General features: G+C 64.4%; 59 protein-coding genes (1 of these 59 cut by a window edge). 27 read left to right on the forward strand and 32 right to left on the reverse strand.

All coding sequences use genetic code 11. From position 1 onward, the window contains the following. Positions 1-92: 92 nt before the first annotated feature. A complete protein-coding gene (locus tag GGR44_RS16145; protein WP_183956525.1) occupies positions 93-650 on the reverse strand; it encodes an IS110 family transposase in 558 nt (185 codons plus the stop codon). A gap of 93 nt (positions 651-743) precedes the next feature. Here GGR44_RS16145 and GGR44_RS16150 point away from each other — a divergent pair, with 93 nt between their 5' ends. Beyond that, positions 744-881 (forward strand): hypothetical protein, encoded by a 138-nt coding sequence (locus tag GGR44_RS16150; protein ID WP_183956526.1) that lies wholly within the window; start codon positions 744-746, stop codon positions 879-881. Between the two features lie 128 nt (positions 882-1,009). On the opposite strand, the gene GGR44_RS16155 is transcribed toward GGR44_RS16150, so the two are convergent. From GGR44_RS16155 to GGR44_RS16170, 4 genes are all read right to left on the reverse strand, one after another. After that, positions 1,010-1,210 carry a ribbon-helix-helix protein, CopG family gene (locus GGR44_RS16155; RefSeq protein ID WP_343052368.1) on the reverse strand — a complete coding sequence of 67 codons (201 nt, stop codon included), beginning with the start codon at positions 1,208-1,210 and terminating at the stop codon, positions 1,010-1,012. A 249-nt stretch (positions 1,211-1,459) separates the two neighbouring features. Next, entirely contained in the window at positions 1,460-2,410 is a 951-nt protein-coding gene (locus GGR44_RS16160; RefSeq protein WP_183956527.1) for a TauD/TfdA dioxygenase family protein, read from the reverse strand. Between the two features lie 33 nt (positions 2,411-2,443). After that, positions 2,444-3,805, reverse strand: coding sequence for an MFS transporter (locus GGR44_RS16165; RefSeq protein WP_183956528.1), 1,362 nt, complete (start codon positions 3,803-3,805; stop codon positions 2,444-2,446). 10 nt (positions 3,806-3,815) lie between these two features. Continuing rightward, the gene (locus tag GGR44_RS16170) at positions 3,816-6,212 is read right to left on the reverse strand and encodes a TonB-dependent receptor (protein ID WP_183956529.1); all 2,397 of its coding nucleotides are present in this window, start codon (positions 6,210-6,212) and stop codon (positions 3,816-3,818) included. Positions 6,213-6,908: 696 nt separating this feature from the next. Between GGR44_RS16170 and GGR44_RS16175 the strand changes: the two genes are divergently transcribed. Both GGR44_RS16175 and GGR44_RS17235 read left to right on the forward strand, forming a co-directional pair. Continuing rightward, positions 6,909-8,321 (forward strand): sulfatase family protein, encoded by a 1,413-nt coding sequence (locus GGR44_RS16175; RefSeq protein WP_183956530.1) that lies wholly within the window; start codon positions 6,909-6,911, stop codon positions 8,319-8,321. Positions 8,322-8,410: 89 nt separating this feature from the next. After that, positions 8,411-8,614: a helix-turn-helix domain-containing protein gene (locus tag GGR44_RS17235; protein ID WP_425511332.1), complete on the forward strand. Its 204-nt coding sequence runs from the start codon at positions 8,411-8,413 to the stop codon at positions 8,612-8,614. Here GGR44_RS17235 and GGR44_RS16185 read toward each other — a convergent pair. From GGR44_RS16185 to GGR44_RS16240, 12 genes are all read right to left on the reverse strand, one after another. Further along, positions 8,521-9,378 (reverse strand): SHOCT domain-containing protein, encoded by an 858-nt coding sequence (locus GGR44_RS16185; RefSeq protein WP_183956531.1) that lies wholly within the window; start codon positions 9,376-9,378, stop codon positions 8,521-8,523. The two genes, GGR44_RS17235 and GGR44_RS16185, sit on opposite strands and share 94 nt — an antisense overlap. Before the next feature lie 38 nt (positions 9,379-9,416). Further along, on the reverse strand, positions 9,417-10,277 hold the full coding sequence (locus tag GGR44_RS16190; protein ID WP_183956532.1) for a hypothetical protein: 861 nt from the start codon (positions 10,275-10,277) through the stop codon (positions 9,417-9,419). Positions 10,278-10,381: 104 nt separating this feature from the next. After that, positions 10,382-10,981, reverse strand: a complete 600-nt coding sequence (locus tag GGR44_RS16195) for a DUF805 domain-containing protein (RefSeq protein WP_183956533.1) — start codon at positions 10,979-10,981, stop codon at positions 10,382-10,384. A gap of 399 nt (positions 10,982-11,380) precedes the next feature. After that, positions 11,381-11,980 carry a hypothetical protein gene (locus GGR44_RS16200; protein WP_183956534.1) on the reverse strand — a complete coding sequence of 200 codons (600 nt, stop codon included), beginning with the start codon at positions 11,978-11,980 and terminating at the stop codon, positions 11,381-11,383. Then, positions 11,977-12,360 carry a DUF3768 domain-containing protein gene (locus GGR44_RS16205; RefSeq protein ID WP_246344730.1) on the reverse strand — a complete coding sequence of 128 codons (384 nt, stop codon included), beginning with the start codon at positions 12,358-12,360 and terminating at the stop codon, positions 11,977-11,979. The genes GGR44_RS16200 and GGR44_RS16205 overlap by 4 nt, the downstream gene beginning before the upstream one ends. A gap of 105 nt (positions 12,361-12,465) precedes the next feature. After that, the gene (locus GGR44_RS16210; protein WP_246344731.1) at positions 12,466-13,089 is read right to left on the reverse strand and encodes a tyrosine-type recombinase/integrase; all 624 of its coding nucleotides are present in this window, start codon (positions 13,087-13,089) and stop codon (positions 12,466-12,468) included. Between the two features lie 86 nt (positions 13,090-13,175). Next, complete coding sequence (locus GGR44_RS16215) at positions 13,176-14,459, reverse strand: tyrosine-type recombinase/integrase (RefSeq protein ID WP_246344732.1); 1,284 nt, start codon at positions 14,457-14,459, stop codon at positions 13,176-13,178. Between the two features lie 176 nt (positions 14,460-14,635). Beyond that, positions 14,636-15,517 (reverse strand): formate dehydrogenase accessory sulfurtransferase FdhD, encoded by an 882-nt coding sequence (gene fdhD / locus GGR44_RS16220; protein ID WP_246344733.1) that lies wholly within the window; start codon positions 15,515-15,517, stop codon positions 14,636-14,638. After that, positions 15,517-15,807 carry a formate dehydrogenase subunit delta gene (locus tag GGR44_RS16225; RefSeq protein WP_183956535.1) on the reverse strand — a complete coding sequence of 97 codons (291 nt, stop codon included), beginning with the start codon at positions 15,805-15,807 and terminating at the stop codon, positions 15,517-15,519. Before GGR44_RS16225 ends, fdhD begins: the two co-directional genes overlap by 1 nt. A 5-nt stretch (positions 15,808-15,812) precedes the next feature. Further along, positions 15,813-18,659, reverse strand: coding sequence for a formate dehydrogenase subunit alpha (gene fdhF / locus GGR44_RS16230; RefSeq protein ID WP_183956536.1), 2,847 nt, complete (start codon positions 18,657-18,659; stop codon positions 15,813-15,815). Then, positions 18,656-20,266, reverse strand: coding sequence for an NADH-ubiquinone oxidoreductase-F iron-sulfur binding region domain-containing protein (locus tag GGR44_RS16235; protein ID WP_183956537.1), 1,611 nt, complete (start codon positions 20,264-20,266; stop codon positions 18,656-18,658). Before GGR44_RS16235 ends, fdhF begins: the two co-directional genes overlap by 4 nt. Beyond that, the gene (locus tag GGR44_RS16240) at positions 20,263-20,751 is read right to left on the reverse strand and encodes an NAD(P)H-dependent oxidoreductase subunit E (RefSeq protein WP_425511331.1); all 489 of its coding nucleotides are present in this window, start codon (positions 20,749-20,751) and stop codon (positions 20,263-20,265) included. The genes GGR44_RS16235 and GGR44_RS16240 overlap by 4 nt, the downstream gene beginning before the upstream one ends. Before the next feature lie 161 nt (positions 20,752-20,912). On the opposite strand from GGR44_RS16240, the gene GGR44_RS16245 reads away from it, so the two are divergent. The 3 genes from GGR44_RS16245 (at position 20,913) to GGR44_RS17130 (ending at position 23,089) form a co-directional block, all read left to right on the forward strand. Next, entirely contained in the window at positions 20,913-22,205 is a 1,293-nt protein-coding gene (locus tag GGR44_RS16245) for an Hsp70 family protein (RefSeq protein ID WP_183956538.1), read from the forward strand. 178 nt (positions 22,206-22,383) lie between these two features. Further along, positions 22,384-22,914, forward strand: a complete 531-nt coding sequence (locus GGR44_RS16250) for a translation initiation factor 2 (RefSeq protein WP_183956539.1) — start codon at positions 22,384-22,386, stop codon at positions 22,912-22,914. Between the two features lie 52 nt (positions 22,915-22,966). After that, positions 22,967-23,089 (forward strand): hypothetical protein, encoded by a 123-nt coding sequence (locus tag GGR44_RS17130; RefSeq protein WP_281374321.1) that lies wholly within the window; start codon positions 22,967-22,969, stop codon positions 23,087-23,089. A 128-nt stretch (positions 23,090-23,217) separates the two neighbouring features. Here GGR44_RS17130 and GGR44_RS16255 read toward each other — a convergent pair whose 3' ends face one another. After that, positions 23,218-23,445 carry a hypothetical protein gene (locus tag GGR44_RS16255; protein WP_183956540.1) on the reverse strand — a complete coding sequence of 76 codons (228 nt, stop codon included), beginning with the start codon at positions 23,443-23,445 and terminating at the stop codon, positions 23,218-23,220. A 140-nt stretch (positions 23,446-23,585) separates the two neighbouring features. On the opposite strand from GGR44_RS16255, the gene cobS reads away from it, so the two are divergent. Genes cobS through GGR44_RS16280 form a run of 5 tightly spaced genes read left to right on the forward strand, consistent with a single transcriptional unit; the run spans position 23,586 to position 28,346 of the window. Then, the gene (gene cobS, locus GGR44_RS16260) at positions 23,586-24,593 is read left to right on the forward strand and encodes a cobaltochelatase subunit CobS (protein ID WP_183956541.1); all 1,008 of its coding nucleotides are present in this window, start codon (positions 23,586-23,588) and stop codon (positions 24,591-24,593) included. 7 nt (positions 24,594-24,600) lie between these two features. Beyond that, on the forward strand, positions 24,601-25,194 hold the full coding sequence (locus GGR44_RS16265) for a sulfotransferase family 2 domain-containing protein (protein ID WP_183956542.1): 594 nt from the start codon (positions 24,601-24,603) through the stop codon (positions 25,192-25,194). After that, positions 25,191-27,017 carry a cobaltochelatase subunit CobT gene (gene cobT, locus GGR44_RS16270; RefSeq protein ID WP_183956543.1) on the forward strand — a complete coding sequence of 609 codons (1,827 nt, stop codon included), beginning with the start codon at positions 25,191-25,193 and terminating at the stop codon, positions 27,015-27,017. Before GGR44_RS16265 ends, cobT begins: the two co-directional genes overlap by 4 nt. 50 nt (positions 27,018-27,067) lie before the next feature. Then, on the forward strand, positions 27,068-27,541 hold the full coding sequence (locus tag GGR44_RS16275; RefSeq protein WP_183956544.1) for a GreA/GreB family elongation factor: 474 nt from the start codon (positions 27,068-27,070) through the stop codon (positions 27,539-27,541). 4 nt (positions 27,542-27,545) lie between these two features. Next, a complete protein-coding gene (locus GGR44_RS16280; RefSeq protein WP_183956545.1) occupies positions 27,546-28,346 on the forward strand; it encodes an enoyl-CoA hydratase/isomerase family protein in 801 nt (266 codons plus the stop codon). Between the two features lie 27 nt (positions 28,347-28,373). On the opposite strand, the gene GGR44_RS16285 is transcribed toward GGR44_RS16280, so the two are convergent. The 3 genes from GGR44_RS16285 to GGR44_RS16295 form a co-directional block, all read right to left on the reverse strand. After that, a complete protein-coding gene (locus tag GGR44_RS16285) occupies positions 28,374-28,865 on the reverse strand; it encodes a Dps family protein (protein WP_183956546.1) in 492 nt (163 codons plus the stop codon). 119 nt (positions 28,866-28,984) lie between these two features. After that, positions 28,985-29,551, reverse strand: coding sequence for a TMEM165/GDT1 family protein (locus tag GGR44_RS16290; protein ID WP_183956547.1), 567 nt, complete (start codon positions 29,549-29,551; stop codon positions 28,985-28,987). Between the two features lie 15 nt (positions 29,552-29,566). Beyond that, on the reverse strand, positions 29,567-29,890 hold the full coding sequence (locus GGR44_RS16295; protein ID WP_246344734.1) for a hypothetical protein: 324 nt from the start codon (positions 29,888-29,890) through the stop codon (positions 29,567-29,569). 201 nt (positions 29,891-30,091) lie between these two features. Here GGR44_RS16295 and rpmG point away from each other — a divergent pair, with 201 nt between their 5' ends. After that, on the forward strand, positions 30,092-30,259 hold the full coding sequence (gene rpmG, locus GGR44_RS16300) for a 50S ribosomal protein L33 (protein ID WP_183956548.1): 168 nt from the start codon (positions 30,092-30,094) through the stop codon (positions 30,257-30,259). A 147-nt stretch (positions 30,260-30,406) separates the two neighbouring features. On the opposite strand, the gene GGR44_RS16305 is transcribed toward rpmG, so the two are convergent. Both GGR44_RS16305 and GGR44_RS16310 read right to left on the reverse strand, forming a co-directional pair. Next, positions 30,407-32,275 carry a PhoX family protein gene (locus tag GGR44_RS16305; RefSeq protein WP_183956549.1) on the reverse strand — a complete coding sequence of 623 codons (1,869 nt, stop codon included), beginning with the start codon at positions 32,273-32,275 and terminating at the stop codon, positions 30,407-30,409. 165 nt (positions 32,276-32,440) lie between these two features. Beyond that, complete coding sequence (locus GGR44_RS16310) at positions 32,441-32,803, reverse strand: response regulator (protein WP_183956550.1); 363 nt, start codon at positions 32,801-32,803, stop codon at positions 32,441-32,443. 63 nt (positions 32,804-32,866) lie between these two features. Here GGR44_RS16310 and GGR44_RS16315 point away from each other — a divergent pair, with 63 nt between their 5' ends. From GGR44_RS16315 to GGR44_RS16330, 4 genes are all read left to right on the forward strand, one after another. Further along, positions 32,867-33,154, forward strand: coding sequence for a DUF3572 domain-containing protein (locus tag GGR44_RS16315; protein WP_183956551.1), 288 nt, complete (start codon positions 32,867-32,869; stop codon positions 33,152-33,154). Beyond that, positions 33,151-33,795 carry an HAD family hydrolase gene (locus tag GGR44_RS16320; protein WP_183956552.1) on the forward strand — a complete coding sequence of 215 codons (645 nt, stop codon included), beginning with the start codon at positions 33,151-33,153 and terminating at the stop codon, positions 33,793-33,795. Before GGR44_RS16315 ends, GGR44_RS16320 begins: the two co-directional genes overlap by 4 nt. Before the next feature lie 4 nt (positions 33,796-33,799). Next, complete coding sequence (locus GGR44_RS16325; RefSeq protein WP_183956553.1) at positions 33,800-34,258, forward strand: RidA family protein; 459 nt, start codon at positions 33,800-33,802, stop codon at positions 34,256-34,258. A 76-nt stretch (positions 34,259-34,334) separates the two neighbouring features. Further along, a complete protein-coding gene (locus tag GGR44_RS16330) occupies positions 34,335-35,465 on the forward strand; it encodes a GNAT family N-acetyltransferase (RefSeq protein WP_183956554.1) in 1,131 nt (376 codons plus the stop codon). Positions 35,466-35,469: 4 nt separating this feature from the next. On the opposite strand, the gene GGR44_RS16335 is transcribed toward GGR44_RS16330, so the two are convergent. Continuing rightward, positions 35,470-35,766 carry an SEL1-like repeat protein gene (locus GGR44_RS16335; protein WP_183956555.1) on the reverse strand — a complete coding sequence of 99 codons (297 nt, stop codon included), beginning with the start codon at positions 35,764-35,766 and terminating at the stop codon, positions 35,470-35,472. A gap of 155 nt (positions 35,767-35,921) precedes the next feature. On the opposite strand from GGR44_RS16335, the gene GGR44_RS16340 reads away from it, so the two are divergent. After that, the gene (locus GGR44_RS16340) at positions 35,922-37,199 is read left to right on the forward strand and encodes a multidrug effflux MFS transporter (RefSeq protein ID WP_246344735.1); all 1,278 of its coding nucleotides are present in this window, start codon (positions 35,922-35,924) and stop codon (positions 37,197-37,199) included. A 15-nt stretch (positions 37,200-37,214) separates the two neighbouring features. On the opposite strand, the gene GGR44_RS16345 is transcribed toward GGR44_RS16340, so the two are convergent. Continuing rightward, on the reverse strand, positions 37,215-38,777 hold the full coding sequence (locus tag GGR44_RS16345; protein WP_183956556.1) for an amino acid permease: 1,563 nt from the start codon (positions 38,775-38,777) through the stop codon (positions 37,215-37,217). A 140-nt stretch (positions 38,778-38,917) separates the two neighbouring features. Between GGR44_RS16345 and pgeF the strand changes: the two genes are divergently transcribed. Together pgeF and GGR44_RS16355 are read left to right on the forward strand one after the other, a co-directional pair. Continuing rightward, complete coding sequence (pgeF, locus tag GGR44_RS16350; RefSeq protein ID WP_183956583.1) at positions 38,918-39,676, forward strand: peptidoglycan editing factor PgeF; 759 nt, start codon at positions 38,918-38,920, stop codon at positions 39,674-39,676. A gap of 54 nt (positions 39,677-39,730) precedes the next feature. Then, positions 39,731-41,542: an ABCB family ABC transporter ATP-binding protein/permease gene (locus GGR44_RS16355; RefSeq protein WP_183956557.1), complete on the forward strand. Its 1,812-nt coding sequence runs from the start codon at positions 39,731-39,733 to the stop codon at positions 41,540-41,542. Between the two features lie 16 nt (positions 41,543-41,558). Here GGR44_RS16355 and GGR44_RS16360 read toward each other — a convergent pair whose 3' ends face one another. Then, a complete protein-coding gene (locus GGR44_RS16360; protein WP_246344743.1) occupies positions 41,559-42,377 on the reverse strand; it encodes an alpha/beta hydrolase in 819 nt (272 codons plus the stop codon). Positions 42,378-42,682: 305 nt separating this feature from the next. Between GGR44_RS16360 and GGR44_RS16365 the strand changes: the two genes are divergently transcribed. Then, positions 42,683-43,972, forward strand: a complete 1,290-nt coding sequence (locus GGR44_RS16365; protein WP_183956558.1) for an adenylosuccinate synthase — start codon at positions 42,683-42,685, stop codon at positions 43,970-43,972. 17 nt (positions 43,973-43,989) lie between these two features. On the opposite strand, the gene GGR44_RS16370 is transcribed toward GGR44_RS16365, so the two are convergent. From GGR44_RS16370 to GGR44_RS16385, 4 genes are read right to left on the reverse strand one after another with little or no spacing between them, the layout of a single operon-like run. Then, a complete protein-coding gene (locus tag GGR44_RS16370) occupies positions 43,990-44,595 on the reverse strand; it encodes an ABC-type transport auxiliary lipoprotein family protein (RefSeq protein ID WP_183956559.1) in 606 nt (201 codons plus the stop codon). Positions 44,596-44,600: 5 nt separating this feature from the next. Further along, a complete protein-coding gene (locus GGR44_RS16375) occupies positions 44,601-45,563 on the reverse strand; it encodes an MlaD family protein (protein WP_183956560.1) in 963 nt (320 codons plus the stop codon). 3 nt (positions 45,564-45,566) lie between these two features. Then, positions 45,567-46,412: an ABC transporter ATP-binding protein gene (locus GGR44_RS16380; protein ID WP_183956585.1), complete on the reverse strand. Its 846-nt coding sequence runs from the start codon at positions 46,410-46,412 to the stop codon at positions 45,567-45,569. Then, complete coding sequence (locus GGR44_RS16385; protein ID WP_183956561.1) at positions 46,412-47,521, reverse strand: ABC transporter permease; 1,110 nt, start codon at positions 47,519-47,521, stop codon at positions 46,412-46,414. The genes GGR44_RS16380 and GGR44_RS16385 overlap by 1 nt, the downstream gene beginning before the upstream one ends. A 99-nt stretch (positions 47,522-47,620) precedes the next feature. On the opposite strand from GGR44_RS16385, the gene GGR44_RS16390 reads away from it, so the two are divergent. Further along, the gene (locus tag GGR44_RS16390; RefSeq protein ID WP_183956562.1) at positions 47,621-48,298 is read left to right on the forward strand and encodes an HAD family hydrolase; all 678 of its coding nucleotides are present in this window, start codon (positions 47,621-47,623) and stop codon (positions 48,296-48,298) included. Positions 48,299-48,311: 13 nt separating this feature from the next. Here the strand turns inward: GGR44_RS16390 and GGR44_RS16395 are convergent, their stop codons facing one another. Next, positions 48,312-49,643 carry a dicarboxylate/amino acid:cation symporter gene (locus GGR44_RS16395; protein WP_183956563.1) on the reverse strand — a complete coding sequence of 444 codons (1,332 nt, stop codon included), beginning with the start codon at positions 49,641-49,643 and terminating at the stop codon, positions 48,312-48,314. A gap of 177 nt (positions 49,644-49,820) precedes the next feature. Then, positions 49,821-50,396: a pyridoxamine 5'-phosphate oxidase gene (gene pdxH, locus GGR44_RS16400; RefSeq protein WP_183956564.1), complete on the reverse strand. Its 576-nt coding sequence runs from the start codon at positions 50,394-50,396 to the stop codon at positions 49,821-49,823. A gap of 134 nt (positions 50,397-50,530) precedes the next feature. On the opposite strand from pdxH, the gene GGR44_RS16405 reads away from it, so the two are divergent. The 6 genes from GGR44_RS16405 to GGR44_RS16430 all read left to right on the forward strand — a co-directional run. Beyond that, on the forward strand, positions 50,531-51,478 hold the full coding sequence (locus GGR44_RS16405) for a DnaJ C-terminal domain-containing protein (protein ID WP_183956565.1): 948 nt from the start codon (positions 50,531-50,533) through the stop codon (positions 51,476-51,478). A gap of 59 nt (positions 51,479-51,537) precedes the next feature. Beyond that, on the forward strand, positions 51,538-52,446 hold the full coding sequence (locus GGR44_RS16410; protein ID WP_246344737.1) for a YihY/virulence factor BrkB family protein: 909 nt from the start codon (positions 51,538-51,540) through the stop codon (positions 52,444-52,446). Then, on the forward strand, positions 52,443-53,249 hold the full coding sequence (fabI, locus tag GGR44_RS16415; protein WP_183956567.1) for an enoyl-ACP reductase FabI: 807 nt from the start codon (positions 52,443-52,445) through the stop codon (positions 53,247-53,249). Before GGR44_RS16410 ends, fabI begins: the two co-directional genes overlap by 4 nt. A gap of 71 nt (positions 53,250-53,320) precedes the next feature. Further along, a complete protein-coding gene (locus GGR44_RS16420; protein ID WP_183956568.1) occupies positions 53,321-53,737 on the forward strand; it encodes an endonuclease domain-containing protein in 417 nt (138 codons plus the stop codon). Further along, positions 53,737-54,807: a chorismate synthase gene (gene aroC / locus GGR44_RS16425; protein WP_183956569.1), complete on the forward strand. Its 1,071-nt coding sequence runs from the start codon at positions 53,737-53,739 to the stop codon at positions 54,805-54,807. Before GGR44_RS16420 ends, aroC begins: the two co-directional genes overlap by 1 nt. A gap of 313 nt (positions 54,808-55,120) precedes the next feature. Continuing rightward, positions 55,121-55,345, forward strand: the beginning of a protein-coding gene (locus tag GGR44_RS16430; protein ID WP_183956586.1) for an SLC13 family permease. 1,557 nt of this gene lie beyond the right edge of the window; only the first 225 of its 1,782 coding nucleotides appear in the window; the start codon lies at positions 55,121-55,123; its stop codon lies beyond the right edge, outside the window.

Genomic DNA, 55,345 nt, shown 5'->3' on the forward strand with positions numbered 1-55,345 from the left:
ACGCTTGAACTCATCACTGAAATTGGGCTTCCCCATCATCGCCTCCTGTCCTCAAAATTAGGATCGAAGGCGTCCAGAAATCTAGGGGCTACTCAGAGCGGAGCAAACAGAGCCTTCAAATCCGGGCGCTGGGCGTAGAATGCCATCAGGCGTTCGGCACGCCGGCCCGGCGTTCTGGCGGTGCCCATGCGCAGGCCGAACAGCTTCAGGAGTCCTCGCAGCTGGTTGGCCATGGATGTCCGCGCAGTGATGAGCTGGGCACGGATACGCAGAGCTGCCCTGTCGATATGGGTGGCCGACGCTTTCATGTGGACGCGCTTGTACCAGCCGGTGCGGGCCAGTTGGGCAAGGCCTTCCACGTCATGGACATCGCTTTTGTTCACGCGTGCGGAAAGGACGCCCTTCGCGTGCCGCGCGCAGATACATTCTATCGCGACACCACGCCCGACCAGGCCATGATACAGAAACGTCGATAGCGTTCCCGTCTCCAGCACTACGCGCACCAGATCGGCACAATGTTTGTGGAGCCATTTGGCCAGGACATCGGGATCGCTGGCGACAACATCTCGCCGCAGAACCTTGCCCTCGACATCGATCACGCAGATATGCGTCGTCTTGTCACTCACGTCCAATCCTGCATAAATCGACATCGGTCACCCTCCTGCATTGAAGCGCCAAGGCGACTTCGTACCATGCATGAGGGTGGCTAAATCAATTACGCGGTGTCCCAGATTTTACCATTCATGATGTTCGCCCAGCGCCTGAATGTATGGCAAGTTTCGACGGGCGCAATTCAGGCCATGAACGTCGGCTATGTTGGCGTGAACGGATGGCACGTTCGCGCCCGCCTGACGTCTGGAAACGACCGCGTCGCGCTGTGAAGCCGACCGTCGCGAGTGTCCCACCTCCGTCCACCAGTTGATCAGGAGCCGTGTTTCGGCGGGCCGCCGCTTGACGGGCCATGCTGCCATGTCCCTCGCAAGCCATATCACGGACAACTCAAATTCTCTTACTCTCCTTGCGCGGCTCGGAAAATTCTTACTCGGCGCTGTTTCAACGCCTCCCGCAAAAGGACTTCGATCATTCGGTTTGCAGACAACCCTTCACGACGTGACAAGCGTTTGACGGCCTCCATAACCTGCACATCGAGTCGAAGCGGGAAATTGCTCATCTTTTCCTTGAACCCCTCTGAACGGGCAGGGATGCCCATGTTTCGACTTCGAGCAAAGCTATCGAGATTAAAAGACAAAAATCCTTATGCCTTACCCTTAGTCGCAGTTCCACGGGACGAGTGCTATTGAACCAGGCGGCCAACCACGACATGTGGCGAATGTGCAAATTTGCCATATGTGATAATGATTAAGGCAGCACTGTGGAATGGCAAGCTTGGGACGCTTCAGCCGCAGCCTGGCTTTAGAGCTGTAGGGGCGGCGGTGAGGGGCGCCGCCCCTGCCGCCTCTCAGGCTGGCTGGTATTCGGTCGCCTTCTCCTTACGCACCGTGCGGCTCTTGCGCCCGTCGATGCCCACGGGCACTTCACCTGCTATGGTCGCACGCCGCAAGGTACGGCGCTGCAAGCCGAAGTCGGCGACGGCGCGGTGCTGGGTTGACTGGTTGTCCCAGAAGGCCACGTCGCCCGGTTGCCAGCGCCAGCGCACGACATTTTCGGGCCGGGTGATGTGATTCTGCAGGATCTGGAACAGGCCCGAGGAATCGGCCTGGTTCAGCCCGACGAACTGCTTGACGAAATGGCCGAGCAGCAGGCTGCGCTGGCCCGAGACGGGGTGGACGCGAACCGCCGGGTGCTCGGTCTCGTAGACGGTCGAGGCGAACACGCTCTTGTGGAAGTTGGTGCGTTCGCGCTCGGAATCGGTGCCCTTCGGCGTATTCAGCACGGCGGCATAGTCATAAAGGTTGGTGTGGACCGCCCAGAGGTTGTTCACCAGCTGGCGCAGCGCTTCGGGGAGGCTGTCGTAGGCCGTCTCGCCATTCGCCCAGACGGTATCGCCGCCCGCCTCGGGGATGGTGATCGCCCGCAGGATCGAGCCCTTGGGATAGGCATCGACGAAGGTCACGTCGGTGTGCCAGCTCGAGGCCGCGTAGCCTTCCTTGCTGTCGAGTTCGAGCAGATAGCGCGAGCCCTGCGCTACCGGGACGGTCGGATGCGCGACCGGATCGCCGAACAGCGATGCGAAACCTTCGTGGCGCGCGTCATCGAGATCCTTCTGGCCACGGAAGAACACGACCTTGTGGCGGACGACCGCATCCTTGATCGCCTGTACAGTCGTCGCGTCAAGATCGCCCGAAAGCGTCACGCCGCGAATTTCGGCACCGATCGTGCCGGTGATTGGTGCCACGTCGAGCGGGGAGTTCGGGTCCTTGGCATTGGCGTAGGTGGTGATCGCATTCATGTGGGTAACTCCTGCTTGGGGTAGTGTGGGGTGTTATTCGGCCGGCTGGAGCGCGGGGTCGGCAGCGGTATCCAGGCGGCGGCGAATGGCGTTGTGCTGGTCGGCATCGAGCGCAAAGCCCGAGATGACGGCAGCCGAGATGGCGTGGGCGAGCGCAGGGCCGATCGAGAAGACCAGCAGCAGCCCATTGAGCGCCTGCGGCGTGTTAACGGCAGACTTCGGATCGAAACCGAACCAGGCAATCAATGGCAAGGCGATGCCAGCGGCGAGTGCGCCGCCGATCTTGTCGGCCAGGGCAAAGACCGAATAGTAGAGCCCGGCGCGCTGCTCGCCCGTCTCGGCGCGGTGCTTGTCGGCGACGTCGGCGACCATCGAGCGCAGCATGATGTTGCCCGAACCCTGCGTCAGCCCTTGCGCCAGGGCGAGAGCGAGGACCAGCCAGAACCGTTCGGGCGTGGTCAGCACCAACGCCAGGTTGATCAGTGCCTGCAGCACTTCTGCAAGGATCGCCGCGTTGCGCTTGCCCAATGCCACGCCGATGCGCTGCCAGATCGGCGCGGAAAGGATGCCGAAGGCGTACTGGAAAAGGAACAGGCCGGCACCCCATTCGGGCCGCCCGAGGTAGAAGGTCACGTAGAACAGCAGCAGCGTGGTGCGAATGCCTTGTCCGGCGCGAACCGCAGCGTCGGATGCGAGGACGCGCAGCAGCAGCGGATTGCCGAACACGGCCCGGGCGGCAGCAAGTGGCGAGAGCGGAGCAACCACGGCAGGCGGTGCATTGTCCTCGCGGGCAGCAAGCGTCAGCCACAGCGCCGGGATGGCGGTGAGCAGGATGAGCGAGCCGAACAGCGTCAGCTGCAATTGTCCGTCGCCCGGGCGCAGTTGCTGAGCGATCGCAGCCAGCGCCAGCGCACCAACCAGCGCAACGGATTGCCACAGACTGAAGATAGAGGCCGCGCGTGTGCGGTCGTGGTAGCCGGTGGCGATCTCGCCGCACCAGGCCAGCAACGGTGTAGAGAGCAGCGCAAGGCCGACATAGTAGGCGCTCAACGCTGCTGCCAGCCAGACAAGCCCGAGGTCGTCAGGCGGGAAGAACAGCATGGCGCTGCCCACAACGAAGAGCGATCCCCCGCCTGCCACCCAGGGCCGCCGTCGGCCGAAGCGACTGCGCGTGCGGTCGCTCAGCGCGCCGACCACGGGGTCGAGCGCACAATTGAGCAACTGCCCTGCCAGATACAGTGTTCCGATCAGTGTCAGTGGCACGCCATAGTCTCGTGCCAGGATGGCGGGAAGCCAGGCCATGACCGGCTGTACGGCAGCTGTCACCGGCACATAGATCGCGGCAAGCCGGTGATAGTTGCCAGAACCGGCACGGGCGGGGGATCGCGTGGTCATGCGCAGGCCCTCACAGGCGGGTCCGCAGCGTCACACCATAAGTGCGCGGCTCGCCCACCTGGGCCGTGACCACGCCGGTGTTGGCGGCGGACAGGTTGAGGAAATAGTCTTCGTTCAACAGGTTGCGCGCCCAGACCGAGAGATCGAACAAGCCGTCGTCGGTCTTCAGCCCGATGCGCGCGTTGGCGATTCCAAAGCCCGGCACCTGCGCCCATGCAGAGTTGGTGGCCGATGTGTTGAAGCTTGACCGATGGGCATAGTCGGTATGGGCATAGAGGCTGAGTTCACGCCCGCCGAGCTCGCCCAGGGGCGTGCTGCCGTCCGCGCCTATCGACCAGGCAAACTTCGGCACGCCCGAAAGCGGCTTGCCCGACAGGTCCTGGATGCCGCCGAGGTTGAGGTTCTCCACCGCCTGCGGCGCGTTGGCATATTTGACGTATTTCGCGTCGGTGTAGCTTGCCGATGCAGTGAACGAGAGATTGTCGCTGACTCGGAAAGCAAGATCGCCTTCCACCCCGCGCGAGCGCACCTTGGGGATGTTGGCGATATATTGCCGAAAGGTCACCGTGTTGGCGACCTGCTCGGTGATCGCCGTCTGGTAATCGCGGATTTCGGTCCAGAAGGCGGCAGCGTTGAAGGTGGCGCGTCGGTCCAGGAATTGCGACTTGACGCCAAGCTCGAAGGCATCGACCTTTTCAGGCGCAACTTCGGGCGCAATGCCGACAGGCAAGGCGGTGAGGTTGAGTCCGCCCGACTTGTTGCCGCGCGAATATGTCGCATAGACACTGGCGTCAGGCGCAATCTTCCCGTTCAGCGTCACCAGCCCCGAAAGATTGTTCTCGCTGAACCTAGTCGAAAAGCTGGTGACCGGGTTGAACTGTGTGCGGATCGCATTGATCGCGGTGACCTGTGTCGGGGTAAATGCCGAAAGATCTGCGCTATCGACCCAGAACTGGCTGAACGCGCCCGATTTCTTCTCGTGCGTCCAACGCAGGCCCGTGGTCAGCGTCAAGGCGTCGGACAGGTGCCAGTCGGTCTGCCCGAACAGCGCGAACGTGCGCGTCTCCGGGGTCGAGGTGGAATTGGCCTCGAACCCATTGAGCGCTGCATCGGCGATCGTCTGGTTGGCCGCAGGCAGGTTCCACAGCGCCGCTGCCGGACCATAGCGGGTCGCGCCATAGCCCTTGACGATCTGCCAGAAGTAGTATGCGCCGATGACGTAGTCGACGGTGCGGTTGCCCTTCGAGGCAAGCCGCAGCTCCTGGCTGAACTGGCGCTGGCGGTTGACCTGCTGGGCCTTGGTGGTGATGGGCAGCGATGTGCTGTCGCCATCGTTGGCCGGATTCCAGTCCCACCAGCGGTAGGCGGTGATCGAAGTCAGCGCCGCGCCGCCCAGATCCCAGTTGACCTCGCCCGACACGCCATAGCCTTCCATGTTCGACTGGTAGTGGCTGTCGGCCTCGCCGATGCGATCGAACGGCTTGAATGCGGGCAGTACATAGCCGGGGAAGCGACCGGCCCGTAGCGGGAAGTTGTTGGGGATGATCGCCCCGTTGGCGTAGGTCGTGTGCAGGTCGGCGAACACCGAGAGGACGTGGTCCTGTTTTTGGCTGGCGTAGTCGCCGATGATCCGCACCTCGAAGTCCGGGGCGGGCGTGAACAGCAATTGACCGCGAATGCTCTGGTTGCGGTAGTTCTGGGCGCGGGTCCCGGTGGTCTTGTTGAACAGAAACCCGTCGTTCCCGCTGATTGCGCCAGAGATGCGCACGGCGACCAGGTCCGGAGCGATCCCCGCCGAGGCCGACGCGCGGATCTGACGGAACCCGTAGTTTCCGATGCTTGCCTCGCCCGAAAATTCAGGCTCGAAGCTCGGCTTACGCGAGGTGATGTTGATGACGCCCGAGGTCGTGTTCTTGCCGAACAGCGTGCCCTGCGGCCCGCGCAACACCTCGATACTCTGCAGGTCGACCAGATCGAACTGCGAGAGCCCCACACGGCCGTAATAGACGTTGTCGATGTAGAATCCGACGCCGTTCTCGAGCCCGTCGTTGGTCAGTGCGACATTGGAGCCGAGGCCGCGGATGTTTATATTGGTATTGCGCGGGTTGAAACTGAACACCTGCAGGCTCGGCACCTGCTGCTGGATCTGGCCGAGCGTGAAGTCGCCCCGCTTTTCCAGCGCTTCGGCGCTAATCACGCTGATCGCCACTGGCACGTCCTGGACGTCCTCGTCGCGGCGGCGCGAGGCGGTAACTACGATCGCTTCACCGGCGTCTCCGGCAGCAGCTGCGGCCTCGACATCGGCAAGGGGCTCGGCCGCAAAAGCAGGAGCTGCGCTCGCCAGCGAGCCGAGCGCTACGCCAGCGAGGATCAACTGGCGCTGCTTGAAAAGAAAAAACCTGTTCATTCTGTTACTTCCCTGAACCCAAGTTGCTTGCCGCGCCGAGGCGGCGATTGAAGATGGCGGGAACGGGCACGGGTTCGCGCGCGGTGTCGCCAGGGGCGACGCCGCAAAGAGCAACGATCGACTGTTGCAGGGACGCGGGATACCGGGCCAGTTCCGCAAGGTCGGACCTGGTTAGCGGTCGCATGACGCATTCCTCCGGGCGACGACCGCTAAGGGTCGCGCCGAACTGGCGTTATGATGGGATGGCGGACGGCAGCGCGCCGCGCCCGGTCAGGGCGGCAGGTTTGTCAAACGCGTCCGGCAGTTGTGCGCCCTAGGAGCGGGTCATCAGCTTGTGCATCGTATCACCTCTTCGTTGGAGGGGAACACAATGCCTGGCGCCGTCGCCCCAGCATCGCGCGCTTTAGCGGTTGTTTACGCGGAGCAAGCTGCTTCCCATCAAATGCCGCGGATCAGGATCCTGGAAGTGCATGGGCGACCTGATCGCCGAAAGCCATGCGGATTAATCTCTACTTATTCAGTTGGGTATTTTCGGTCAACCGGGTTGCGGCCAATTCAACGAAAAGGAAAACTTCCCGGCGGACAAGATCAATTGTCTATCTATGCAATAGACATTCATATTGCCGACGGTAGGCTTTCCCTGCCTTACGCGACCGCGCGCGGGTCCACCTGCCAAAAGCAATCACGGACCGCACCATGACCTCGACCTTCAATCTCACCCGTCGCGCTACCCTCGCGGGCGCTGCCGCTACTCTGGCCGTCGGCGCTGCGCCCGCTATTGCCCGCAAGCGCGCCCGGCAGCCCAACATCCTCTACATCATGGCCGACGACCTCGGTTACGCGGACCTGTCCTGCTATGGTCGACGCGATTTCGAGACGCCCGTTCTCGACAAGCTGGCAACGCAGGGCCTGCGCTTCACCCATGCCTATGCCAACAGCGCGGTCTGCACCGCCACGCGCGTGGGCCTGATCACGGGTCGCTATCAGTATCGGCTGCCCGTCGGCCTCGAGGAGCCACTGGCATTCCGACCCAACATTGGCCTTCCCCCTTCACAACCCACCCTGCCCTCGCTGCTGGCCAAGGCAGGCTATCGCACCTCGCTGATCGGCAAGTGGCACCTTGGCAGCCTCCCAGACTTCGACCCGCTCAAGAGCGGATACCAGTCCTTCTGGGGCATCCGCAGCGGCGGCGTCGACTACTACACCCACGCCACCAGCAACGGTCAGCTCGACCTGTGGGACGGCCCCACGCCGGTCGATAAGGCAGGCTACCTCACCGATCTCCTTGCCGACCGCGCCATCGAGGAAATCCGCGAAGCTTCGGCCACCAAGGCGCCATGGTTCATGTCGCTCCATTTCACCGCGCCACACTGGCCGTGGGAAGGACCGGACGATGCCAGCGAATCCGTCCGCATCGCCAGGCTCAAGGACCCCAAGGGGCTATTCCACTTCGACGGCGGCAGCGCGGCAATCTATGCCGCCATGGTCCGCCGCCTCGATTACCAGATCGGCCGCGTACTCGCCGCGCTCAAGGCCAGCGGAGCCGAACAGGACACCATCGTCATATTCACCAGCGACAATGGCGGCGAACGCTTCTCCGACACCTGGCCCTTCAGCGGCCGCAAGACCGAACTGCTCGAAGGCGGACTGCGCATTCCGGTCATCGTGCGCTGGCCGGGCGTAACGGGGGCCGGCGCCACCAGCGATGCACAGATCATCTCGATGGACTGGCTGCCTACTTTCCTTGCCGCTGCGGGCTCGGCTCCGGACCCAAAGTCGCCGAGCGACGGCATCGACATCTCAGCTGCATTCTCAGGCCGCCCCTTGCCCGAGCGAACCCTGTTCTGGCGCTACAAGAACCACGCCCAGCGAGCGGCCCGCCGAGGCAACATGAAATATCTCAAAATCGGCGAGAACGAGTTCCTGTTTGACGTTGCTGCCGATCCCCTTGAACGGGCAAACCTCAAGGACCGGCAGCCGGAAGTTTTCACATCGCTCAAGACGGCATGGGCAGAATGGAACGCCCAAATGTTACCGCTGGATGCGCAGTCCTACACGCACGGTTTCGGGCCGGGTGAACTTGCGGACCACTTCAATCCGGCGCTCTGATAAGCTTCTTGCGGCCGCCGCCTCGGCTTCCGCGCGGTGGCGCCCGATGGCATCTACAGGTGCGCTTGTTTTGAAAGCTGAAATATTGCATCGTTGCTCCAACCGGCGCATCGCAAGGCATAGGCGCGTCAGCGATAGCGGCGGCGGCAGGGATCAGCCGGGCCTCAGTCTACCGGGTGCTGGCGCAGGCAGAGGCTGCTCAACACCCCCAACTGCACTGCAATGCGCTCCCTTCGGGCATGTCCACGATCTGCATCGACCCACCGCAGGCGTCATCCTGTAGCTCGGCATAGGCAGGCGCTCGGGGCAGGTTGAACCCTTGCCGGTTGAGTGCGGCGCGGAGTGCGCCGGGGTCTTCCTTGAAACGGATTTGCCGTGTGTAGGTGGAGTCCGCTTCGGGGATCACGTACAGGGAGGCTGAGACGCCCGTGACGCGCAGACCATGCCAGGTGGAGGGTTGCGGGAATGTTGCAACGCTCTCGTAGACGGTGTCGCTGCCCTCTCCGGCCTGCTTGTTAAAGGCAGGGATGATCTCGATTTGATCCGGACCAACGCGGATGGGCTTGGCGCTGATATTCGCGACATCGCCCTGCGGCGGCGTGAGAATGTTGTTGAACAAAGCCTCCGTGCCCTTCGACGCCTCGCAGTTGGCGGCGTTGGCGAACTGGATGCTATCGTCCAGAGGCATGGCAGTGGCCGGGGCCATATCGGTCGATGCCGCCGGTGTCGGGGTCGGTGACGGTGCTGGCAGCGATGTGGGTGGCTCTGACGCCGCAGGCGATGTGCTGTCTTGCCCCCGCAGAACATAATAGCTCCCCGCGCCGATGAGCCCGGCAAGCCCGGCCAGGGCGATCATGGCGGTCTTGCGTTGCACTTTGCGCGGCGGCTGCTTGGTTTCGGCACGGGGCTTGTCCCATGTCCCTGTCCTGCGCTCTGGCGTTTGGTCGTGGGCCGCTGACAGGATGCGCGCCTTCTCCGCCGCAAACTCCTCCTGCGTGAGCGCGCCCTGCGCATGGAGCAGCGCCAGCCGCTCCAACTGCGTCAGTTGATCGTCCATATATTCTCCTATGTCTGGGTGATGCCGTCAGCGGGTCGTCACTGCCCGAGCAGTTGCTCGGGATCATCGATCGCAAATTCGCCCCGGCCGCCTTCGGGCGTCAGCGGCCGGTAGCCGAACGATGCCGCCTGCGTGGCCAGGCTGTTGTCGTAAATGTCATGGCATAGCGCCTGATAGAGGTTGGCTTTATTCTGCTGCGCCCCCGCTATGCCGGTGCCCGCAAAGTCGAACTCCTCGGCCATAGTGCTGTCCCCCTGCGCCCAGGCGATGAGCGGGGATTTCGTCGAGCAGAGCGCATAGATGGTGGTGGGCGAGCCGCTCCAGTTGATACGCTGCCGGTCCGCGTCGGTGCCGGTGGCATCGCTGACATCGCCATGCTCGATGGATGCGCGCAGCAGCCGCTCGCCGCCCTGCTGCTTGATCGTGGCGACGCTCAGCAGACGTGAATAGGAACAGCTATCGAGATGGTAGCAGCCATCGATCAACGCTTCGCCCGATGCCGTGGCGAGAGGGGCGGGCGCATCATTGGCCGGGGGCATGAGCATCGGTTCGTTGCGCGATGCCTGCGCTGCAACGCCAGCGCCATCCTTGCTTTCGGCGGGAACATATTTCTCGCAGGTCAGCCCGTCGCTGATGTCCCAGAAATTGTCGAAATGCCAGCTTTGAGATTTGAAGATATACCAGGCGTTGACGCGCGTGGTCGGCAGGGGCTCCCCCCATTGATTATAATCGGTGACCATCAGGCAGGCCCTGCGGGCGTCATTCCTGTCCCGGTAGATGATGGCCTCGCTGATCTCTACCTTGGCCGGATTGATGGCGCGGGCGCGGATCATGTCTTCCAAGGCCCGCTGATCGCCCGAAGAGCAGGCCGTCGTCACGAGCAGGAGGAAGAGAGGCACGCCCTTTGCCAGCTGAGGCAAGGCGATACGGGGCAAAAGCCATGGCATGAGCCACGCTGAAACGAGCCGCTTGCAGGCCAACGGCAGGCCGCATAGCCGGGCGCTCATTGGAGCAACGCCGCTTTTTGCTGCTCGAACTCGGCGTCGGTGAGGATACCGTCCTGACGCAGCTTGGCCAGCCGTTCGATCTGGCTTAGCCGATCATCGCCTTGTGCCTGCGCTTCGGGCGTATGTGCCTGCGCGGGCCTGGCGCGGTCGCTCTCGGTGGTGGCGGGCGGCGGCCCATAGGCATTCGCCTTCTCGTCACCGGGCATGATCAGCGGATAAAGCATCGCCAGTGCATAGAGTCCCAAGGTTCCGGTGGCAGCTTTGCTCAGGAAATTGATAAGGACATTGCCGCCGGACGTGACCAGCATGTCCTGGAGGGTGTAGCTGACGCCGTTCAATATCCAGACGATTCCCACCGCCCAGCCCGTGATGCCCCGGTCATGCAGGCGACGCACCGTGACCGCGTACATGGGCACGGTCGTGCCGAGCAGCGCCAATATGGTGAGCATCGGCAGGGGGTTGGCCTCGCTCATGCCGCCCAGAACCGCGCTGAGGGTCAAGGTAACAGCGAAGATCGCCATGAACTGCCAATATTCGGCGCGACCGCTGCGGCCGGTGAAATCATAATAGCGTTTGAACGCAATAAGCCCCTGCATGAATAATCCTTTGCAAATGGAGGAAGATGCGCGTCCAGCCTCTGGCGGACGCACGGCTATCGGTGCGCGTTATCGCGCTGCGACCCGATGGGTTCTTATGCTGTGGGATGGACCGGGCATGGCCATGATGGCGCTGGCCCTTATCGATCATGTTCATCATCCACCCCGGCGCCGCCCCTTCTTGCGATCGGGGCGACGGCCGAAGCCGGATGTTGGAAACCTGAAGTAGCCGACAGGCGCATGCGCCTTTACCGTTGCCGGTTGGACATACGCGCATGCCACCCGGCCCCAGAATGCCTGTGACCGGTTGGCTACTAAAGAGGTTTCCACGCCCCGCCCCCGAGTGTCGCGGGGGCAAAGCATTGTTAGGCGGTAGCCCTGTGCTTTTGCAAGCGCGCGCTATGCCGGTGCGTCGGAAAGCCGCTCAAAGGCCCATGTGGCCTCGGGCATGAGCAGATGCGCGCGATTGTGCAGATGCTGGTCCAGCGTCAACGACCGCTTGCTGATCCAGCAATAGCCATAGCTGTCGAAGAGATGCAGCCGATGGTCGCTATGACCGGCAATCACCGTCCAATGATCATAAGCCCCGCCCAGGATCAGCACCACGGGATGTCCCTGATCAACATGGCTGCGAATGGTCCGCGCCACTTCCCAGGGCATCAGCCCGGGCCTGGCTTCGAACACCCGGCGCCGCCTGATCCGGAAACCGGCCTCCGCCTCAACCTCGGGGAGGAAGAGCTTGAAGAAACGGTTCCAAGGCTCCGGATCAAGCCCCCAGGACAGGGTGAAAGGCAGATGTCGTTGCCGGGAGAGGATGGTCACGCCGCGTCGGAACAGCGCCTTCATGGCGGCGGGATGCATCTGTTTGCCGGGATAAGCCAGCAGATAGACCGCATTGAGAATGGCGTAGACACCGCACAGGCTGTCGAGCCGCCCCTGGCGGAAGGGCCGCAACGCCTGCCGGGCCTCCATCAGCGCCAGCGCCGCCGCCTCGCTCAATATTCGCTCGCCAGCATGATGGTGAGCACCCGCGCCGTAACATCGGGGTTGGCGGGATCAGGCGAGCCATATTCCAGACGCTTGTCATAATAGTCGATCTTCCAGAAAAAAGTCTGCCTCTCATGCTCGACCGCGCCAAAATCATGTTCGGCATGAGGATCATTGCCGGCAGTGAACGCATCAAACTGCGCGACCTTCAGCAGCACGGCCTGCATGGCCGTTTGGCCCAGGGACTGGACCCCGGACGTGATCGTCACATAGCCGCCCCGCCGGAAGGCCCGTAGTTCGTCGTTGAGGGTTCGGATACGCTCGATCCGGGCCTCCAGCGCCATTGTTCGTGATTTGTTCTTTTGATAGCCGCACGCATTCTCGTCATTCATAGGACGCTCCTTCATGGATAGGGGGAAAGCACGGCTCCTGACGGCGCAGGAGTGCTCAGGCGAGCGGATGGGGCTGCCATTCCTCGCATTGGGGTAGGAATAGGCTCAGAGCAGCCGGATCAGCCGGTGCTGCGCTTGGCGGTCGCCTTCGATATAGCGCTCGGTGGTGGTGATGGCGCGGTGCCCGGCAAGCTCCTGCACGTCCCTCAGCGATCCGCCGGTCTTGGGCAGCAGCCGGGCTGCATGGGTGATGAAGGTCCGCCGTCCCGAGTGCGAAGAGCAGCCCTGCAAGCCCAGTTGACGGTAGAGCAGCCCGAACCAGTTGACGACCGAACCCGCTGTCATGGCGGTGCCGCGTTCGGAGCGGATGACGGGGCCGGCAAGAGGACGTTCCTGGACCCGGTGCAGCACCATCAATGCAGCGCGTAGCCCCTGGTGCAGGGGTATCTGCCTTGCCGATCCATATTTGGCGATGGCCCGACCGATATGGATATGCCGTCCGACCGACCCATCGGGCGCCAGCACCATGGGCCAGGTGAGCCCGGCGATCTCGCAGGCCCGAAGGCCCGCCTTGAAACTCAGCAGCAGAAGGACATGGTTACGATAGGCGTGCCGCTGCGACCGGACATGGGCCAAGGCAAGGCGCAAATCCGCGGCCGCCAGCAGCTTTGCAGGCTGTCTGGACATGGGAATGATCCGCTTGTGGTGGAAAGCATGGCACAGCGCCATGCAACGCCAGTATAATACAAGCGTAGCGAAATGTCAAATAGTGGTGAAAATACAGTGGTTTATCTAAAGGGACTCGACTAGGAAACTCAGGGCGCTGTCCTGTCTGCGTCAGTTGAAGGGCATATTGCTTTCACATGGTCATTCCATGCCTGTAACGCAGCCTTTTTCTCAGTGGCCCAAGTGTGCCGCTGATAGACGCCAGCGATGCCGGAACGTGAGCCGCTTAAATGGTTCAGAACGGCTTCTGTGACTTCGAACCGAACGCCAAGCCGCTGCAGCCCGGTTGCGCAGGTTCGCCGCAGATCGTGGAAGCGCCATGGTTTGAGTTTATCATCGGAAGAAAATTGATGATCGCGCTTTTTGAGAAGTTCGTTGCAAAATTTGTCTAGCCTTGACTTTGCTACGGAAAAGCCGCGTGATGGCTTATCCCCATTTGAAGATAACAGAAACCCTTGCTTCGGCCATGTCCCAGACTTTTGCTGAAAGCGATGAGCGATGCCGTCGATTAGATCGATCGCTCCGCTCGATAGCGGCACATGATGTGCTGTGGCGTTTTTTGAGCGTTCGGCGGGGAGTATCCACATTGCTTGATCCCGGTCTAATTCTGCCCAATTCAAGCCTGCTACCTCCTCTCGCCTCTGACCGGTCAGGATGAGTAACTTTACGAAGTAGGTGAAGGGATATCCAAGGCCTTCGCTGGCGTGCCAAACGATTGACAATTCGGAGTCACTGAGGACCCGGTCTCGCGAAGCGGGAGCTGCTGGCGGCTCCATTTCTCCAATCGGAGAGGCGGCAATATCGCCTCGTCCAACTGCCCAGCGGAATAGTCGGCGCAACGCAGCGAAGGTGTTGCGGCGACTGGCGGGGCGGTCCGCCATACGGTCCAAAATGGCAGATATATCTGATCGTCGAATGTCAGTTAGTGGCTTACTTTTCAGAACTGGGACTGCCTCGCGTCGTAACAAGCCTGCCGCTAGTTCATGACCGCCTTTCCACTCGACCTGGAGATACTCGACGATAAACCGTTCGGCATAGGAGGAGAATGCTAATGCGACATCCTGATGCCGTTTCTCCTGTTTGATGGTGCCCGGATCTTGCCCGCAGTCGACCATATGGGAAAGCCTCTTCGCCTCCTTACGCGCCTGGTCTGGTGTCCAAGGTCCATGTGCGCCGATTGTGTGTCGGCGCACCTTTGCCGTTCTGCCGCCCATTCGGTACTGGAATATGTAAGATCGATTGCCAGCTGGGGTCACTTTCAGCCCAAACCCCTTCACTTCGTCGTCCCAAAGGAAAGCCGTTTTGGGCGATGGATTGAGCGCATCGACCGCTCGCTTAGTGATATGTCCCTGCGCCACTTTGCCCTCCAGCAATCACCTGGCAATCACATTAGCGAGCATGACAATGTAATGCAAAGGAACCTATGGCAATAAAATACCGATATTTCGCCATTTTTGAACAAAAAGGTGGGAAGATCGCAAGATTTTATGAAACTTCCAAGCTTGTGATGCGGGTTCGATCCCCGCTACCCGCTCCAACCCTCCGTTCGTTACGTGGCTTCGTTCGGTATCAACGCCAGATAGGCGTCGGGCCGCGCCAGCACCGCGAGCGACAGCCCCGCTTCCCTTGCCCGGCTGATCGCCATGGCCGATGGCGCGGAAATCGTGGCGAGCAAGGGGCAGCCCGCCAGCACCGCCTTTTCCACCAGTTCATAGGAACAGCGCGACGACAGCAAGGCGAAGCCATCGCCCCACGCCGCGCCCGCGCGCAGCATCGCGCCGATCAGTTTGTCGAACGCATTGTGGCGGCCGACATCCTCGCGCGCCAGCATGATTGCGCCGTCCGAACCACATAGGGCGGCGGCATGAACGGCGCCGGTCGCGCGGCTGATCGGTTGATGGTCGCGCAGGTCGGACAGCGCGCGGAAAAGCGCCGGGCCGTTTGGCGGCATGGGGCGCGGCAAGCGGGGCAAGGGCCGCATGACCTGTTCCAGATTTTCGATGCCGCACAGGCCGCAGGATGAATCGGTCAGGCGGCGCCGCACCCGGTCAAGCGCCCGGTCGGCCAGATGCCGGGCCAGGAAAAGCCGCAGGATGAGGCCCTTGTCGGTGGCATGTTCGACGACCTCGACGATGTCATCGCTCGCGTCGATCAGCCTTTCGGTCAGGGCAAAACCATAGGCCAGGTCGATCAGGTCGGCGGGCGTCGCCATCAGCACGGCATAGCCCAGGCCGTTGATTTCGATAGCGACCGGCGCTTCATTGGCCACCGCACGGGTCACCGCGCCGGTTGCGCCATCAGGTGTGACGACATGAAAGTCGACGTCGACAATCGGGGCGGGCCAATGCGAATCGGCCAGTGCAGCCTGATCGGGCGGGGCGCGTGAAGCGGCGGTCGCCATGTCGACGGCATCATCTGAGGAACAGGCCATCACTGCTGCTCCGGTTGCCCGATGGCGCCGACCGGCCGGGCGGCTAAACCCGCGTCCCTGTTGCGCAACAATGTGATGGCGGCATCGGCGACCGGCGTCAGGTTCGCCCGCCCCTCCGCCTGCAATGCGAATATCTGCGCCCGCATGCGCGGCGCCCAGAAACTGGCGATATGGTCAGCGACCGCCTCGACCGCCATGCCATGGCTGGCCGCGCTCAGATTGCGCGCAATCTGGTTCGCCATGTAGATCAGGCGGTCCTGATTGGACATCATCATTGCGTCATCGTCCATCGCGGCTATTCCGAAGCCTCCACCACGGCAATGCGGCGACTGTGCCGGGCCTGCGCGTCATAGCTTTGCTGCCAGTCGGACGGGCCGTTGGAAAGGCCCACCTGCACCGCCGTCACCTTATATTCCGGGCAATTGGTCGCCCAGTCGGAAAAATCGGTGGTGATGACGTTGGCCTGTGTTTCGGGATGGTGGAACGTCGTATAGACCACACCGGGCGCAACCCGATCGGTGATCAGCGCGCGCAGCGTGGTTTCCCCCGCCCGGCTTTTCAGGCTGACCCAGTCGCCATCCTTGATCCCCCGGTTTTCCGCGTCGGACGGGTGGATTTCCAGCCGGTCCTCCGGGTGCCAGGCGGCGTTGGCCGTGCGCCGCGTCTGCGCGCCGACATTATAGTGGCTGAGGATGCGGCCAGTGGTCAGCAGCAGCGGGAAGCGCGGTCCCGTCTTTTCGTCGGTCGGCACATAATCGGTGACGACGAACTTGCCCTTGCCGCGCGCGAAGCCGTCCAGATGCATCGTTGGCGTGCCCAGCGGCGCGGCGTTATTGGCCGGCCATTGCAGCGACCCCAGAGCCTCCAGCGCATCATAGCTGACATGGGCGAAGGTCGGAGTAAGCGCCGCGATCTCATCCATGATCTGCGACGGGTGGTCGTAGGTCCAATCGAGCCCCATCGCATGGGCGACAAGCTGGACGATCTCCCAATCCCCATAGCCGTTGAGCGGCGCCATCACCTTGCGCACGCGCTGGATGCGGCGTTCGGCGTTGGTGAAGGTGCCGTCCTTTTCCAGGAAGGTCGATCCGGGCAGGAAGACATGCGCGTAATTGGCGGTTTCGTTGAGGAAAAGATCCTGCACGACGACGCATTCCATCGCCGCAAGCCCCGCCGCGACATGATGGGTGTTGGGGTCCGACTGGAGGATGTCCTCGCCCTGTATGAAGATCGCCTTGAACGCGCCTTCGGTCGCGGCGTCCAGCATGTTGGGGATGCGCAGGCCCGGCTCGCTGTCGAGTGCGACGCCCCAGGCATCCTCGAACAGCTTGCGGGTCGCGTCATCCGACACATGGCGATAGCCGCTATATTCGTGCGGGAAACTGCCCATGTCGCAGGCGCCCTGCACGTTGTTCTGCCCCCGCAGCGGGTTCACGCCCACGCCCTCTCGCCCGATATTGCCGGTCGCCATCGCAAGATTGGCGATCGCCATCACGGTGGAAGAGCCTTGCGAATGTTCGGTGACGCCCAACCCGTAATAGATCGCGCCATTGCCGCCGGTCGCGTAAAGCCGCGCCGCCGCGCGCACATCGTCGGCCCTTACCCCGGTCAGCGGCTCGATCGCCTCGGGCGAGCGCGCGGGCTGCGCCACGAACGCGGCCCAGTCCTCGAACTCGTCCCAGTCGCAGCGTGCGCGGATGAACGGTTCGTCATAGAGTTTCTCGGTCACGATCACATGGGCCATCGCCGTCAGCATCGCGACATTGGTGCCGGGGCGCAGCGGCAGATGATGCGTCGCCTCGACATGGGGCGATTTGACCAGGTCGATCCGGCGCGGGTCGATGACGATCAGCTTCGCGCCCTGCCGCAGTCTTTTCTTCATGCGGCTGGCGAACACCGGATGCCCGTCGGTCGGATTCGCTCCGATCACCATGATGACATCCGACTGCATCACGCTGTCGAAATCCTGTGTCCCCGCCGATGTGCCAAAGGTGGTCTTGAGCCCATAGCCCGTGGGCGAATGGCAGACGCGCGCGCAGGTATCGACATTATTGTTGCCGAAACCCTGCCGGATCAGCTTCTGGACGAGGAACGTCTCTTCATTGGTGCAGCGGCTCGACGTGATGCCGCCCACGCTGTTGCGGCCATAGCGCGCCTGTATGCGGCGAAATTCGGATGCGACATGGGCGATCGCCTCATCCCATGACACTTCGCGCCATGGTTCGTCGACCGATGCGCGGATCATCGGGTTCAATATGCGGTCCTGATGCCGGGCATAGCCCCAGGCGAAGCGGCCCTTGACGCAGCTATGGCCGCGATTGGCCTTGCCATCCTTCCACGGGACCATGCGAACCAGCTCCTCGCCCCGCATTTCCGCGCGGAAGGTGCAGCCGACGCCGCAATAGGCGCAGGTGGTGACGACGGCGCGGTCGGGCGTGCCGATTTCGACGACCTTCTTTTCGATCAGTGACGCAGTCGGACAGGCCTGAACACAGGCGCCGCAGGAGACACATTCGGACCTCAGAAATCCCTCGCCCTGCGACGCGGACACTTTGGACTCGAACCCCATCCCCTCGATCGTCAGCGCGAAGGTGCCCTGCACCTCGTTGCAGGCCCGCACGCAGCGCGAACAGACGATGCACTTGCTGGGGTCGAAATCGAAATAGGGGTTGGAGACATCCTTGGCCTGACCCATGTTGGTCGCGCCGTCATAGCCATAGCGCACGTCACGCAGGCCGACCGCGCCCGCCTGATCCTGCAATTCGCAATCGCCATTTGCTGCGCAGGTCAGGCAGTCAAGGGGGTGATCGGAGATATAGAGCTCCATCACCCCGCGTCGCAGCGTCTTGAGCCGTTCGGTCTGAGTGCGGACGACCATGCCTTCAGCGACCGGCGTGGTGCAGGAGGCGGGATAGCCGATGCGCCCCTCCACTTCGACCAGACATAGTCGGCAGGAGCCGAAACTTTCGACGCTGTCGGTCGCGCAGAGTTTCGGGATGGAGCCGCCCAGCAGGGAGGCGGCGCGCATGATCGAGGTCCCCTCCGGCAGGGTGACGCTCTGGCCGTCGATGGTCAGGGTGACCGACTTGCCGGCCGTTATTACAGCTGGCGTGCCATGATCGGTTTCGCGGGAAAAGCTCATTCCGCAACCTCCTTCACCGGCGCCAAATCCGGACTTGGACTCGCACCAAAATCCTCCGGGAAATGGTCGAGCGCGCTCAGCACCGGATAGGGGGTGAAGCCGCCCAGCGCGCAAAGCGACCCATATTTCATCGTGTCGCACAGGTCGCGTAGCAGCGTGGTTTGTGCATCGAGCGATGTGTCGATACGGCTGGGGGAACGGGAGTAGAGGGCTTTGCTCAAACTGCCGTGCTCCTGCGAAGGCAGGAGCCCAGGGCCAGATTGCACAGCGCTTGGCGGAACACGATGCGCCATGATCCGATCCATAATCTCCACCCCGCGCGTCGATCCGATCCGGCAGGGCGTGCATTTGCCGCAGCTTTCGACCGCGCAGAATTCCATCGCGAAGCGCGCCATATGCGCCATGTCGACGCTGTCGTCGAAAACCGTGATCCCGGCATGGCCGATCAGCCCGCCCGCAGCCGCGAAGGCTTCATAATCGAAGGGCAGATGGAACATGCTCGGCGGAAAATAGGCGCCCAGCGGCCCGCCCACCTGCACCGCCCGCACAGGGCGACGGCTGGCGGTGCCGCCGCCAATGTCGTTCACCAGTTCACCAAGCGTGATGCCAAAGCCGATCTCGTAAAGGCCGCCATGCCGCACATTGCCCGCCAGTTGCACCGGCATCGTGCCGCGCGACCGTCCGAACCCGACCGCCGCATAGGCCTCAGCCCCTCCGGCCAATATGAACGGCACGGCGGCAAGGCTCAGCACATTGTTGATGACGGTGGGCTGGCCGAACAGGCCTTTGAGCGCAGGCAGGGGCGGCTTGGCGCGCACCTGTCCGCGCTTGCCCTCGATCGAATCGAGCAACGCGGTCTCCTCGCCGCAGACATAGGCGCCGGCGCCCTCGCGCACCTCCAGCGTGAAAGGCGCGACCAGATGCGCCGACGCCTCGATCGCGACGCGCATGGTGCGACAAGCGAAGGGATATTCGGAGCGGATATAGATATAGCCATGGCCCGCCCCGACCGCGCGCGCGGCGATCGCCATGCCCTCGATCAGGCAATAGGGATCGCCCTCCATCAGCATCCGGTCGGCGAACGTCCCGCTGTCGCCCTCGTCGGCGTTGCAGACGATGAACTTCTCGCCCGCTGGCGCATCCAGCACCGTCTGCCATTTGATCCCGGTGGGGAAGCCGGCCCCGCCGCGCCCGCGCAGACCCGACGCCTTGACGGCATCCACCACGGCTTGGGGCGACATCGCCCGCGCTGCCTCCAGCCCCTTCCACCCGCCATGCGCGGCATAATCGGCCAGGCTCAAAGGATCGGTGATCCCGCAGCGCGCGAAGGTGAAACGCTGCTGGCTGGCGAAGAAGGGCAGGGCGTCGACATCGCCCAGCCGGTTGGCATGGCTGCCGTCCAGCACCGCCGCCACATGCTGCGGTCCGACCGGCCCATAGCCGATGCGTCCGGCTTGCGTCTCCACCTCGACCAGCGGCTCGATAGCGAACAGGCCCCTGCTGCCGGTGCGCACCACATCGCACCCCGCCTGCGCAAAGGCCTGCGCCACTTCGTCCGCGCCCAGCGCCACCGACGCCATGTCGCGGCTGACGAAGACGCGAGTCATGCGCCCACCTCCACCGCGATTCGCTCCAGCGCTGCGGCGTCGATCCGCGCCACCGGGCGGCCATCCACCAGCGCATTGGGGCCGATGGCGCACAGGCCCAGGCAATAGACCGGCTCCAGCGTCACCGCGCCATCATCGCGGGTCGCGCCCATGGCAACGCCCAGCCGCTGGGCCGCCAGCCGATCGATCGCCGCGCCGCCACGCGCCTGGCAACTTTCCGCCCGACACAGCTTTACGACATGGCGGCCGGGGGGCACGCGCCGCAAATCATGGTAGAAGGTGACGACCCCGTGCACATCGGCGCGGCTGATGTTCAGCGCGCGGGCGACGGTCGGCACGACATGATCGGCTATATGGCCATAGTGCCGCTGCATCGCTTGAAGCAGGGGCAGCAACTGATCGCGCCGCGCGCCATGCCGGGCTGTCCAGTCCTGCACCCAGGCGGCCATGGCGCGGTCATCGTCAATGGCAATGATGGCTGACATGGTCGCTCTCCGTTCGTGCGAGCAAAGTCTTACAACGGAGGGTCGGGTCAAATCAAAAGGAATGGCGGGATCTGTCCCGATGACAGGAGGCAGGCTGCACTTGCGCCGCCGGTCGCCCGCTGCCATAGGCGCCAGCCCCTCACCCCGACCGGAGACTGGCTATGCAGGACATGCCGCGCGCATTGGGCCTCGATTTCGGCACGACCAACAGCGTCGTCGCGCTGGCCCGCGACGGCCGGTCCGAACTGGTGGGCTTTGCCGGAGACAAGGCGACGGGCGAGGTGTTCCGCTCCGCCCTGTGCTTCTGGCACGACGACGGCGTAAAAGGCGGCATGGCGCATGAGGCGGGGCCGTGGGCCATCGCCGAATATATGGAGTTCCCCGAAGACAGCCGCTTCCTGCAAAGTTTCAAGTCGGTCGCGGCCAGCGCCATTTTCGAAAGCGCCAGCGTGTTCGAGAAACGCTTTCGTTTCGAGGAACTGGGGCAGATGTTCCTGCAACGGATGGTCGCCCATGCCGGCGGCGCGCTCGACCGGCGGCCCGACCGCATCATCGTCGGGCGGCCGGTGGAATATGCGGGGTCCCGGCCCGACGAGGCGCTGGCGCGCAAACGCTATGACGCGATGTTCGCGGGCTTTGGCGCGGACATCCATTATGTCTATGAACCGCTGGGCGCGGCGTTCAGCTATGCCAGCCGCCTGACCGAGGCGGCGACGGTGATGGTGGCCGATTTCGGCGGCGGCACATCGGACTTTTCCATCGTGCGGGTGGAGGCGCCCGGCGCGGCGCGGCGATGCGCGCCGCTGGGGTCGGCGGGCATCGGCATTGCGGGAGACCGGTTCGACTATCGCATCCTCGACCATTTGGTGCTGCCGATTTTGGGCAAGGGCGGCGCTTATGAAAGTTTCGGCAAGCGGCTGGAAATCCCGCGCAGCTATTTCGCCGATTTCGCCGACTGGTCGCGCCTCGCGCTGATGCGCAACCGGCGGACGATGGCGGAACTGGAACGATTGCAGAAGGCGGCGGCCGACCCCCAAGCCATCGGCCGGATGATAACCGTGATCGAGAAGGAACTGGGATACCCGCTTTACGATGCAGTGGGGGCATTGAAGCGCGCGCTGTCGGGCGACGAACGGGCGACCTTCCGCTTTGCGGGCGGCGGGCTGGAGATTGAGCAGGCCGTCGACCGCGCCGATTTCGAACGCTGGATCGCGCCCGACCTCGCCCGGATCGAGGCGACCGTGGACCGGGCGCTCGACAAGGCGGGGGTGGCGGCCGACGCCATCGACCGGGTGTTCCTGACCGGCGGATCCTCGCTGATCCCGGCGATCCGCGCCATCTTCCGCGCCCGCTTCGGCTATGACCGCATCGCCACCGGCGGCGAACTCACCTCCATCGCCCATGGTCTGGCGCTGATCGGGGAGGAGGCCGATCTGGCGGAATGGGCGGCTTGATCCGGCCCATGCCGGCCCTTGTCAAAATATGCCAGCATGTCGATTTGAACATTTTCTCTTACACAATTGCACATTAGAGGCTTTGCCTTGGGGGGATGGGGGCTTTCACGTTCGCGCCGTTGGCGGCATTTGGGTGTCAACACCCCCTCATTCATCCGAAATGGGGGATCAATTAGTTATGAAGATGGTTTTCGCAGTGGCCGCAGCGACTCTGGCATTGGGTCTTGGGGGTTGTGCCACCGTTCTGAACGGCACGAAGACTGATTACAGTGCCGAAACGACGCCCGGCGGCGCTCATATCCTGTTCACCGGGGGGCAGGAATGCACCACGCCGTGCAAATTGGAGTTCAAACGCAAGGATGATATTCGCGCGGACATCACGCTTCCGGGGCATAAACCGACCTATGTTCTGATCCAGTCGAAGCTGGGTGGTTCGGCCTTCGGCAATATTTTGCTTGGCGGCGGCGTCGGTGCCATTGTCGACGGCAGCAACGGCTCCAGCAACCGGCTCTACCCGCGCCCCCTGATCGTTCGCTTGGCACCGGAAGGTTCGTCCGAAGAAGCGGTTCTGCTGGACAAGAGTGGTAAGGTGGTGATGACCGTCAAGGCGCATAATGATTCTGTGCGCACCGACGTTGCCAAGACGATCGGGCCGAAGCTCGCGGGTCTGGAGGATGCCCCGGAGGGTGGCGCGAACACGCCGGAATAAGCATATTCCGATTTATCAGTTTTGCGGGCTCTGCTGACAGGCGGAGCCCGTTTTGTATCATTGCCGCGCCCGCTTCGGCGACGACCGCATCGCCGCCGGCGGCGAACTGACGTCCATCGCCCATGGGTTGGCGTTGATCGGGCAGGAGGCGGATGTGGCGGAATGGGCGGTTTAACCACCACTTCCGTTCGTCCTGAGTAGCCGCTGAGCTTGTCGAAGCGGCGTATCGAAGGATAGTCGTCGCACAGACCCTTCGATACGGGCCTTCGACAAGCTCAGTCCCTACTCAGGGCGAACGGATTGTTACAATCCGGTCGGTCCGCCATGCACGCCAAACTTATCGATCACAAAACAAACCGGACCGTCGAACCGCGCCCCGTCCGGATGATATGTATCAAACAGTGCAATCCATGTTTTGTCGATTTCAGAATATCGCAATTCGGCCAATGCATAGCGCCAGCCATTCAGATCAAAGCCCTCGATATGCTTCAAGACGGCATGTCGAGCCTCGACTTCTGAAATCTTCTTCATGCCAATCCCCCCAAACCGCCCCTGTCCTACCACAGCACCCGGCCTATACCACATCCCATTCCCCCAACGCCTCCCTCGACAGCGGCTCGCCCCCTGCGCTAGGGCTGAACCGACTCCGCACCGTTTGCCAAGAGAAGCCCATGACCGACATTTCCAACGTCCAGCCCGATGCCCGCGCCGAAACCTTGCTCGACGCGCCCGATAGCGAGGTGGATGCGCGCGAGATGTTCGGCGTCGACGTCGACCTCAAGGTTCCCGCTTTCAGCCAGGCGGACGAGCGGGTGCCTGATCTCGACCCCGCCTATGTGTTCGATCCGGACACGACGCTGGCGATTCTGGCGGGGTTCGCCTTTAACCGGCGGGTCATGGTGCAGGGCTATCACGGCACCGGCAAATCGAGCCATATCGAACAGGTGGCCGCGCGCCTGAAATGGCCGTGTATCCGCATCAACCTGGATGCGCATATCAGCCGCATCGACCTTGTCGGCCGCGACGCCATCGTCCTGAAGGATGGTCAGCAGGTCACCGAATTCCGCGAAGGGCTGTTGCCCTGGGCGTTGCAGCGCCCGGTCGCCCTCGTGTTCGACGAATATGACGCCGGCCGCCCGGACGTGATGTTCGTTATCCAGCGCGTGCTGGAAACCGACGGCAAGATGACGCTGCTCGACCAGAATCGCGTCATCCGCCCCAATCCCTGGTTCCGCCTGTTCGCCACCGCCAACACTGTCGGCCTCGGCGATACGACCGGCCTTTATCATGGCACGCAACAGATCAACCAGGGCCAGATGGACCGGTGGAATCTGGTGGTGGCGCTCAATTATCTGCCCGCCGCGACCGAAGCGCAGGTGGTGCTGGCCAAGTCCGGCGAATATGACCATGAGGGCGGCCGCAAGGAGGTCGAGAACATGATCAAGGTCGCCGAGCTGACCCGGCAGGGCTTCGTCAACGGCGACATTTCGACCGTCATGTCGCCCCGCACCGTGATAAGCTGGGCGCAAAATGCGCTGATCTTCAAGAATGTCGGCTTCGCCTTCCGCCTGTCCTTCCTCAACAAGTGCGACGAGGCGGAGAGGGCGCTGGTGGCCGAATATTATCAGCGCGTGTTCGGCAAGGATCTGCCCGAAAGCGTGGCGAGCCGCGCGGGGTAGCGCCAGCGTGGTCATATCGGACAACCCGGCGTTCCTGTTCGTCCATATACCCAAGACAGCGGGCACCAGCCTGTCGCGCGCGCTGCTGCGGGTGGCTGGCGGCCGCCATCCGCAATGCCTCGCCACGACCAAGCATGAAACGCTGGCGGCGTTCGCGGCCAGAGTGGGGCGCGACGCCGTCAGCAGCCGGGTCAGCTTTGCGGTGGTGCGCAATCCGCTCATGCGTTTCGCTTCGCATTTCCGCTACCTCAAGACGCAGGATGTCGCGGAAACGCGGCATTTGCAGTCGCTGGATGACTATGCCCGCGCGGTTGAATCCGGCGACCCCGCGATATGCAAACCGGCGCGCATCGCTCCGCAGCACAGTTTTATCGCCCTCGACGGCGAAATCGGTGTGGATCATGTCTTCCGGTTCGAAACGCTGGATCGGGATATGGGCGTCCTGGCGCAGAGGCTTGGTTTAGGCGCCATCATGTTGCCGCACCTCAACATGTCCCGCCACTCCGCCGAAACCCCGTCCGCCTATGTTCGCGCGATGGTTTCGCGCTATTATGCCGATGACTTCCGAATCTTCGGCTATTCCCTTCCGGATTGCGCATGACCGAAAAATCCGCCCTAGATGCTTTCAAGGATGTGCTGTCCGGCGCGGCGCGGGCGATGGCGCGCGATGCGGAGGTGGAGGTGGGCTTCACCGCCGATACGCCGCACATGGCGGGCAAGGCGATCAAGGTGCCCGCGCCCGGCCGCAACCTGCCCGCCGATCAGGTGGCGCTGGCGCGCGGCTTCGCCGACGCCAATGCGCTGAAACTGCGCCATCATAATGCGAAGGTGCATGGCGGGGGTGCGCCCGCCGATGCCGTGGCCCGCGCCGTTTATGACGCGGTCGAGCAGGCGCGGGTGGAGGCCATCGGGTCGCGCGCGATGGCGGGCGTGCGCGACAACCTCAACCAAGCACTCGACCTGCGGTTGAAGTCCGACCCGATGCGCCGGGCGCGCAATGCCGAGGAAGTGCCGCTGTCGACGGCGCTGGCGCTGAAGGTGCGCGAGCGTTTGACAGGGCAGCCGGTGCCGACCGACGTGGCGCTGGCCATGGCGATGGTCGACCCGTGGATCGAGGACAAGGCGGGCGCCGACCTTGATGCCCTCGCCATGGCGATCGACGACCAGCGCGCCTTCCAGAAGCTGACCGGGGCGATGCTGGCGCATCTGCAACTGGTCGATGCCGAGACCCCGCCCGAAACCGACGAACCCGAATCCCAGGATGAGGGCGAGGATGAGGAACAGGAGCAGGAAGAGGGCGATTCCGGCGAGGAAGAGGCCGGCGACAGTGATATGAACGCCGAGGCGCGCGCCGAGGATCAGGGCGGCGACACCGAAGACGGCGAGACCGAATATAGCGACGATTTCGACGCCGACAGCGACGAAGGCGCCGACGACATGGGCGAAGAGGGCATGATGCCCGTGCGCCCCAATCGCCCCATGTCGGACATGCCGCCCGGTTTCGACTATCGCCCCTATACGACCAAGCATGACGAGATCGTCACGGCGGAGGATCTGTGCGACGAGGATGAGCTGCTGCGCCTGCGCGGTTTCCTCGACCAGCAGCTTGTCAGCCTTCAGGGCGCGGTGACGAAACTCGCCAACCGGCTGCAACGTCGATTGATGGCGCAACAGTCGCGGTCCTGGGATTTCGATCAGGAAGAAGGGATTTTGGATGCGGCGCGGCTGGCCCGTATCGTCATCGACCCGACCCGGTCGCTGTCCTACAAGATCGAACGGGATACCGAGTTCCGCGACACGGTCGTCACCTTGTTGATCGACAATTCGGGCTCGATGCGCGGGCGGCCGATCAGCATCGCGGCGATCAGCGCCGACATCATGGCGCGCACGCTGGAGCGTTGCGGCGTCAAGACCGAGATATTGGGCTTTACGACGCGCGCATGGAAGGGCGGGCAGAGCCGCGAGGACTGGCTGGCCGCCGGGCGTCCGCCCATGCCCGGCCGCCTCAACGACCTGCGCCACATCATCTACAAGAAGGCCGACGAACCCTGGCGGCGCGCGCGCAAGAATCTGGGCCTGATGATGCGCGAAGGGCTGCTGAAGGAAAATATCGATGGCGAGGCGCTGATGTGGGCGCACAATCGCCTGCTCGCCCGCAATGAGGATCGCCGCATTTTGATGGTGATTTCCGACGGCGCGCCGGTCGACGATTCCACCCTGTCGGTCAACAGCGGCACCTATCTGGAGCGGCATTTGCGGCAGGTGATCGACTGGATCGAGAACCGATCGCCGGTGCAACTGGTCGCCATCGGTATCGGCCACGACGTCACCCGCTATTATCGCCGCGCCGTGACGATCATGGACGCCGAACAACTGGGCGGCACGATGGTGGAGCAGTTGGCCGGGCTGTTCGACGAGGATTGAACCTGTGAAGGCGCCCGTCTGCGCAGGGGCGCGGACTATGGGAGAGTGAGATGAGCGTCGCCTTTCGTCGTGAGAGCGACGATGAGCATATGGAGCCGAAATTCGAGCTGCCGATCCCGCCCGGCCCCAACTGGGTGACGGCGCGCGGCCTCGCGCTGACGCAGGGCCGCGTGGCGGCGCTGGAGGCGGCTGACCTGTCGGGGCTGGACGAGGACGCGGTGAAGAAGCACCGGCGCGAATTGCGTTACTGGCGCACGCGGCTGGCCACCGCACAGGCGCAGCCCGCGCCGCAGGGCGAGGAGGTCGCCTTCGGCAGCCGTGTGACCATCAGCCTCAACGGCCAGGAACGCCGCATCGATATTGTCGGCGATGACGAGGCGGACCCCCATGCCGGGCGCATCGCCTTTTCCGCGCCGCTCGCCCGCGCCGTCATGGGCGCCTGGCCTGATGAAAATGTGGATTTCGCCGGCAAGGACGGGGCGATAACCGTGCTGGCCGTGGAAGCCATCCCGCAAGGAGAGTGAGGATATGACCGACGAAGTGGGACTGACCCGTGATGACGCTTCGGGAGGGGCCATCGCCATCATCACGCTCAACCGCCCGGACAATGGCAACGCCGTCAATGTCGGGCTGGCGCGCGGGCTGGTCGAGGCGGCGATCGCGGTCGATCAGGACGCGGACGTGCGCTGCGTCGTGTTGACGGGCGCGGGCCGCATGTTCTGCGCCGGGGGCGACATCGGCCTGATGCTGGCGGCGGGTGACGGCGCGGGCGGCGCGCTCAGCGAGCTGGCGGGGATATTGCACATGGCGACGTCGCGCCTGTGTCGCATGGCGAAACCGCTGGTGTGCGCGGTCAACGGCCCGGCGGCGGGCGCCGGGCTGGGCATGGCGATCATGGGCGACATCGTGATCGCCGGCGCTTCCGCGCATTTCACGCCCGGTTATGGCGGTATCGGCCTGACCCCGGATGGCGGGGCGACCTGGCTGCTGCCGCGCCTCATCGGCCTGCGCCGGACGCAGGAAATGCTGCTTACCAACCAGCGTATCGGGGCGGAAGAAGCGGCGCGCATCGGCCTCGTTACGCGCATGGTCGATGATGGCGCGCTGATGGAGGACGCCATGGCGACCGCGCGCACGCTGGTCGCGTCGGCCACGGGCGCTATCGGCGCCGTGCGCGCGCAATTGCTCGGCAGCTTTGGCGCGGGGCTGGAGGCGCAGTTGGAGATCGAGGCGCGGGGCATATCCGCCGCCGCCGCCGGCGCGGAGGGCCGCGAAGGCGTGGCCGCTTTCATGGAAAAGCGCCGCCCGGATTTCGCCAGGCGGCGCTGAGTCAGGATTGGCGGCCGGTCGCAGCGCTTATGCGCCCCGGCTGGCTTCGAACAGGAACCAGGCGCGTTCTTCCGCCTGATCGGTCCAATCGTCGATCAGCCCGTCGGTGGCGTTGTCGCCCGCCTCGTCGGCCGCTTCCTTGGCGGCGCGCAGCGTTTCGACCAGCTTCAGATTATCCTCGCGCAGTTCCTTCAGCATGTCGGCGGGGCTGACGAAATCCTGGTCATTGTCCTTCACCGTCTGGTGGCGGGCGATGTCGCCGATGGAGCGCAGCGTGGTGTTGCCGGTCTTGCGCACGCGCTCGGCAATGGCGTCGGTCGTCGCCAAAATCTGCGCCGCCTGTTCATCGAACATCAGGTGATAATCGCGGAAATGCGGCCCCGAGACATGCCAGTGGAAATTCTTGGTCTTGAAATAAAGCGCATAGCTGTCGGCCAGAACGCCATTCAGCGCCTCGGCCACGGTCTTGGTCGCGTTGCTCTTCAAATCGGTCGGCGTCTTGAGGTCTGCGGTGGTCATATATGTCCTCCTGATCTGGAAACTGATTTCGGATATATAATGATCAAACCGCGATTTGGTGCCATGGGGTTTCAGAATAAGGCTGGAATTTTCCCGATCAGGCTGATGGGAATATTCGATCAGGTCAGGGAAAGAGCGGTCGCGCCGACCATGAAGCCCGCCGCCAGCACCAGCGCGCCGCCACCCAGCCTTATGGCGCGGATCGGCAGCACCGCGAGCAACCGTTCACGCATCAGCACGGCCGTCGTCTGCGCGGCGATCACGCCGATCGCCCCGCCCAGCGCGGCCAGCATCGGTTCGCCCGTGCGCGTGGCGACGCCCAAGATCAGGAATTGCGGCCCGTCGCCAAAGCCCAGGATGAAGAGGCCCAGCGCACTCGTCAGGAAGGCGCCCAGCCGCCAGCCCTCCAGCATGTCTGGCTGTCGCACGCGCATCAGCAGGCCCCCGCCCAGAAAGATGAGCGCCAGCGCCAGGAACAATATGCGGGCATTGGTCGCCAGCATGGGCGCGATGAACGCGCCCGCTGCGGCCGAAAGGGCGGCATTGGCGATGGCGGCGACGGCGATGGCGGCGATCATCACGCCATTGCGGTTGAACCGCATCGCCAGCGCGATCAGCAGCAACTGGCTCTTGTCCCCGATTTCGCCCAGCAGGCAACCAAGCAAGGCGGTCAGCAGGGCATCCATGGGTCGTGAACGGTCTTAGGCGTGCGGGCGTGCGACGGGACGGATCGCCACCGCATAGGCCGGGGGCATCACGCCGATATCGACCTCCATACCCAGCGCTTCGCGCATCAGGTCGAGATAGGACAGAACCACCGGGCCATGGCCGTTGAGCGACAGCGCGCTCTGCAATGTCGCGGCCAGCCCCTCCAGCGCGTCGAGCCGGAAACTGCGCGCGATGTGGCGGATCTGGTCGACCTCGTCATGGATGCGTGGAACCGAAAGATGCCCGCGCTGGCCCGCAAGCGCGTCTATGCGCCGGATCAGGTCCGCGCGAATGGCCAGTGTCGTGTCGTGCCGCATTGGGGTATCTCCCCCGCTGATGTTTCGTCCCGATGGCATCATGCGCGTGCAGGGTTAAGGGCGCGTAAAGCGTGGCGGAAAGCGCGCTGGCCTTGACAGAAAGGCGAATCTGCATCATGGGCGTCAGCCGAAACGGGGCGGTCCCACGGGGCCGCTTTTATTTTTCGCCGATTTTTCGAATAGACCGTAAGGATTTGGGCCATGGCCAAGCCAGCGACCGTCAAGATCAGACTCGTCAGCACCGCTGACACCGGCTTCTTCTACGTCACCAAGAAGAACCCGCGCACCAAGACCGAAAAGCTGTCCTTCCGGAAATATGATCCGGTCGCGCGCAAGCATGTCGAGTTCAAGGAAGCCAAGATCAAGTAAACGCGTGGTCCGGGGCGCTCTGCGCTCCGGCGGCAGCGAGGCTTGAATCGAAAAGGCCCGCCCCCAGCCAGGGGAGCGGGCCTTTCCTTGTTGGTTTTCCCGGTGGAGCGATATCCCCCCGACCCATGGGCCGGGGGGACAGGATGATCAGTTGCCGACCGGCTTGGCGTCGGTGCGGGTGACGACGATGGTCGAGGAACGCGGTTCCTGACCCGACACCGGCCAGTCGCCCGTGGGATGCTGAATGTTCACGAAGAAAGTCTTGAGGTCCGGCGTATAGGCAAGGCCGGTGATCTCGCAGCCTTCCGGCCCGACCAGGAAGCGCTTCGATTCCTTCGTCGTCTGGTCGACATAGAACATCGCATTGTGGCCGAACACGTCGTCGATGCTCCTGCCGCTGACGCCCGAATTGCCCGGAACGCTGTGATCGGTCTGCACCCACAGGCGGCCCTTGGGATCGATACGGAGACCATCGGGGCTGGAGAAGGTGTCGCCATTGATGTCGCCGACCAGATTATCGCCGCCCGAAGCCAGCGACGGATCGCCCGCCAGCAGGAAGATTTCCCAGGTGAAGGCAGCCGCCAGCGGCGAGTTGTCCTGTTCCTTGAACTTGATGATGTGGCCGTGGCGGTTGGTGACGCGCGGGTTGGCGGCGTCCGTCACCTTGCGGCTGCTGTTGTTGGTCAGCGTGACGAAGATGGCGCTGTTGTCGGGCGCGACCGTGATCCATTCCGGACGGTCCATGACCGTGCCGCCGGCAACGCGCGCGGCTTGCTGGCACTGGATGACGACATCGGCCTGGTTGCGGAAATCGACGATGGTCGGCGCGGGCGGCGTGGTGCTCTGGCTGACATTGCCGGGGTCCGACGCGCCGACGGTCAGGCCGTTCTGACCCACGGTCAGCACGCGCCATTCGCCGGTGCCGTCCGCGTTGAAGCGGGCGACATAGAGCGTGCCATAGTCGAGCAGGTGGATGTTCGCCGCGCGATTGTCGCTGAACGCGCGGTCGGGCACGAATTTGTAGATGCAGCCCGGCGTCGAATCGTCGCCCATGTAGAAGGCGGCGCGCTTGGCGTTGTTGGCCATGTAGGCGATGTTTTCATGGCTGAAGCGGCCGAGCGCGGTGCGCTTGGTGGGCACGGCCAGTTCCTGATAGGGGTCGATTTCGACCACCCAGCCATAATTATTTTCCGGCTGCGCGGGGTCGAGATAATTGTCGGTCGTTTCCTCGCAGGTAAGATAGGTGCCCCAGGGGGTGCGGCCCGACGCGCAATTGTTGAGCATCCCCTTGATGGTCGAGGAGATGACGCCCGCGGCGGGGCCGCCGGCATGATAGTTGCTGTTGCCGGTATAACGCTTGTTGTAACGCGACCCGGCCTTCACCGCCCATTTGCCATCGCTGCCCTTGGCGATTTCGACGACGCCGATGCCCACGGCCGACAGGGCCAGCGCCTTCTGGTCGGCGGTTGCGGTCGCCGGATCATAATCGCCCGACATCAGGATGTTGAAATCGGGATATTCGAAATTCAGCGCCAGCAGGCCGCCGCTGTTCGCGTCGACGCCCGGCAGCTCGAAATATTCCATGCCGTCATGGTTGCCGCCCGCCCATTTCTCGGCGTCGGCCGGGGTCGGGAAGCTGCCCGAATAGGGCGTGCCGGCGACGATCGAATCGCCCGCTTTCAGCAGCACGTCGACGGTATAGCCCGACGGCACGGTCACCGTGTCGTTCATGTTGGCGGCGACCGGCGTGAAGGCGATGTCATAGCTGGGCGCCGGGGCCGGGGTGGGCGTCGGCGTCGGGGTGGGCGCGGGCGTCGCGGGGGCCGCGTCGTCATCGTCGCAGGCGGCCAAGGCGCCCATCATCGGCAGGATCGACAGGCCCAGAAGGCCGTTCTTCAGGATGGTGCGGCGCGCCGGATTGGCGGCGACGATCGCTTCCAGGCTGTTTTCGCCGCCGGTAATTTGCGGCTGCGCGTCGCGATAGGGCGCGCGCGCTTCGTCGGTCAGATGAGACATGGACTGATTTCCCCTGTGGCCAATATGCGTGTCGGCAAAGAGCCGCCGCTTGCCTGGGGTGGGTTGCAGAAGGGGATGACGTAGGAAGGGCTGAACGATGATAGTGCGAAGAATTTTCAGGGACGGGTGTGTGACATTTTTTCCCGATTGTTTCCCGCTGCCGGTTCAGAGCAGCGCGTCCACCTGTTCCACGAAGCGTTTCACGGAAATGGGCTTGGAAACATAGGCCTGTGCGCCTGCCGCGCGGACCGCGTCCTCGTCGCCCTTGCCCGCATAGGCGGTGACGGCCATCACCGGAACGGCCGCCAGCGCGGCATGACGTTTCAACGCGACGATCAGGTCCATGCCGCTGACATGGGGCAGGTGAATATCCATGATGACAAGGTCGGGCGAAAAGTCGCTGGCCTGCGCGATGAGGTCGCGGCCATCGCGCACGGCCAGGGTTTCATGCCCGTGCGCGCGCAGCAGATCGCAAAAAAGTTTGAGATTGAGTTCGTTGTCCTCGACAACGAGCACGCGCTTTGCCACCAGTCACCCGCATTCGAAACAGCAACCGGGCACCCCCTGGCGCCGATTTGCAGAGAGACGACCATGCGGCCACACGGTGAAAATGGCAAGGGCGGCGCCGGGGAGCAGGCGCAGACGCTGGCGTTGATGGCTCTGGGATGGACGCTGTCGGATGGGGCGCGCGCCGATCGGCTGCTCGCCTTGACCGGCCTTGATTCGCAAGCATTGCGCGATGGCCTGGACAATGGAGCCGTGCTGGGCGCGGTGTTGGGCTTTCTGGCCGATCATGAACCCGATCTTATTGTCTGTGCGGCGGAACTGGGAGTCGATCCGGCCGACCTGATCGCCGCACGGAGGGCGCTGGGCGCATGAGCAGGCCGCTGATCATTACCGATTGCGATGAAGTGCTGTTGCACATGGTCGTCCCTTTCCGCGAATGGCTGGACGAGACGCACCGCGTGCATTTCAATTTTCGCGGCCATGATTTTACCGAGGCTTTGCGGCACAAGGACAGCGGCGAGCTGATCGGGCGCGAACAGGTGTGGGCATTGCTGATCGCCTTCTTCGATACCGAAATGGCGCGTCAAAAGCCGATCGATGGCGCGATGGGCACGCTCGGCCGCCTGTCGGAGCGGGCCGACATCGTGGTGCTGACCAATATCGGCGAGCGGCATCATCAGGCGCGGATCGAGCAACTGGCCGCGCACGGCCTGCACGCGCCGGTCCACTGGAACCAGGGCGCAAAGGGCAGGCCGCTGGCCCGTATCGTCGCCGAACGCCAGCCATCCGTGGCTTTGTTCATCGACGATCTGGCCGAACATCATGGATCGGTCAGCCGCCATGCGCCCGGCGTCTGGCGATTGCATATGGTGGGCGAACCCGAACTGTCGGTACAGGTGCCGCCCGCACCCGCCGCCCATGCCCGCATCGACACATGGGCGGCGGCCGAACAATGGATCAGCGACCGGCTGGCGCAAGGGCCAGCGCCAGCGCCGCCGATGATGGAAGGATAGGATTATGAGCATCGAAGCCCGCCTGAAGGAACTGGACATCACCCTGCCCGTGGCCGCAGCGCCGGTGGCCGCCTATGTTCCCGCCGTGCTGGCGGGCGGGCTGCTGCATGTATCGGGGCAGTTGCCGTTCCGCGACGGCGCGCTGATGACCGGCCGCTTGGGCGAGGATCGCGATCTCGACTATGGGGTGGAGGCGGCGCGGCGTTGCGGCCTGATGCTGCTGGCCCAGATCGAGGCGGCTCTGGGCAGTCTCGACCGGGTCGAGCATGTGGTGAAGCTGGGCGCTTTCATCAACAGCGCGGCCGACTTCACCGATCAGCCCAAAGTCGCCAATGGCGCGTCCGAATTGATGGCCGAAGTCTTTGGCGACGCGGGCAGACATGCGCGCAGCGCGGTGGGCGTGCCGGTGCTGCCGCTGGGCGCAGTGGTGGAAATCGACGCCATCGTGCAGGTGAAGGGCTGAACCCGACCCTTGCCAATGCGGGAGAGAATCCCGATCTTCACGCCATGGTTAATCCGTGGCTGAACCGGGGAGGGCGATGAACGACAGGATCGTCCGCGTCGCCCGCGCCGTCGCCAATGTGCCGCGCGACGCATGGAACGCCTGCGCTGGCACGGCCAATCCCTTTGTCGGCTGGGATTTTCTGACCGCCCTGGAACGGTCGGGCAGCGTGGGCGAAGGCACCGGCTGGCAGCCATTGCCGCTGTTGCTGGAGGATGGCGAGGGCCGCTTGCTCGGCGCCGCGCCCGCCTATGGCAAGAGCCACAGCCAGGGCGAATATGTGTTCGACCATGGCTGGGCCGACGCCTGGGAGCGGGCGGGCGGGCGCTATTATCCCAAGATACAGGTCGCCGTGCCCTTTTCCCCCGTGCCAGGCCCGCGTCTGTTGCTGCGCGATCCGGCCGACGCGCCGGCGATGATCGCGGGCATCGCCGCGCTGGTCGACCAGAATGGGCTGTCTTCGGCGCACGCCACCTTTGTCGAGGAGGCGCAACTGCCCGCGTTCGAGGCGGCGGGCTGGCTGATCCGGCAGGATAACCAGTTTCACTGGTCCAATCGAGGCTACAAGGATTTCGCCGATTTCCTGGCCGACCTGTCGAGCGAGAAGCGCAAGAATATCCGCAAGGAGCGCGCCCGCGCCGTCGAGGGGCTGGAGGTCGCGCACCTGACGGGCGCGGCCATCACCGAAGCGCATTGGGATATATTCTGGACTTTCTATCAGGATACCGGCGCACGCAAATGGGGCCGACCTTATCTGACCCGGTCCTTTTTCAGCCTGCTGGGCGAGACCATGGGCGACCGGATATTGCTGATCCTCGCGCTACGCGACGGGCGACCGATCGCCGGCGCGTTGAACCTGATCGGCGCGGATACGCTTTACGGGCGTTATTGGGGCTGCACGCAGGATGTGCCGGGCCTGCATTTCGAACTATGCTATTATCAGGCGATTGACGCAGCGATCGCGCGCGGCCTCAGCCGCGTCGAGGCCGGGGCGCAGGGCGGCCACAAGCTGGCGCGCGGCTATGCGCCGCAACCGACATGGTCGGCCCATTATCTGCCCGACCCCGGTTTCGCCCGTGCGGTGGCGGATTTCCTGGAGGCGGAACGGGAAGGCGTCGAGCGCGACCGCCGTTGGCTGTCGGCGCGAACGCCCTTCAAAAAAGGGTGATGGATCAGGCGGCGCGGCTTTGCGTCGTGGCGATCCAGGCGCGGGCCTGACGTTGCGCTTCCGCGATTTCGCGCGCGGTCATTTCCTCGGCGATTTCGGCGCGCAGCGCCTGTCCCTGTTCGCTGCCGCCCAGCGCCGCAAGGTTGAACCATTTATGCGCTTCGATGAAGTCGATGGCGACGCCGCCAGTGCCGCAGCTATACGCCATTCCCAGATCCAGACAGGCGTCGGCCGACCCGCGCGCAGCGCTCGTCAGGCGGCTTTCCATCAGAAACTGGGCGTTTTTTCCACTGATACCCATGAACCGAACCCCCCTTTGCGGTTTTCGATAGGAAGCAGGTTGCCGGGCCAAAGCTAAGATATGGTTAACAGGAAAATCACCATCCCTGCACGCGCGGCAAATATCCGCGCCGAGCGACTGGCGCCATGGCCCCTTATTGCCCATAGGGAGATGCCATGAGCCAGACGTCCCCCCGCCACCATGATGAGCATAGCGAAGCGATCGGCTTTGCCGAATTCGTGATGCTGTGCGCCGCCCTGATGGCGACAAACGCATTGTCGATCGACCCGATGCTGCCCGCATTGCCCACTATCGGACGGGATCTCGCCATTGCGCAGCCCAACGACCGCCAACTCATCATCAGCCTTTATTTCATGGGGCTGAGCGTGGGTTCGCTGCTGTTCGGCATATTGTCCGATCGGTTTGGCCGAAAATCGGTGTTGGGCGCAACGCTCGCCCTGTTCGTGTTGTCGACCATAGCCTGCGCCCTGTCCCAAAGCTTCGCCATGTTGCTGGCGGCGCGAATGTGCGCCGGTTTCTTTGCCGGGGGCGCGCGTGTCATCACCATCGGCATCATCCGCGACCGTTTTCATGGCGACGCCATGGCGCGGGTGATGTCGCTCATCTTCACCGTGTTCATCATCATCCCGGTGCTCGCGCCCAGTTTCGGACAAATGATCCTGTGGTTTGCGCCATGGCGCTGGATCTTCTGGGTTCTGGCGATATTGGGCGCGGCGATCACATCGTGGATGCTGGCGCGGATGCCCGAAACGCTGCACCCTGAAAACCGTCTGCCCATTGCGCCGCGCGCCATCGCCGCCAGCCTCCGGGCGGTTGTCGCCCATCGCAGCGCGATAGGCTATATGCTGGCCAGCGGCGTGGTGATGAGCGGCCTGATCGGCTTTATCGTGTCGGTGCAGCAGATATTTTTCGACACTTTCCATGCGTCTGGCATTTTCCCCCTGGCTTTTGCCGGGATCGCGGGGAGCATGGGCGTGGGCAGTCTGGTGAACAGCCGCCTGGTTCAGCGTTTCGGGGCGCGGAGGATGAGCCAGTCGGCGCTGATCGGGTTGATCGCCGTCAATCTGGCCCACGGCCTGATCGTGCTGGCGGGATGGGAAGGGTTGGTCAGCTTCATTCTGTTCCAGTCGCTCACCATGTTGTCGGTGGCGTTCACCGCGTCCAATTTCAGCGCGATCTCGATGGAGCCCTTTGCCAAGGGCGCGGGGGTCGCCTCATCCTTTCAGGCCTTTTTGACGACGATCATATCGGTCATATTCGGCGGCGCGATCGGTCATGGCTTTGACGGCACGACACTGCCGCTGACCATGGGCATTTTCCTGTGCGGAACGATCGCCCTGCTGCTGGTGCTGTGGGCGGAGCGGGGCAGGCTGTTCACCCGCCCCGGTCATGCGGCCCAGCGCGACCGGGTCAGCGAAAGCGTGCCCCGGTAACGCCTTGTCCCGGCGTCAGGCGTCCTGACCGCCGGGCGTGTGCGCGCCGGGCAGTGGCGGCACCGGCAGGGGCGGGATGCCCGCATCATCCTCATGCGTGTCAAGGATGCCGCGACCCACATGGCTGCGGCTGCGGCTATAGGCGAAATAGACGACCAGCCCGACCGCCGCCCAGCCGACGAACATCAGCTTGGTTTCGACGCCCAGGCTCCAGAACAGATACAGGCAGCCCAGGATGGCGATGGGCGCCGTCACCATGATGGCGGGCGTGCGGAACGGCCGGACGCGGTTGGCGTCGGTCTTGCGCAGCACCATCACCGCGATCGAAACGGCGGCAAAGGCGAACAATGTGCCGGAGTTGGAGATGTCCGCCAATATGCCGACCGGGAAGAAGGCGGCGAACAGCGCCACGAAAATGCCGGTCAGAATGGTGATGACATGGGGCGTCCTGTAGGTCGGATGAACTTTCGAGAACATGGCGGGGAGCAGCCCGTCGCGGCTCATCACGAAGAAGATGCGGGTCTGGCCGAACATCATCATCAGGATGACCGAAGGCAGGGCAAGGCCGGCGGCGAGGCCGAGCAGGTTGCCGATCTGCGGCCAGCCGATTTCACGCAGGGTCCAGGCGAGCGCCTCCTTCGAACAGGTGACGGCTTCGGTTCCGGCGGCGGCCAGCGCGGCGCACTGCTGCGAAAGGGCGGTGGAGCCGGGGGCGAGCGCTTCGCCACCGGGTCCATAGACGGGCTGCGCGCCGACGGTGCCGATCACCCCGGCCGCGACCAGCATGTAGAAGACGGTGCAGATGGCCAGTGAGCCGATCAGGCCGATGGGCATGTTGCGTTGGGGGTTCTTGGTTTCCTCCGCTGCGGTCGACACCGCGTCAAAGCCGACATAGGCGAAGAAGATCGAGGCTGCCGCCGCCGAAATGCCCGAAAAACCGAGCGGCGCGAAGGGGGTGAAACCGTCCATGTTCATCACCGGCACCGACAGCACGATGAACAGTGTCAGCGCGGACACCTTGATCGCCACCAGCACGGCGTTGACCGTCGCGCTTTCCTTGGTCCCGATCACCAGCAGCCAGGTGACCAGCGCCGCGATCAGCATGGCGGGCAGGTTCACCATGCCGCCGTCAAACGGTCCGCGCGTCAAAAGATCGGGTATGTCCATGCTGAACGTATGTTCGAGCAGGCCGACGACATAGCCGGACCAGCCGACCGACACCGCGCCCGCCGCGACCGCATATTCGAGGATCAGCGCCCAGCCGACCATCCATGCGACCAGTTCGCCCATCACGGCATAGCTATAGGTGTAGGCGGAACCCGACACCGGCACCATCGCCGCCATTTCGGCATAGCAGAGCGCGGCGACCGCGCAGACGAAGCCGGCGATGACGAAGGACAGCATCATGCCCGGCCCCGCCTTTTGCGCGGCTTCGGCCGTCAGCACGAAAATGCCGGTGCCGATGACGGCGCCGATGCCCAGCATGGTCAGCTGGAACGCGCCCAGCGAACGATGCAGCGATTTCTTCTCGGCCGTCGCCAATATGGCGTCGAGAGGCTTTACGCGCCCGAAGATCATGGATGAGACCTCATATCTGGTTTTGCCCGGCACGCCACCGGACGCGCCCCCTTTTGAGCTATGGCGAGGGAGACTATCGCCTAAATCGACGCGCGCAAGTATGTTGCGCGGCGATGACAGGAATGAAGGAGATGGGCGGCGTGGTCGAATTGTGGAAGGCGCGCGCGCTGGCCGGATTGCCGCATGGCTTTGCCGGGCGCGCGGGCGGGGTTTCGACCGGCCTTTATGCGGGGCTGAATGTCGGGTTGGGATCGGATGACGACCGCGCCGCCATCCTCGCCAATCGCGATCTGGCGCGCGACGCGGTGCTGCCCGCCGCCGATCTGGTGACGGTGCGGCAGGTGCATTCGCCCGATGTCGTAACGGTAACCGCCGCCATTACGGAGCATGACCGCCCCGCCGCCGACGCCATGGTGACCGACCGGCCGGGGCTGTTGCTGGGCATATTGACCGCCGATTGCGTGCCGGTGCTGTTCGCCGACCGGGCGGCGGGGGTCGTCGGCGCGGCCCATGCCGGGTGGAAGGGCGCGATCACCGGCGTCACCGACGCGACGCTGGCCGCCATGGTGGCGCTGGGCGCGGACCGGGCGCGCATCGCCTGCGCCATCGGCCCGTGCATCGGCCGCGCCTCCTATGAAGTGGGGGAGGATTTCGCCCTGCGATTCGAGGCGGAGGATGGCGACAATGAACGCTTTTTCTCGCCGGGGCGCGAAGGCCACCGGATGTTCGACATCGCCGCCTATGTCGCGGCCCGGCTGGCGGGCGCGGGCGTCGGACAGGTGGAGATGCTGGACGAGGACACTTATGGCCAGCCCGACCGCTTCTTCAGCTATCGCCGCGCCTGCCATCGGGGGGAGCCGGGCTATGGGCGGCAAATCTCGATGATCGGCATCGGCTGATGCCGACTAGCGCCGGCATTGGACAAATGCGCGCCAAGGCCTAGATAGGCGGCCATGCCGCCAGACAGCCCCGAAAACAAGCCGCTGCCGCCCATTTGGGCGACGCTGCGCCGCTTCCTGCCCTATTTGTGGCCCGCCGACGCGCCCGCGCTGCGGCGGCGGGTGGTGGCCGCGCTCTCGTTCGTGCTGCTGGCCAAGGCGGTCGGCCTCGTCATGCCCTTTGCCTACAAGGCGGCGATCGACCGGATGGCGCCGGGGATGGAGGCGGCCGCAGGCCTCGCCATCGCGCTGGTGCTGGCCTATGCGGGCGCGCGCTTTGCCGGGGTGCTGTTCGACAATCTGCGCAACACCGCCTTTGAGCGGGTGGGGCAGGAAGCGACACTGCGCCTGTCGGAACGATTGTTCGACCATCTCCATCGCCTGTCGCTGCGCTTTCACCTCGACCGGCGGACGGGCGCCGTCACCCGCATCGTCGAGCGCGGCACGAAGAGCATCGACACGATGCTCTATTTCCTGCTGTTCAACATTGCGCCCACGGTGCTGGAGCTGATCGCGGTCTGCGCCATCTTCTTCGTCAAGTTCGGCCCCGGCATGGTCGCCGCGACGCTGGCGATGGTGGCGCTCTATATCTGGTTCACCCGCACCGTGACGGAATGGCGCAACCAGTTGCGCCGCGACATGGTCGACCTCGACACCAACGCCGTCGCCCATGCGGTCGACAGCCTCCTCAATTTCGAAACGGTCAAATATTTCGGGGCCGAAGCGCGCGAGGGCGATCGCTATGGCGCGGCGATGCGCGCCTATGCCAATGCCGCCGTCAAATCGGAAAACAGCCTGGCCTGGCTGAATATCGGCCAGTCGCTCATCACCAACCTGATGATGGGCGGGGCGATGGCCTATACGGTCTGGGGATGGAGCCGGGGCCAGTTCACCACCGGCGACGTGGTGCTGGTCAACACGCTGCTGGCGCAGCTTTTCCGGCCGCTCGACATGCTGGGCATGGTTTATCGCACGATCCGGCAGGGGCTGATCGACATGGAGGCGATGTTCCGCCTGATCGACACGCCCGCCGAGATCGTCGATGCGCCTGGCGCGCCCGCGCTCCATGTGGTGGCGGGGGAGGTGAGGTTTGACAATGTCCGCTTCGGCTATGATCCTGACCGCGAGATTTTGAAGGGCGTCAGCTTCACCGTGCCCGCCGGGCGCACATTGGCGATTGTCGGCCCGTCGGGCGCGGGCAAGTCGACCATCGCCCGGCTGCTCTTCCGATTCTATGACGTCACCGGCGGTCGCATATTGATCGACGGGCAGGATGTGCGCGCGGTGACGCAGGCGTCGCTGCGCGGCGCCATCGGCATCGTGCCGCAGGACATGGTGCTGTTCAACGACACGGTCGGTTACAACATCGCCTATGGCCGTCAGGGGGCGGACATGGCGGCCATAGAGGTCGCCGCGCGCGACGCATCGGTGCATGATTTCATCACCGGTCTGCCGCTGGGCTATGACACGCGCGTGGGCGAACGGGGGCTGAAACTGTCGGGCGGGGAAAAGCAGCGGGTGGCGATCGCCCGCACGCTGCTCAAGGATCCGCCGGTGCTGGTGCTGGACGAGGCGACCAGCGCGCTTGACAGCCGGACCGAGGCGGAGATTCAGGACGTGCTGGGCCGCATCGCCCGCCGCCGTACGACTTTGGTGGTCGCGCACCGCCTGTCGACGGTGGTCGATGCCGACGAGATCATCGTGCTCGACGGCGGCATGGTCGCCGAGCGGGGCCGCCATGCCGATCTGGTGCGGGCGGGCGGCCTTTACGCCACCATGTGGGCGAGACAGGCGGCCGAGCGCGAGGAGGAGGGGGTTCCGGCTTGAACCGCCCAAGCGAGCGTCAGAAGCGGCGCGCCAGCCAGGCGTCGACAATGGGGGTGCCCGGATAATCGGGGTCGCCCATCAGGCGGTTGATCTGCAAATGGCCGCGCATCCCCTTACCCGCCAACGCGTGCAGCGCGACCGGCGTCCCCGCTTTCCTGAGGGCGGCGGCCAGTTCCTGCGACTGTTGCCGTCCATCCGCCCGGTCGACATGCAGGATCAGGAAGGACGGCGCATTGGGCGCGCCCGCCTGAAATGTCGGAGACAGGGCCTTGTGGCGGGCGGGATCGGCGCCGAACGCCTGTTGATAGGTGCGCTTGAGCACTGGCCCGGCCAGGTCGAGTTGCCGCGCCACATCATATCCCGCCCCGTCGAGCGCAATCACGCCCCGCACCGCGTCCAACTTCATGCCATGGGCGGCCAGATAGCGGGGATCGGCGCCCACCAGCGCGACCAGATGCGCCCCGGCGCTGTGCCCCATCAGCACGATGCGTGCCGGATCGACGCCCAGATCGGCCGCCCGACCGCGCAGGAAGGCGATGGCGGCGGCCACGTCCTGCGCCTGCTGCTCGACCGTGGCGGCGGGCGACAGGCGATAGTTGACCGAAGCGAACGCATAACCCAGCGCGGGATAATGGGCGATCTTCGCGGCCCCGGTGGCGTTGCCCTTGTCCCCCGCGCGCCAGCCGCCGCCATGGACGAAGATGATGAGCGGCGTCCGGCCCTTTGCGGTGCGCGCGGGCCAGAAATCGACCGCCTGCAACGGATCGTCGCCATAGGACAATGGGCCTGCCCCGCTCGCGCTTGCCGGCGCCGCCTCCACGCGCCCGCCCGCCATCTGCTCGCCACAGGCCGCCATGGCGAGCGACAATATGACCGCCGCGCCGATCCAGTGCTTCGCCATCGCCATTCTCCTTATCTTCGCCGTCGCCGCCGGGTTTCCGACAAGCCTTGGGCTGGGTAAAGACCCAGATTGTGACAAACAGTAACGGGCTCATCGGGTTCCCCCGCCTTGACGGGGCGGTCCCACAGGGGTAACGCGCGCCCCGCACAGGGCGCTGCGGCGTCCACCCCATCCCACCGGCATGTCGAGTCCCGTCGAAGGGCATGGCCGGTCCGCGCGGCGGGCGGAGGACTGTATCTGTGGCAAATGTGACCGTGATCGGCGCCCAGTGGGGCGACGAAGGCAAGGGCAAGATCGTCGACTGGCTGTCGGAACGCGCCGACGTCGTCGCCCGCTTTCAGGGCGGGCATAATGCCGGTCACACGCTGGTCGTGGGCGAAAAGGTCTATAAATTGTCGCTGCTGCCTTCGGGCATCGTGCGCGGCACCTTGTCGGTCATCGGCAATGGCGTGGTGCTCGACCCCTGGCATTTCCGCGATGAGGTCGCCAAGCTCAAGGGGCAGGGGGTTGAGATCAACCCCGACAACCTCCAGATCGCGGAGACCTGCCCGCTGATCCTGCCCTTCCACCGCGACCTCGACGGCCTGCGCGAGGATGCGAGCGGCGCGGGCAAGATCGGCACCACGCGGCGCGGCATCGGTCCGGCCTATGAAGACAAGGTCGGCCGCCGCGCCATCCGGGTTTGCGATCTCGCCCATCTCAACGACCTTGGCCCGCAGATCGACCGGCTGACCGCGCACCATGACGCGCTGCGCGCCGGTTTCGGCGAAGCGCCGATCGACCGCGCCGCGCTGATCGCGGAGCTGACCGAGATCGCCGATTTCATCCTGCCCTTCGTCAAGCCGGTCTGGCTGACGCTCAACAAGGCGAAGAGCGAAGGCAAGCGCATCCTGTTCGAAGGGGCGCAGGGCACGCTGCTCGACATCGACCATGGCACCTATCCCTTCGTCACCTCGTCCAACACGGTCGCGGGCACGGCGGCGAGCGGCACCGGCCTTGGCCCCAATGGCGCGGGCTTCGTGCTGGGCATCGTCAAGGCCTATACCACCCGCGTCGGCTCCGGGCCGTTCCCGACCGAGCAGGAAAATGATGTGGGTCAGCGTCTGGGCGAGCGGGGCCATGAATTCGGCACCGTCACCGGCCGCAAGCGCCGTTGCGGCTGGTTCGACGCGGTGCTGGTGCGCCAGTCGGTCGCGGTCTCGGGCGTGACCGGCATCGCGCTCACCAAGCTGGACGTGCTCGATGGCTTTGAAGAGCTGAAAATCTGTGTCGGTTACCAGATTGGCGACCGGAAATATGATTATCTGCCCGCCCATGCGCAGGACCAGGCCAAGGCGGAACCGATTTACGAAACGATCGGCGGCTGGAGCGAAACCACCGCCGGCGCGCGAAGCTGGGCCGATCTGCCCGCGCAGGCGATCAAATATATCCGCCGGATCGAGGAGCTGATCGGTTGCCCGGTCACGCTGGTGTCGACTTCGCCCGAACGCGACGACACTATCCTGGTGCGCGATCCCTTCGCCGATTGAGCGAGGCGCGGGGCGGCCTAGCCGCCCTGCGTCGCCACCCAGGCGGCGACATCGGCCGCCACCTTGTTGGCGGCGTCGTTAAGCGGCCCGCCGATGCTGGCGGCGTCGACCGCGGCGACCGGCGCGCTGGCGGTGAAGCGGCGGCGGGCGACAACCGAACCGCCCTGTCCCGACAACATCGCGTCGAAGGTGACGATGGCGCGACGGCTGCCGGCATCAATGCCGAACGCCATCAACTCGCCCGACAGCCGCTGGCCCGGCGCGGCCGAATATTGGCCGGGGTCCAGCACCAGCCGGTCGCTGGTCGCGGCGATGGTTTCGCTCAGCAGCTTCTGGAACAGATGGCGGGGCGTGTCCGCCCATTGCGCATCCTTGACATAGGCGATGCCGGTCGCGCTGATCTTCACCGGCACCCGCACCGTATCCAGCACGCGCGGCGCTTCGGGATCGGCGACGATCAGGGTCGCCCCCTGCCCGCCCTTCCTTTCCGTGCCCGGCGCGACCTTCTGCGCGGCGTCGAGCGAGAGAAGCTGGGGCGGCGCCTTGCCGCCCAGCGAGACGCAGCCGGGCAGGGCCAGCAGCGCGGCGATCGCGATCCATGTCGTCCGGGCCATCGGGATCATCCCCCTCATTCCTTGTAATCGGGCAATTTGGGCGCGCTGAGCAGCGATCCGGCGCCCTGTTGGTCGAGTTTTTCGGCGACGCCGCGGAAGGAGCGGCTCATTTCGCGCAGGTCGCGGACAAGCTGGCTGACTTCGGGCATGGTCTGCTGGCTGAAGGTGCGGACGCCCGGCTGCGCTTCGGCGATGGTCTTGTCCAGCGTGTCGATGCTGCGCGTCGCGGCCTGCACCGATTTGCGCAGGTCGGCCATCAGTGGTCGACCTTCCTCGTTCAGCATCGCGTCGGTGGTCGCGGCCAGCTTGCCTATCTGTTCGACGGCGACGCCGGTGCGCTGCACGGCGACGCGCGCTTCGGCCAGCGTGGCGGCGATTTCGGGGCTGCGGTCGGACAGGGCGCCCGAAATGCGCTCCACATTGTTGAGGATAGCGGCGAAGCTCTGCTGATTTTCGTCGTTCAGCAATTCGGTCAGGCGCTCCGTCAGGGTCGAAAGCCGCTCCAGCAATTGCGGCGCGTTGTTCAGCAATTCGCCCAGCGCGCCCGGCTTGGTCGGGATCACCGGCACGCCGTCGGGGCAAGCGGCCCTGGGGTTGTCCGCCGGGCAACGGATCGGCGGCGCGCCCTTGACCGCGCCGTCCAGCACGATTTCGCTGACGCCCGTAAAGCCGACGCCCGCGATGGTGGCGGTGGTGCCCTGCAGGATCGGCGTGCCGTCCTTCACCGAAATGCGCACCTTCACGAAACTGGGATCGCGCTTCCACAGTTCGATCGCCTTCACCTGCCCGGAAGGGACGCCCGCATAATTGACGCTGGACCCCTTGGCCAGGCCATTGACCGACTGTTTGAAGAAGATGTCATATTCGCTGTCCTGTCCGTCGGACAGGCGGGAGAACCAGAAGGCCGCGATCATCACGGCCGCCAGCAGCAACAGCACGACGCTGCCCACAAGCACATGGTTGGACCGGGTTTCCATATCCTATCGCCTTCCGTCCGTCGCCTTGTTTGCCGCCGCCGTTGCGGCGCGCCCGCGCGGGCCGTTGAAATATTCCTGAATCCAGGGGTGATCCGTCGCCAGCAATTCCTCGATCGTGCCCACCGCGATCACCTTCCTGTCCGCCAGCACCGCCACCCGGTCGCAAATCGAATAGAGCGTGTCGAGATCGTGCGTGATGAGAAAAACGGTCAGGCCCAGCGTCTGTTGCAGCTTGCGGGTCTGTTCGTCAAAGGCCGCCGCGCCGATCGGGTCCAGCCCAGCCGTCGGTTCGTCGAGGAACAGCAGGTCGGGATCGAGCGCCAGCGCGCGCGCAAGGCCTGCGCGCTTCTTCATGCCGCCCGACAGTTCCGACGGAAATTTGGGGCCGGCCTCGGCAGGCAGGCCGGTCATGCGGATCTTGTACGCGGCGATCTCGTCGCGCAATGTCGCGCCGATATTGGGGTAATATTCGCGGATCGGCACTTCGATATTTTCAGCCACGGTCAGCGTCGAAAACAGCGCCCCGCCCTGAAACAGCACGCCCCACCGCTTGCGGATGGCCAGCGCCTCGTCATCCAGCCGCCCGATCATCGGTTCGCCGAAAACGGTGATCTCGCCCGCCTCCGGCGTCTGCAACCCGATGATCGAGCGCATCAGCACCGACTTGCCCGTGCCCGACCCGCCGACCACGCCCAGTATCTCGCCCCGGCGCACGTCGAGGTCCAGGCCGTCATGCACGACCTGCTGGCCAAAGGCGTTGCGGACGCCGCGCACCGAAATGGCGATGTCGTCATGCGCGATGGCCTCCTCGATCCGGCGCTCCTCCGCGCTGCGCTGTTCCTCCACCATCAGTTCCACCCGATCCAGGTGAAGAACACCGCGAAGAAGGCATCTAGCACGATGACGAGGAAGATCGCCTGCACCACCGCCGCCGTGGTGCGTGCGCCCACTTCCTCGGCATTGGCCTTCACCTGCATCCCCTGAAAACAGCCAGCGATGGCGATGATGAGGCCGAAGACCGGCGCCTTGATCAGGCCGACCCAAAGGTCGGTGATCGGCACCACCTCGCGCAACCGCTGGATGAAGGTGACCGGCGGAATTTCCAGCAGCACCGCGCACAGAAAGCCGCCGCCGATGATCGAGATGATCGACGCATAGAAGCCGAGCAGCGGCATCATCAGCACGACGGCGATGGTGCGCGGCAGCACCAGCGCCTCCATCGGCGACACGCCGATGGTGCGCATGGCGTCGATTTCCTCGGTCAGCTTCATCGTGCCCAGTTGCGCGGCGAAAGCGGAACCGGATCGCCCGGCGACCATGATCGCGGTCATCAGCACGCCCAGTTCGCGGAAGGTGAGGCGCCCGACCAGATTGATGGTCAGCACCTCCATGCCGAACTGCTTCAACTGCACCGAACCCTGCTGGGCGATGACGATGCCGATCAGGAAACTCATCAGGCCGATGATGCCCAGCGCCGATACGCCCACCACTTCGAACCGCTGGATGATGGCGTTCCAGCGCAGACGGCGGGGGTTGCGGACCAATTGCCAGCTGGCGACCAGCGTGGCCCCGAAAAAGCCGATCAGGCCGATCATGGTCGCGCCGGCAGTGATCGTCGCCTCGCCGATCTGCCCGACGACCCGGCGGATGGGGGTTGCCGATTCCGGGCGAATGGGAACGGGTTCCTCGAACTTGCCCACTTCGTCGATCAGGCGGCGGGCGTCATCGCTGGCGCCGGTGATCGCGCAGCCCAGACGGCGGGCGGTGCGGTATATGGTCCAGGCGCCGATAGTGTCGACATGGTCGATATCGGTCAGGTCGATGGCCGCCACCGGCCCCGCGATCCGGTCCAGCCGATCGGGCAGGTCGCCAAGGCAGGCGACGGCCACGCTGCCCGACAACCGCACCACCGCGCCGTCGTCGCCCGTTTCTTCGATGATCTGGGCCGATTTCAACATTCAGGGGTTTTACTGGTCCAATATCGGTTGCGCGGCAAGCCGAAACGGCCCATCGGCCCACCCTAACGTCTCAGCCCTGCCAAAAGTTTCGGGATCGGCATGATGCACAAACTGGCCATTTACGACATGGACCGCACGATAACGGTCAGCGGCACCTATACCGGGTTCCTGATTCACGTCGCCGCGCGCATGGCGCCCTGGCGACTGATATTGCTGCCGTTGGTCGCGATGATGATGCTGGCCTATGTGCTCAAGATCATCACGCGCCAGCGGCTGAAGGAAATCAACCAGGGGCTGATGATCGGCTGGCATGTCGAACGCGCGCGGTTGATGCCGCATGTCGAAAGCTATGCCGACAAGGTGATGGCGACCAATGTGCGCCCGGGCGCGCTGGAACAGGTCGCGCGCGACCGCGCCGACGGGCGGGTGCTGGTGCTCGCCACCGCATCCTATCGCCTCTATGTCGAACCGATCGCGGCGCGGCTGGGCTTTGACTTCGTGATCGCCACCGATCATCTCAGCCAGGATCTGCGCTATGTCCGCGCGAAGATCGCGGGCGAAAATTGCTATGACACCGGCAAGCTGCGGATGATCAAGGCGTGGATGGCGGCCGAAGCGATTGACCGGTCGATGGCGCATATCCGCGCCTATTCCGACCATGTGTCGGATGCGCCGATGCTGGATTATGCCGATGTGGCGATCGCCGCCAATCCCCATAAGCCGCTGGCGCGGCTGGCGGCCGAGAGGGGATGGCGCCGGGTCGACTGGCCGGGATGACCCCGGGCGGGCTTCAGCCCTTGCGGTCGTCCTCCACCATGTCGGAAGCCAGCTCCAGTCCCGCGCGGCCATGGGCGGGCGTGTGGGCGGGCGCCCTGGGATGGGGCACATATTCGGATTCCTCGACCTCCAGCATCCCTTCCCATTTGGTGATGACCGACGTGGCGATGGCGTTGCCCAGCACGTTGGTGGCGGTGCGGCCCATGTCCATGAAATGGTCGACCGCCAGGATGAACGCCACGCCCTCGACCGGCAGGTCGAACTGGCCCAGCGTCGCGGCGACCACGACCAGCGACGCGCGCGGAACGGCGGCGATGCCCTTGCTGGTTACCATCAGCACCAGCAATATGGTGATCTGCGTCGCGATCGGCAGGTCGATGCCATAGGCCTGGGCAATGAAGATGGTGGCGAAGGTCGCATACATCATCGACCCGTCGAGGTTGAAGCTGTAGCCGAGCGGCAGTACGAAACTGTAGATGCGGCGCGGCACGCCGAACCGGTCGAGCTGTTCCAGCATCTTGGGGTAGGCCGCTTCCGACGACGCGGTCGAGAAGGCGATCAGCAGCGGTTCGCGCACATAGCGCACCAGCTTGAACATCCGCTTGCCCAGGAAGATCGAACCGGCGCCGACCAGCAGCAGCCACAGGACCAGCAGCGACAGGTAGAATTCGCCGACCAGCTCGCCAAAGGTGACCAGCACGCCCAGCCCCTGCGTCGTGATGACCGAAGCCAGCGCGCCGAACACGGCGAAGGGCGCGACGCGCATCACATAGCCCGTCACCTGCAGCATCAGTTCGACCATCGCTTCGATCACGACGACGACCGGCTTGCCCTTCTCGCCGATGGCGGTCAGCGCGACGCCGACGAACAGCGAGAAGACGACGATCTGGAGGATCGAATTTTCCGCCATCGCCCCCACCATGGACGTGGGGAAGACGTGCAGGATGAAGTCGCGGAAATTGAGCGCTTCGGTGTTGACCCCTGCGTCCGCGCCGCTGCGGACCAGGTTCAGCCCTTCGCCCGGCGCGAAGAAATTGACGAAGACGAGGCCCAGCGACAGCGAAATCAGGCTGGCGATGATGAACCAGGCCAACGCGCGGCCGCCGATGCGGCCCAGCGCGGCGCTGTCGCCCATATGGGCGATGCCGGCCACCAGCGTCGAAAAGACCAGCGGCGCGATGATCATCTTGATAAGGTGCAGGAAGATGTCCGCCAGCAGATGGAAATAACCGGCCACCTGTTTGGCCAGTTGTTCATCGCCGCCCGTCCAGACATTGGCCGCGAACCCCGCAATCACCCCCAGGATCATGCCCGTCAGGATGAAGGCCGTCAGTCTGTTCCGCATTGCATTCCTCTAGGCTGAGCGACCCGCGCCGCATTGTCTATCGGGTCTTCGTCCGGTGACGTTCCCTATCAGGCGGCAGCGCGGCCCGCAATGCGGCGCGCCGTCCCCCTTATCCCCGTCTAACGAACCAGCGCCGACATTCCGCCGCGCCCGTTCCAGCCATTATGGACCGATGCGTCAGGGATAGAGCATCCCTTCGGCCCAGCCGTCGCCGTCGCGGTCGAAGACGCGGCGTTCATGCAGCCGATGTTCGCGGTCCTGCCAGAATTCGATGTGGCGGGGGACAAGGCGCAGGCCCGACCAGTGCGGCGGACGCGGCACCGGGCCGTCGGCGAAGCGGCGGTTGACCTCTTCATAACGGGCCATGAAGACCTCGCGCGAGGCCAGCGGACGCGACTGGTCCGAAGCCCAGGCGCCCAGTTGCGAATCGCGGCTGCGCGTCGCGAAATAGGCGTCGGCCGTGGCCGCGTCGACCGGCTCCACCGGCCCTTCGATGCGGATCTGGCGGCGCAGCGATTTCCAGTGGAACAGCAGCGCCGCGTTGGGGTTGGCCAGCAGTTCGGCGGCCTTTCGCCCCTCGAAATTGGTGTAGAAGATGAAACCGTCCGGCCCGTGCCCTTTCAGCAGCACCATCCGCACCGACGGGCGGCCCTGCGCGTCGGCGGTGGCCAGCGCCATGGCGTTGCTGTCGTTGATTTCACTCTGGCGGGCCTCGCCATACCAGTCGTCGAACAGGGAAAAGGGATCGGTCATGGCCGCAGCTTCTAGGCGCGGCGCGCGCGCCTGTCGATAAGGGGCAGCCGCAACTTGAACCCGCCCGCCGCTTTCGCCACATAGGGACGCACATGTTTCAACCCCGCCCCATCATCGAAGGCAGCAGAGCATAGATGGCCGATCCCTATTCCGTGCTGGGCGTCGCCCGAACCGCGAGCGAGGCCGAGATCAAGTCCGCCTATCGCAAACTCGCCAAGCAATATCATCCCGACCGCAACACCGACAATCCGCAGGCGGCGGAGAAGTTCGCGCAGGCGACCAACGCCTATGACCTGCTGTCCGACAAGGACAAAAGGGCGCAGTTCGACCGTGGCGAGATTGACGGCGAGGGCAATCCCGCCGCGCCCTTCGGCTTTGGCGGGGGCGGCGGCTTTCGCGGGCATCCCGGCGGCGCGGCGGGCGGACGCGCAGGCGGCTTCGAATTCAGCGGGGATGGCGCCGATTTCGGCGACATTTTCGAGGGGTTGTTCGGCGCGGGCGGGCGTCGTGCCGGTGGCGGCGGCGGTGGTTTTGGCGGTTTCGGGCGGCAGGCCCCGCCCCCGCGCGGTGCCAATGTCGCCTATCGGCTGGCGGTATCCTTCATCGACGCCGCGACGCTCGCGCCCCAGCGCATCACGCTTCAGGATGGTAAGACCATCGACCTCAAACTGCCCAACGGCGTCGAAAGCGGCACGCAGATGCGCCTGTCGGGCAAGGGGCAGGCCGGGCCGGGCGGCGCGGGCGACGCCATCGTGACGATCGAGGTGAAGGGCCATGCCTTCTTCACCCGCGACGGCGACAATGTGCTGCTCGACCTGCCGATCACGCTGGACGAGGCGGTGAAGGGCGGCAAGGTCAAGGTGCCGACCGTCGACGGGCCGGTGATGCTGGGCATCCCGGCGGGCGCGCAGTCGGGCAAGACGCTGCGCCTGCGCGGCAAGGGCTTTACGGGCAAGGACGGGCAGCGCGGCGACCAGTTGGTCACCTTGCAGATCGACGTGCCCGCCGATGATCCCGCCATTCGCGCGCTGGTCGAAAGCTGGCAGGACAAACGGCCGGTTCGCGCCCATCTGGGCGTCTGAGGCGTTTGCGGCGGATGGAAGAGCCTGCACCCCCGCCGCCCGGACCCCGCCGCAGCCGCATGAGCCGGCGCGCCCGCGCCCAGGTGGAACGGGTGCGCCCCGGTCCGCGCACGATGCAGATCGTGCAGCGTGTGCTGGTCGGCACCTATCGTGACGGCTTCATCCATGCGGGCAACCTCGCCTATCTCTCGCTTATCACCCTGTTCCCCTTCTTCATCGTCGCCGCCGCGGTCGCCAGCATATTCGGCCATACGCAGGACGGGCAGGCGGCGGTCGGCGCATTCCTGGCGACGGTGCCGCCCGGCGTCGCCGATGTTGTGCGCGATCCGATCATGGGCGTGCTGCAGGCGCGGACCGGCCCGCTGCTGTGGCTGGGCGGGCTGGTCGGGCTGTGGACGGTCGGCAGCCTCATAGAAACAATCCGCGACATATTGCGCCGCGCCTATGGCACGCGCGGCACGCGCTCCTTCTGGCGATACCGGCTGAGCGCCATAGGCATCACGCTGGTCAGCGTGTTCGCGGTGATGTTCGCCTTCTCGCTTCAGGTGGTGATGACCGGCATCGACCAGCTCGTGCGCGCGCTCTTCCCCTTTGCGCAGGATGCGATTCGCCTGATCGCGCTCACCCGGCTGGTCCCGATGGCGATTTTGGGGGTGGCTTTATGGTCGCTCTTCATTTCGCTCACCCCCAGCGCCTATCGCGGGTCGCGCTACCCCAAATGGCCCGGCGCGGCGGCGACGACCCTGTGGTGGTATGGGGTGACGATGCTGTTGCCGCCCACGCTTTCGCTGCTGGGCGGCTATGATCGCACCTATGGCAGCCTGGCCGGCGTGATGATCACCCTCATTTTTTTCTTTTTCGTCGGGCTCGGCGTGGTAATTGGCGCGGAACTCAACGCGGCGCTGGCGGCCTTTGCAACGCAGGACACGGCAGCGACGCCCGAAAATCAGGGGAACCGGACCGAATGAATGGCTTGATGGCGGGAAAGCGCGGCCTCATCATGGGCCTTGCCAACGACAAGTCGCTGGCCTGGGGCATTTCCAAGGCGCTGAGCGCGCAGGGCGCGCAGCTCGCCTTTTCCTATCAGGGCGAGGCGCTGGCCAAGCGCGTGAAGCCGCTGGCGGAGCAGGTCGGGTCGGATTTCCTGATCGATTGCGACGTGTCGGACATGGACAAGCTGGACGCGGCCTTCGCGGAGATCGAGGCGCGCTGGGGCGCCCTCGACTTCGTCGTTCACGCCATCGGCTTTTCCGACAAGAACGAACTGCGCGGCCTGTATGTCGATACCAGCCTCGACAATTTCCTGCTGACCATGAACGTGTCGGCCTACAGTTTCGTCGCCGTCACCAGGCGCGCCCGTGCGCTGATGCCGAACGGCGGCAGCATCCTGACATTGAGCTATTATGGCGCGGAAAAGGTCATCCCCCATTATAACGTCATGGGCGTGGCGAAGGCCGCCCTGGAAACCAGCGTCAAATATCTGGCGATGGACCTGGGGCCGGAAAACATCCGCGTCAACGCCATTTCGGCCGGGCCGATTAAGACGCTGGCGGCTAGCGGCATCGGCGATTTCCGCTATATTCTGAAGTGGAACGAGCTGAATTCGCCGCTGCGCCGCAATGTGACGATCGAGGATGTCGGCGGGGCGGGGCTCTACCTGTTGTCCGACCTGGCTTCGGGCGTCACCGGCGAAATCCACCATGTCGACGCTGGCTATAACGTCATCGGCATGAAGGCAGAGGACGCGCCCGACATCGCGCTGGAAAAATGACATGATGAACCCTCTCCCCTTTGGGGGAGAGGGAGGGGCCCGCCGCGACGCGGCGGGAGGGTGAGGGGCAGATGGCGGGGCGATACAAGGTCGGCGACGGCACGATTGCCAGAGCCAGAGATCTGAGGAAAAATCCGACGCCAGCCGAAGGCGCGCTGTGGAACGCGGTCCGGAAATCCCAACTCAACGGCTTAAAGTTTCGACGGCAGCAGCGCATCGGTCCTTATTTCGTTGATTTTGCCTGCCTGGCGATGCGTTTGATCGTGGAGGTCGACGGCGAGACTCATGCAATGACCCGCGCATATGATGCAAAGAGAACGCTGTTTTTGGAAAATGAAGGATATCATGTGCTTCGCTTTGACAACCGAGATGTGCTGAGCAATTTGGAAGGCGTGCTCGCCAATATTTGCCGGGCTTTAGTCCCCTCACCCTCCCACTCGGCCAAGCCGAGCGGGCCCCTCCCTCTCCCCCAGGGGGAGAGGGGATAATGAGCTTCAACACATTTGGCCGCGTCTTTCGCTTCACCACCTGGGGCGAAAGCCATGGACCCGCCATCGGCGCGGTCGTCGACGGCTGCCCGCCCGGTTTGGCGTTGAGCGAGGCGGACATTCAGCCCTTCCTCGACAAGCGCAAGCCCGGCACGTCCAAATTCACCACCCAAAGGCGGGAGGCGGACGAGGTGCGCATCCTGTCGGGCGTGTTCGAGGGGCGGACGACCGGCACGCCGATCAGCCTGCTGATCGAGAACACCGACCAGCGGTCGAAGGATTATTCGGACGTCGCCAGGGCCTATCGCCCCGGCCATGCCGATTATGCCTATGACGCCAAATATGGCTTTCGCGACTATCGCGGCGGCGGGCGATCCTCGGCGCGCGAAACGGCGAGCCGGGTGGCGGCGGGCGCGGTGGCGCGCGCGGTGATCCCCGATGTCGACATTTTCGCCTGGGTCAGCGCCATTGGCGGCGACGCCATCGACTATGCTGATTTCGACGCGGCGCAGATTGACCAGAACCCGTTTTTCTGTCCCGATCCGGCGGCGGCCGTCCGCTGGGAGGCGATGGTCGACGCCGCGCGCAAGGACGGGTCTTCGCTGGGCGCGGTGGTGGAATGCGTGGCGAGCGGGGCGCCCGCGGGCTGGGGCGCGCCGCTCTATGCCAAGCTCGACAGCGAACTGGCCGCCGCGATGATGAGCATCAACGCTGTCAAGGGCGTGGAGATTGGCGACGGCTTCGGCGCCGCTGCCCTGCGCGGTGAAGAAAATGCCGATGCGATGCGGCCGGGCGAAAACGGCCCGACCTTCATGGCCAATCATGCCGGCGGCATTGCGGGCGGCATTTCCACCGGCCAGCCGATCCGCCTGCGCGTGGCGTTCAAGCCGACCAGCTCGATCCTGATCCCCGTCGACACGGTAACGCGGGAGGGTGAAGCCTCGCAGATCATCACCAAAGGGCGGCATGACCCGTGCGTCGGCATTCGCGGCGTGCCGGTGGTCGAAGCGATGATGGCGCTGGTGCTGGCCGACCAGTATCTGCTCCACCGCGCGCAATGCGGGGAATGAGGTAGGGCGGGCTGATCCGCGCCCCATCGCCCCGCGCCGCCGCCCGGTCGTGCAAAAGACCCGTGACGAATCGCCCGATCGGGCGTAGCATCCCGGTTAACGCCCGCGGGTGGGCGTGCGGCAGAGCGAAAGCCGGGGAGCGTCACCGCGCATTGCGCGGACTTGACGGTCAAAATGTCCCTTCCACGCCGCAATAGAGGGGCCAGCCATGCAACCATGGCTGGCCCCTTTCGTTATGGGGCTGGCATGATCCGGTAATGAGGGGATGATGCCGGGCGAGACGCGACTGCGCGATCAGGGGGACCAGACCGGAATGCAGGCTATATCCGCGCTGCTGGGCGCTTATCGCGCGGAAGTGGGCCTGATCATCCTGGCCATCATGTTCGTCGAGTTCGTGCGCGAACGCTATTCCCCGACCGTCATCTCGGTGCTGGGCGCGTGCACCTATGCCGCGCTGGGCCTGATCGACGAGAAGGGGCTGTTTTCGGTCTTCTCCAACAGCGCGCCGCTGACCATCGGGGCGATGTTCGTGCTGGCG

It is taken from the genome of Sphingobium fontiphilum (assembly GCF_014196635.1).
GTDB lineage: Bacteria > Pseudomonadota > Alphaproteobacteria > Sphingomonadales > Sphingomonadaceae > Sphingobium > Sphingobium fontiphilum.

Excerpts from the sequence above, each read along its gene's own strand:
- GGR44_RS16245 (WP_183956538.1), top strand. The coding sequence starts at position 20,913 with ATGCAGGACATGCCGCGCGCATTGGGCCTCGATTTCGGCACGACCAAC.
- GGR44_RS16210 (WP_246344731.1), bottom strand. The coding sequence starts at position 13,089 with ATGGCGCTGTGCCATGCTTTCCACCACAAGCGGATCATTCCCATGTCC.
- GGR44_RS16165 (WP_183956528.1), bottom strand. The coding sequence starts at position 3,805 with ATGACCACGCGATCCCCCGCCCGTGCCGGTTCTGGCAACTATCACCGG.
- GGR44_RS16420 (WP_183956568.1), top strand. The coding sequence starts at position 53,321 with ATGGCGGGGCGATACAAGGTCGGCGACGGCACGATTGCCAGAGCCAGA.
- GGR44_RS16255 (WP_183956540.1), bottom strand. The coding sequence starts at position 23,445 with ATGAAGAAGATTTCAGAAGTCGAGGCTCGACATGCCGTCTTGAAGCAT.
- cobT (WP_183956543.1), top strand. The coding sequence starts at position 25,191 with ATGACCGAAAAATCCGCCCTAGATGCTTTCAAGGATGTGCTGTCCGGC.
- GGR44_RS16295 (WP_246344734.1), bottom strand. The coding sequence starts at position 29,890 with ATGCGGCACGACACGACACTGGCCATTCGCGCGGACCTGATCCGGCGC.
- GGR44_RS16205 (WP_246344730.1), bottom strand. The coding sequence starts at position 12,360 with ATGAATGACGAGAATGCGTGCGGCTATCAAAAGAACAAATCACGAACA.
- fabI (WP_183956567.1), top strand. The coding sequence starts at position 52,443 with ATGAATGGCTTGATGGCGGGAAAGCGCGGCCTCATCATGGGCCTTGCC.
- GGR44_RS16405 (WP_183956565.1), top strand. The coding sequence starts at position 50,531 with ATGGCCGATCCCTATTCCGTGCTGGGCGTCGCCCGAACCGCGAGCGAG.
- GGR44_RS16145 (WP_183956525.1), bottom strand. The coding sequence starts at position 650 with ATGTCGATTTATGCAGGATTGGACGTGAGTGACAAGACGACGCATATC.
- GGR44_RS16170 (WP_183956529.1), bottom strand. The coding sequence starts at position 6,212 with ATGAACAGGTTTTTTCTTTTCAAGCAGCGCCAGTTGATCCTCGCTGGC.
- GGR44_RS16390 (WP_183956562.1), top strand. The coding sequence starts at position 47,621 with ATGATGCACAAACTGGCCATTTACGACATGGACCGCACGATAACGGTC.
- GGR44_RS16155 (WP_343052368.1), bottom strand. The coding sequence starts at position 1,210 with ATGGGCATCCCTGCCCGTTCAGAGGGGTTCAAGGAAAAGATGAGCAAT.
- GGR44_RS16320 (WP_183956552.1), top strand. The coding sequence starts at position 33,151 with ATGAGCAGGCCGCTGATCATTACCGATTGCGATGAAGTGCTGTTGCAC.
- GGR44_RS16385 (WP_183956561.1), bottom strand. The coding sequence starts at position 47,521 with ATGTTGAAATCGGCCCAGATCATCGAAGAAACGGGCGACGACGGCGCG.
- fdhF (WP_183956536.1), bottom strand. The coding sequence starts at position 18,659 with ATGAGCTTTTCCCGCGAAACCGATCATGGCACGCCAGCTGTAATAACG.
- GGR44_RS16280 (WP_183956545.1), top strand. The coding sequence starts at position 27,546 with ATGACCGACGAAGTGGGACTGACCCGTGATGACGCTTCGGGAGGGGCC.
- pdxH (WP_183956564.1), bottom strand. The coding sequence starts at position 50,396 with ATGACCGATCCCTTTTCCCTGTTCGACGACTGGTATGGCGAGGCCCGC.
- GGR44_RS16175 (WP_183956530.1), top strand. The coding sequence starts at position 6,909 with ATGACCTCGACCTTCAATCTCACCCGTCGCGCTACCCTCGCGGGCGCT.
- GGR44_RS16355 (WP_183956557.1), top strand. The coding sequence starts at position 39,731 with ATGCCGCCAGACAGCCCCGAAAACAAGCCGCTGCCGCCCATTTGGGCG.
- GGR44_RS16330 (WP_183956554.1), top strand. The coding sequence starts at position 34,335 with ATGAACGACAGGATCGTCCGCGTCGCCCGCGCCGTCGCCAATGTGCCG.
- fdhD (WP_246344733.1), bottom strand. The coding sequence starts at position 15,517 with ATGGCCTGTTCCTCAGATGATGCCGTCGACATGGCGACCGCCGCTTCA.
- GGR44_RS16225 (WP_183956535.1), bottom strand. The coding sequence starts at position 15,807 with ATGGACGATGACGCAATGATGATGTCCAATCAGGACCGCCTGATCTAC.
- GGR44_RS16235 (WP_183956537.1), bottom strand. The coding sequence starts at position 20,266 with ATGACTCGCGTCTTCGTCAGCCGCGACATGGCGTCGGTGGCGCTGGGC.
- GGR44_RS16185 (WP_183956531.1), bottom strand. The coding sequence starts at position 9,378 with ATGGACGATCAACTGACGCAGTTGGAGCGGCTGGCGCTGCTCCATGCG.
- GGR44_RS16195 (WP_183956533.1), bottom strand. The coding sequence starts at position 10,981 with ATGCAGGGGCTTATTGCGTTCAAACGCTATTATGATTTCACCGGCCGC.
- GGR44_RS16325 (WP_183956553.1), top strand. The coding sequence starts at position 33,800 with ATGAGCATCGAAGCCCGCCTGAAGGAACTGGACATCACCCTGCCCGTG.
- GGR44_RS16250 (WP_183956539.1), top strand. The coding sequence starts at position 22,384 with ATGAAGATGGTTTTCGCAGTGGCCGCAGCGACTCTGGCATTGGGTCTT.
- GGR44_RS16160 (WP_183956527.1), bottom strand. The coding sequence starts at position 2,410 with ATGAATGCGATCACCACCTACGCCAATGCCAAGGACCCGAACTCCCCG.
- GGR44_RS16360 (WP_246344743.1), bottom strand. The coding sequence starts at position 42,377 with ATGGCGGGCGGGCGCGTGGAGGCGGCGCCGGCAAGCGCGAGCGGGGCA.
- rpmG (WP_183956548.1), top strand. The coding sequence starts at position 30,092 with ATGGCCAAGCCAGCGACCGTCAAGATCAGACTCGTCAGCACCGCTGAC.
- GGR44_RS16395 (WP_183956563.1), bottom strand. The coding sequence starts at position 49,643 with ATGCGGAACAGACTGACGGCCTTCATCCTGACGGGCATGATCCTGGGG.
- GGR44_RS16150 (WP_183956526.1), top strand. The coding sequence starts at position 744 with ATGATGTTCGCCCAGCGCCTGAATGTATGGCAAGTTTCGACGGGCGCA.
- GGR44_RS16290 (WP_183956547.1), bottom strand. The coding sequence starts at position 29,551 with ATGGATGCCCTGCTGACCGCCTTGCTTGGTTGCCTGCTGGGCGAAATC.
- GGR44_RS16315 (WP_183956551.1), top strand. The coding sequence starts at position 32,867 with ATGCGGCCACACGGTGAAAATGGCAAGGGCGGCGCCGGGGAGCAGGCG.
- GGR44_RS16275 (WP_183956544.1), top strand. The coding sequence starts at position 27,068 with ATGAGCGTCGCCTTTCGTCGTGAGAGCGACGATGAGCATATGGAGCCG.
- aroC (WP_183956569.1), top strand. The coding sequence starts at position 53,737 with ATGAGCTTCAACACATTTGGCCGCGTCTTTCGCTTCACCACCTGGGGC.
- GGR44_RS16375 (WP_183956560.1), bottom strand. The coding sequence starts at position 45,563 with ATGGAAACCCGGTCCAACCATGTGCTTGTGGGCAGCGTCGTGCTGTTG.
- GGR44_RS16340 (WP_246344735.1), top strand. The coding sequence starts at position 35,922 with ATGAGCCAGACGTCCCCCCGCCACCATGATGAGCATAGCGAAGCGATC.
- GGR44_RS16380 (WP_183956585.1), bottom strand. The coding sequence starts at position 46,412 with ATGGTGGAGGAACAGCGCAGCGCGGAGGAGCGCCGGATCGAGGAGGCC.
- GGR44_RS16345 (WP_183956556.1), bottom strand. The coding sequence starts at position 38,777 with ATGATCTTCGGGCGCGTAAAGCCTCTCGACGCCATATTGGCGACGGCC.
- GGR44_RS16240 (WP_425511331.1), bottom strand. The coding sequence starts at position 20,751 with ATGTCAGCCATCATTGCCATTGACGATGACCGCGCCATGGCCGCCTGG.
- cobS (WP_183956541.1), top strand. The coding sequence starts at position 23,586 with ATGACCGACATTTCCAACGTCCAGCCCGATGCCCGCGCCGAAACCTTG.
- GGR44_RS16410 (WP_246344737.1), top strand. The coding sequence starts at position 51,538 with ATGAGCCGGCGCGCCCGCGCCCAGGTGGAACGGGTGCGCCCCGGTCCG.
- GGR44_RS16285 (WP_183956546.1), bottom strand. The coding sequence starts at position 28,865 with ATGACCACCGCAGACCTCAAGACGCCGACCGATTTGAAGAGCAACGCG.
- GGR44_RS16370 (WP_183956559.1), bottom strand. The coding sequence starts at position 44,595 with ATGATCCCGATGGCCCGGACGACATGGATCGCGATCGCCGCGCTGCTG.
- GGR44_RS16305 (WP_183956549.1), bottom strand. The coding sequence starts at position 32,275 with ATGTCTCATCTGACCGACGAAGCGCGCGCGCCCTATCGCGACGCGCAG.
- GGR44_RS16335 (WP_183956555.1), bottom strand. The coding sequence starts at position 35,766 with ATGGGTATCAGTGGAAAAAACGCCCAGTTTCTGATGGAAAGCCGCCTG.